Genomic DNA, 41535 nt, shown 5'->3' with positions numbered 1-41535 from the left:
CCGACTGCCTGTGGGCGGGCACCGGCCATGCGCAGGGCACGACCGTCGTGGCCGGTGGCCGCGCTTTCACCTGTGCGACAGATCAACTCGGCGCACCGCGCTGGGTTCGCGGGGCGGCCCGTGGTACACCGAGCACCGTGGCCAACCCCGGCGCTCGCACCGATCCGGCAGGGACGTTCAGCGCCGGAGCGCAGCAACCGGGCACCGAATACAACGACTACTGCGTGGGCACCCAACTCGTCGGTGGTAGCGAGTCGGTGTACGAGGTGGTTTCCGACGGGGGTGCGCTGCATTGGAAAGCGGCGGGTCCGATCGCCCAGTGGGCCTTCCCCGCCGGCACCGGACCGGTGCCGACCACTCGCTCGGCGAGCCTGTGCCTGCCGGAGCCGGTGACCTGGCCGCGTAACTGAGCGGGCCGCCTGCTCGGTGAATCAGTAAGCGATGAACAAGATCTCGTCGCGCGAGTACTCGTGCCCGGGATGATTCTCGGCCAGATGAGCCTGCGTCTTGGCCACCAGGTCGTCCTCGTCGGTCCCGACGATGGCTTCTCCGCAGGGGCAGTTCAGGTTTCGCTTCATCGACTGTCCTTTCCTCTCGATCGACAAGTCTAGGGTCTGTCGCAAAGTCCAGCCCCCGGAGGCGCCGGATGGGACTTTGCAACAGGCCCTAGGCTGGCGAGTACGTAGACCCGACGCGGCATCGGGTCGCGCTCGCGACGGCGCCGGTGGTCCTCGGCGCTAGAAATAGACCGTTCGGGGTATACCCCTACACATCTCGGGGTACGCCGACTCGGCCGTCGGGCTGACGCGCGCGCAACGGAACCTTTGCCATCATGACGTCGAGCCGACCGTCGAGGAGGACCCACAAAGTGTTCACATTGCGCGGTTGCGCGCTGGCACTGGCAGCGGCGCTCGCCGCAACCATCGCGCTGGCCGCCTGCGAGCAGTCCGCACCCGAGTCGACCGGTACGGCGGCGAAGATCACCCTGCCGCCGCTCAGCGGCCGCTACCCGGTCGGCACGGTCGACCTGTATCTGGTGGACTCGCGCCAGGACCCCTGGCACCCGGCCGATAAGCGGGAGCTGATGGTCACCGTGACCTACCCGGCGCAACGCACCGGCGACCGCGCCCCGTGGATGTCGCCTGCGGTGGCGGAGGCGGTCGACCGGCTCGCGTCCGACGCGCCCATGCTCGGCTTGTCGCCGGGCGCGGTCGATTGGGGTGGTACCAAGCGCCAGGCGAGCACCGGGGTCGAGGTGGAGCACACCGGCGGCGCCTGGCCGGTTGTGCTGTTCTCGCACGGATTCGGCGTGGTGCGCGAACTCAATTCGGTCCGCACCGATGATCTGGCCAGCCACGGCTACGTCGTCGTGTCCATCTCCCACACCTACGACGCGAAAGTGGTCGAGTTCCCCGGCGGACGCCTGCTCAGCAGCGATGCCAAGCCGGATCCGCAGTACCTCGCCACCTCGATCGATGCGCGGGTGGCCGACACCAGATTCGTACTCGACCAGCTGACCCGCCTGACCCAAGGCGCGAATCCGGACGCCGAAAACCGTGCGCTGCCAGCAGGGTTGGCGGCGGCCCTCGACCTGTCGAAGGTCGGCATGTTCGGTCATTCGCTGGGCGGCTACACGGCGGGTGAAACGATGTTCCGCGATCCACGCATCGGCGCGGGGATCAACCTCGACGGCAGCATGGGCGTCGGCAAGCTCGGTGAGGTCGTGCGCCACGGCGTGGATCGGCCGTTCATGCTGGTCGGCGCCGACGGGGTGCACCCGGAGACCAAGCGGGAGTTCGAGCATTCGCACGTGGACGACATGGATCCGAGCTGGCGCGAGTTCTGGACCAATCAGCAAGGCTGGAAACGGGATCTGCACTTCGACGGCGCCGCGCACAACAGTTTCACCGATCTGCAGGTCGCGGTGCCGCAGTGTGCCAGCCTGCTGTCGCCGGAGACCCGGCAGCGCGAAGTCGGCACCATCCATCCGGCCCGCTCGGTGAGCGCACAGCAGGACTACATCGCGGCCTTCTTCGACCTGCACCTGAAAGGCATCGCCAGCGACCTGTTCGACGGGAACGATCCGCGCCACCCGGACACCCGGTTCATCCCCTGACCAGCGCCGCCGACCGGGCGGGCAGCGGGGTTCACCTAAGCTCCTGGACTTATGGCCCTTCCCGCAACACTGCACAACTTCGCCGTCCAACTGGCCGACGTCGACCGCGACGTGTACCAGGACCTGGAGTTGCGGATCGCGCGCCACCCGTCCGAGACCGCCGAGTTCATGGTGACCCGCCTGCTCGCCTACTGCCTCGAATACCAGGACGGCATCGCCTTCAGCGAGGGTGGCGTCTCGTCCACCGACGAGCCCGCGGTGCTGGTGCGCGACCTCACCGGCCGACTCACCGCCTGGATCGAGGTCGGCGCGCCCGACGCGGAACGCCTGCACCGCGGGAGCAAACTCGCCGGCCGCGCCGCCGTCTACACCCACCGGGACCCGGCCAAGGTGCTGGCTCAACTCGCAGGCAAACGCATCCATCGCGCCGAAGCCATCCCCCTCTACAGCTTCGACCGCGCCTTCATCGACGCCGCCGTCGCCGCCGTGGACCGGCGCAACACCGCGACCCTCTCGATCACCGAACGCTCCCTGTACCTGGACCTCAACGGCACCAACCTCACGTCCTCGGTCACCGAACACGCACTCGGCTGACCCCTACCGCGACATGATTTGTGCCCAGAGTGCGCGACGATCGATGAACTGATCTTCGCCTAACCGTTTGCCGCGGTGCGGAGTCCGGCGAAAGTCGCCGAAAAGCCCCGGCGCAGTGCGGGATTTCCGGTACTTGCGAGTGGCTTGCCGGGCAGTCGGCGCCGAACAACTGCCGCCGGTTTGCTGACCCGGTGAGCAGCGGTTATCGGGGCTGTGCGGTCGAAATCACTTGCCGCGCAATGTTTTGGTCGCGTGTGTCGGGTACCCACGGAACGGTGCGATTTGCGCCGACCCGACGTCGATATCGAAGGACGCGATTCCACATGAGCACACGCGACATCACTACCTTGCTGGCGCAGTTGCGCGCCGTCCGCGATCTGACCAACACCGAAATCCAGGTCGCGGAGACCCGTATCGCGCAGGCGCGAACGGAGGCGGTGCGCCGCGAGTTGTCCGAGAACGCCGACAACGCCCGCGCCCGCGCCGAGGCCACCGAGTCCGCCATCCGCGAACTCGGCGGTGTCCCCGCGCTGATCGGCCCGTTCATCGGGCGGGCCGCCGCCGCGGTCAAGGCCGTGGGTGAGCAGGCCCAGCCGTTCGACGAGGCCTTGCTCGGCGACCTCACCCTCGAGCATCAGATCCTCGACCGCGCCCGCTACATCAAGGCCCTCGCGACCACCGCCCAGCGCCCCGAGGTGGTGGCGCTGGCCGAGCGGTTGATCACCGCGCACTCGGCGACCGTGGACTGGCTGAGCACCGTGCTGGCCGAGGAGGCCCTCGGCGGTCCGGCGGCATTGCGCCGCACCCCGCTCCAGGCGGCCAGCGGCACCATCGTCAAGCTGGCCACCATTCCGGTCACTTGGTCCGCGCGCGGACTGGACCGGGCGCTGGACACTTTCCGCTCCACCCCGCCCGCGCTCAGCGAGCTGCTCGCCCGGGGTGCGCGCGTCGGTGATGTGGCGGTGAAAACACTCACCGCCTCACGCGACGCCGCCTTGGAAACGGCCGAGCAGGTCACCCGGCGCGAAGGTGCGGACGGCACCGCCGACGCCTTGCACTCGTTCCGCACCGCCACCGGCGTACTCGAACCCCGTGAGCTGCCGATCGGCGACTACGACGATCTGAACGTCAGCCAGGCTGTCGCGGCGATCAAGGAACTGACCGACCCCGCCGACGTGCGCGCGGTCATCGCGTACGAGGAGACGAACAAGAACCGGCACGGTGTCGTCTCGGCCGCCCAGACGCGGCTCGCGGCGATCGCTCAGGACGTCACCGGTCTGAACTGAGTCCTGCCCGCTGGACGGCCCCGCACTCGTTGTCATGAGTACGGGGCCGCTGGGCTGCGCGGCCAGGTCCGGCTTGCGGTGACGATCGAGCGCGGGCTTCGACGTGCCAAATGTTGTCGGCTCCGGCCAGCAGACCCATGATCTCGGCGGCGAATCGTTCAGGCAGTGAAGGAATGGGGACCGAAGCGGCCCCATGCGATGAAGACTGCGAGAGCGATATAGAGCAGATTCACCACCGCGAACTTGACACCACCGTGGCGCAGATGAACGATCATCGCGCCGATCATCAGTACTACCCAGCAGACAGCGGTCACCGGTACCAGGACCGGTGCGATATCGAGCACGGCAGGCAGGATCAGGCCTACGGCGGCCAGGATTTCGAGGACGCCGAGCGCCTTGATGAACCCGGCGCCGAAGTCCTCGGTCCATTCCCCACCGGAGGTCGCGGCGACTTTCTCCAGCGGTACGACCAGCTTGATGATGCCGCCGGCGAGGGCAACCGCGGCGAGCAGTCCGGCGGCGATCCACAGTGCGAGGTTCATGGGGTTCTCCTAAGTTTTCACTGGTTCGGCCACAAGACACCGGGCGCTCGATCCTTGTGACACCGGGTGAGTCAGATCACTCGTCCGGATAGTCTGTGCTGCCGCTTATTTCGCCCGGGAATTCGCGAAACCTCCCCACTTCCACTGGGGAGATCCGGGGCGCGTGTTTCGTGTCACTATTCACAAAGTTGTTCAGAAATGACGGCGTACCCCACGGCCGTCAGCTGGGAAACACTCTCGCACAGCAGTTCTCGGTTTTCGCTCGGCCATACCCTGCGACGCCTCGCTCACTGCGAGCACATAGCAAATTCCCCAGCGTCCACCGGTCACGGGTTCGTCTGACTGTTCAGCACATTGCCCCCTGCACATCCCCTCCGAAGCGAGGCACCCCGTGAACCGCAAACGTCTTTTACCCATCGTCACCGCCTGCTTGATCCTGTCGCTCGGGACCGGCTCGGTGGCGGAGGCAGTACCAGTACCGAGCAGCGACAACGCCGACCCGGTGGCCGCCGCGCCGTTCTGTTACGAAGAGCCCAACACACCGCAGGCCGATATCAGCGACCTCAAAGCCCGCTTCTCCCGGTCGAATTGGATGCCGACCCTGCAGGCCATGTACAAGCGCCGCTGGCCGAGCGGGGAGAAGTTGGCGATCGCCCAGGCCAAGGACCCGTACTGGAATCAGTTCGTGGAAACGAGCAGTTTCGAGGCGTTCGCCGAGTCGATGATGGTGGCGATCCACGAGGAGACCCACATGTGGGACCTGGACGGGTCACGCACCGAATGGGACAAGTACACCGCGGCCTGGATCAATGCCTCGCAGCAGATGACCGCCATCCCGCTGCACGGTGGCTTCCCGCGCAAAGAAATCCTGCCGTTGATCACGGACAAGCTCAGCGACGACATGGACGGCATCTATCTGCGCGATCGCGAGCAGGGCAACTATCGCATGCAAGGGGTGACCGCAGAGTTGAACGCCGGCCTGATGGGCCTGCCCGCCGCCACCGTGGTGCAGGAATACATCAAGGGAATCGGTGCCAGCAACTCCAGGGATATCGCCGCGACCAATCTCCGTTATCTGCTGCTGTACTTGCGCGTAGCCAAGAGCAAGCACGCCGACTACTGGGCAAAGATCAAGAACGAGCCCAAGATGCGCGATCTGGTACTCACCCAATTCCTGCGCACCGCCTATTGGCTGGAGAAATCCGCCCCCTACGGCAGCAAGCTCGGCAGCCCCGACGCCGATAAGATCACCGCGAAGAACTACGCCCCCGAGAACATCGCCATTCTCGAGGAGTTCACCGGCCGCAAGGTCCGCACCGACGCCCAAAAGAATTGCACTGCCTGACCTTCCGACCCTAACGGGATTGCCGCCTGCTCGACCGCAGGCGGCAATCCCTCGACCTCAGAGCTCTCTGACAACCCCGCCATGCTCGTCGAGAATCGCGATGGACGGCGTACCGTCCATCGCGACCCGCAACTTGATCCGCGCCCGCCCTTGTGGGTCACACAGTGTCAGAGCCGTCCCCTCCTCGGTGTCGGCGGACAGTTGCACTGCCAGCGGATGTTTCGCCGCATCGATCGGCGTCGTCGGATCACCGATGTGCGTGATGACCAGCGCGGCGCCGCCCACTTTGTCCTCCCAGCTGGTCTGCAGGTGAATAGCGTCCCCGTTGGGATAGTCGAGCGCGATCAGTGCCCCGTCACTGGCGGCGACGATGCCGCCCTTCTCATCACCGTTCTCGTCGTTGAACACGAGCGCCGAGCATTCGTCCGGACCGCCCCGTGTCTGCGCGGGATAGGTCTTGCCGCCCAGAATGATCGGCGGTTTCTGCGTCGCCAGCAAGAAACGCTGCGTGCCGCGCCGATCGACGACCGTGAACGAGCTCTCCACGGTGGACGGATCCTCGTCCGCCTCGGCGAGCCGTCCGACACCCACCCCCACCCCGACGCCTGCAACGGCCGCTGCGGAGCCGACGATGACCGCGCGTCGGTTGGTCATTCCACTTCTTGATTCATCTCCCACCACTCGGTGATTCTATTGGCGAGCTAGTCATTTCGCCTTAGTAATGAAACCCAGGGTGCCGAAGGGCGGGTCGGCCCGGGGTGTAGCCGGGCTGGATATGATCTTCGGCATGGGCCGACCGGGCCCGCTGAGACCGAGATTGCCGCGATGCCTGCACACCCCGACCTGGCCGATGTGATCGAGGCCCTGCACTCGGACCTTGCCGAGTGGATGGGCTCGAATGCGCCACCGAAGGTGTTCGATCGGTTCGCCAATGCGTTGGACGAGAAGTTTTCGTCGGTGACCACGGTGGGGCAGGTGATCGATCGGGACACGCTGCTGGCGGGAGTGTGGTCGGCGCGGAACGCGCAGCCGGGGTTCGATATCGCGATCACCGGCGTCGAGGAGATCGCGCAGAGCGGCAGCATTGTCACCGTCCGGTTCGTCGCCGAGAACCGGTTGGGCGACAGCCGGACTCGTCGGCTGGTCACCGCGATACTGCTCAGGACCGACCACGGGTACATGTGGCGGTCGGTCCACGAGACCGCTGCGGCCGCATGAGTTCGCCGTTGTGCCGCCGAGCTACGGCACCTTCTCGATCAGGCGCATGACGCCGGTCAACGTCGCCGCGTAGCTGGGTTCGGTGGCGTACCCGGCCGCGGCTACTTCGCGAGCGAAGGCGTAGGGATCGGCGGTGTGCGCGAAGGCCTTGGCGTAGCGCGGCGCGAGCAGTACGCGAGCGTGGCCGTCGAACGACGCTGCCGGCGAAGCGAAGGCGCGGAACCAGGCCTTCACGACGTAGGTGTAGCGGCCGTCGGAGCGCGGCGTCACGGAGACGACCTCGGGGTAGCTCCGCACGTTCGGGGTGGCGTGCACCTCGGTGGTCGTGCAGAGTCTGCGCTGGGACTCCGGCAGGCTCGGTGCCGCCTTGATGCCGAAGAAGTTGTTTCCGCAGGCTTTTGCGCCCCAGCCGGTTTCGAGCGCGGCCTGGCCGAGGGTGACCAGCCAGGGGATGCGGCTGCGGGTTTCGTTCGCTTGCGCGTGCGGGCGGTACTTCCGTACGAACTCGACGACGTGTGCTGGGATGCGTCCCGCCGGCTTCGGAACGGGTTTCGGTGTCGGTACGGGAGTCGGTGCGGTATTCCCGCCGAGACCTGGAACCGGCCCGGCGAACAACGGACTCGGCGTCCGTGCGCCTTCCCAGCTGAGATCGACATGGATGTGGTCGGTGTGCGGATTGCTTCCCCCGTAGGGCCGCCATCCTTTGGCGCGGAACTGCCAACCCCACTGCCTGCGATTCCAGATGATGTACGCCACTTGCAGTTCCACCGCATTGGCCTGCAGCCACGCGAGGTAAGCGTCGACCTGCGCACGTTGCGCCGGGTCTGCCGCGTTCACGTACAGATCGATCGCCCGGCCCTCGCCGTGCAGCGACGGGGTACCGAATGTGGTGGAACGGCAGTTGAATGTGCCCGCCTTCCGCCCGGTCAACCGCTTCCACTGATCGGCCATCGCCCGTGCACCGGGCTGCTCGCCCGTCGTGCATTTGGTGAAGGTGCCGCGACGGACGACGCCCGCGGCGCGATCGGGCGTCCGAGTCGGTGTGGGGGTGGGCGTTGGGACCGGCTTAGGCGTTGGTGCGCTGCGGTTTCGGCGATACTGCCGCACATGGGCGAGCGCGGCCGCATTGGCTTTGCCCGACATATAGGTCCAGGTGTCCGGCCGCCCCCGCACATCGATGTGCGCGAAGTTCCCGCCGATACCGAGGGCAATGTCATTGCCGCAGGCGTCGATCGCGAGTTCGGCGATCTGTAACCCGGTGAGCCCGGCAATGCTGATGTCGGCGGCTTGCCCGCTGCAATGCCTGCTGAGCGTCGGTTTCTTCCCGCGAGCGCGGTACACGGCGACGTTGCTCGCCCAGGAGCGGTACCCCGAGCTGATCTTCACCGGTCGCCCGGCGCGCTCGCGGATGGCCTGCAGACAGCGCACGAGGGCGGGCGAGATACGGGCCCGGTCGGCGGGTCGTCCACCGCTGCTGACGAGTTCACCGACGGTGAAGTTCGGCGCCAGCTTCTTCTTGCGTACCTCCGGGCCGGTGTCATAGAGCGGGAGGCCGGTGTTGTTGGGATCCCAATGCTCTTGACCGGCGGCCGACGGGCCGGGTCTGGCGGTGAGCACCAGTCCGGACGGGAAAGCCTCGGCGTCGAAGAAGGCTTCGTCGAACTCGTGCTGTTCGACCGCACCGGACTCCTCGGCCTCGTCGATCACCTCGTCACCGAAATCCTCGGCGTCGAGGTCCTCGGAGTCCACCTCGTGGTCGTATTCGGCAGTGCCCGGATAGTTTTCGCGGACAGGCCACTCGGCATAGGTTGTCATGACTCCGCCTCCGATCGCGTCAGTAAGTGTTCTGGTAGACCACAGTGCGGCGTTCTCTCGGCCGCGCGGGTGCCGGTGCGGGAGCGCGCGCCCCGAGGTCTGCCAGGGTGACCACGGCGCTTCCGCTGGTCCAGAAGTTCTTCGCCTGCCCGCGCGCCACGAGTTCCACGCACGCCGCGTGCGCGCATTGGCTGACACCCGGCCTGGCGGGATGGAATTCGTAGTAGTCGAGCATCGAGATCTCGATCCGGGTGCCTTGCTTCTTGCGCCAATCCTTCGCGACGGGTGGTAGCACCCGCCACTGCACGCAGTCGATGGCTCCGTAGGCGAATTGCAGTTCGCTGTCGCGGTATTCACTCTGCTCGATCCGGGTCACGCCGGTCGAGCCGCCGCGCGCCATCGACTTGCGGATCTTCTCGCGCACGCCGGCCGACCGCTTGATCATGTCGGCGACATCGATGGTGACCTCGGTGCCGCTGGCGCCGAGGAAATGGGCGAACAGCCGCGCCGCGAGCGGGCCCGCAGCCACCACGCGCGCCATCGAGAAGATCGCCACATCGCGGGGATCACCGAACGCGCACGCGCAGTCGATCGCCGATTTGGGGTCAAGGCGATGCGTGGTCAAGCTGCAACGCTTACGGAACCGCTTCTGCATCTCGCTCCACGGCGCCTCCGGCTTGCAGTCGTCCTGCGCGGGCCTGCATTTTCCGAGGCTGCGGCGCGAGGGTTTCGCCGGGCACGGCGCTTCGGACGACTCGCTTTCTTTACCCCGGCAACCACACTCGTGCGATGGCGACTCACCGAGGTAATCCTCTGCTTCCCAGGCGGTTTCGCCCCAGTACTCGCCGTCGCCTTCTTGCGGAGTCCACAGCTCATCGCTGCTCTCGCCGGCCAGTACTCCCCCGCGCAAGTCGGCGGAGGCGTCGGCCAGCAGCTGCCACCCGAAGCGACGGGGAATGTCGTTGTGCGGCACTCGTGTTCGCTCTACTCGGAAGTTCGGCGAAGCCGCGCCTCGGACCGCCGCCGCGACCCGCTCACTCGCCCGCGCGGTGCCCTCACCGGGGCGGTACAGCACACGCAACGCACCCGTGCCGGCCGCCATGCGCTTGCGCGCCCAGGCGATCAGCGCCTTCGGGTCGTTGTACAGCGCGTCGAAGCTGTGCACCTCGTCGGGATCGGTGTGGCCGAGAATGGCCATCAGTGCGGCGCCGCCACCGGAGTGCGCGGTCAGGATCAAACGGTTGCGCCGCACGGTGGTCCCGGTCGCGGCACCGAATCGAGCCAGGGCGTCGTCGACCAAGCGTTGCAGCGCATCGGGTTTGGTGAGCGCGGGGAATGTGTATCGCGCCGGATTGCCCTTCGGCTGGTGATGGCCGCGCGGCAGGATCAGCAGCGTCGGGGTGGTGCGCCCGGCGACCGACGGCTTGGCGGGGTCGGTGAAATCCAGTCCGCTGATGGGCTTCTTGTGCTTGACGATGTTCATGGCCGCACCCTGCCCGGCGTAGCCGTGCAGGTGGACGACGACGTCGACCACCGAGGGGTCGACCATGCCGTTCCATTCGAGGAGCAGGTCCGGTGGGGTGCCCGCGTGGGTGCGAAGCAGCGGGTGCCGTTTGACGATCAACCGGCCGGGCGTCACCGGGGTCGGTGGGGAGTCCTCGTAATCGGCAGCCTCGTAATCGACTTCCGCGTAATCGGCATTCTCGTAATCGGCTTCCCCGTAGTCGGCGTTCTCGTAGTCCGCCTCCTCGTAGTGGGCCGTCTCATAGCCGCCGACTCCGTAGCCGGCAGACTCGTAGCCCGCGGCTTCGGAGTCAGCATTCTCGTAGCCTGAGGCTTCGAGATCAGCGTCCTCATGGTCAGCCGCCTCGTATCCGGCGTACCCGTAGCTCGCGGCTTCGGGCTCAGCATCCTCGTAGTTCGAGGCTTCGTACCCGGCGTACTCGTAGCCGGCGGCTTCAGGATCAGCGGTCTCGTAACCGCTGGCTTCGTACCCGCCGTACTCGGAGTCCGCAGCTTCTGCCTCAGCATCCTCGTAGTCAGCCGCTTCGTACCCGGCATACTCGTAGCCCGAGGCTTCGAAGTCCGCCTCCTCCGCCGCCGCTCGGTCAGCAGCATCCTCGAAATAGACAACCTCATTCTCGGCTTCGAGATCCCCATCCTCCTGGCCGTAAGCGGCTCCGTAGGTGTAGGTCTCGCTGGACTCCGCACCGGCGTAACCGGTTTCGCCCACCTCAGTAGCGGAATCCGCGTTCCGCCAACCGGTTTCGCCATCGTATTCCGTGTCACCCACCTCCTCGGCGAACACATCTTCGCGAGTGGGCCACCCACCGGGATCAGGCGTCGATTCGGGCGAGGCGAAGATCGACGATTCGGCAACGGTACTCATATCAGGCTCCCTCGTTATCGCGCGGTGGCGAACGACTCGGCGTCCCAACGGCTCAGAGCCGAGGGGCGACTCGTCGATGTCCGTTCGTCACCGGTGCCGCCGGTGCGGTGGCGCCGGAAAGCACGCCTGCGGGCAGCAGTTTCGCCGGTTGCGCGGACCGGACCTGGTTCGTGCTGCGGCGCATGGTGACAGCGAGGTCCTTGACCCGCTCGCCCGTCGCCGACTGCCACAGATCGATGATTCGGTTCATCGTCTGCGCGGGTCCGGGCCCCGGCACCCCGGTGGAGCGGTAGAGCAGCTCGGCTTGCGGCTGCTCGTCGAACACCCCGAGCTCGATCGCCCACAGCAGCGGCGACACCAGGGAGGCGAGTTCGAAAAGCTCACGCGCCTGACGAGAGGGCGCGACGCCCACCCTGGCACCGACGGTAGCGAGCCGGTCGGCGGGATTGCCGCCCGCGATGCCCGCGTTCGCGCTCAGGTCGCGCACCACCGCGCTTTCGTAGTCGACGGTGAGGTGGAACCAGTTCAGCAGGCAGGAGTAGCTGAACTCTTCGCGCGAGAGCATCCCGCCGAGGCGGCGCAGCCGCAGCATCTCCGCGAGGGTCTGGCACAGGTATCCGATGTAGCTGGCGTCGGTCGGATTCGAGCCGGAGGTGTTGCGCTCGTTCTCGATACCGAGCCAGATCTGGCGCAGCAGTTCGTTCCAGATCTCGATGAACCGAACGTTGCTCGCGGCGCCGGTGTCTCGCTTCCAAGCCTGACTGTCGGCGCCGGGTGCGGGATGCGGCAGGTCGAGTCCGAACATGCGCCAGTACGCATTTCGCCGGTTCACCCGGGCGTCCGGCCGCAGCTGACTGGTCAGCCCGCCCACTCGGAACAGCGGCGGATCGCGGAAGAACAGTTCTTCGGTGGCACGCACCCAGGTCATGGTTTCCACCGAGGGCGCGGGCAGTGTTTCGCCGACGACGTAGCGCCGCACCACTTCCGCGAAGATCTCGACGACGCCGGTGCTCTCCACCAGGTAGGCATAGAACATGTGATCCCAGAGCGGCACCACCTGCGGGTCGGTGGTCGGGTTGTAGCCCAGTGGCGGAGTGAACGGCGGTGTCCCCGTGGTCGGCCCGTGCACACCGGACTTGAACGACTCCCTGATCAGGTTGTCCGGGAGCTGCGTCATCCGGACGGCGGCCGGGTCGCCGAGCGGTACCTGGGTCTGGTTGAAGACCTTGGGCCAGCTGCTGATTCCGCCTTGCGCCCAGACCTCGTCCAGCCATCGGCTCAACTGCTCGGGATGGAATGTGAAGACCGCGTCGGCCGGCGTGAGCGAGCCGGTGAGCGGGGGGAGCTTGGTAGCCAACTGTCGGAACATGGCGCTGCCTTCCTTAAATTGCTTGCGGCGAAACGGTGTTCGCGGCGACTCGGGAACCGCCACCGGTGTCGATCGGCGCGAACGTCACGAAGCTGACCAGCCGGATCCGCTCATGGCAGTCCTGGATCTGCACGGCGATCGCCTCATGGGGATGCGCGAGGTCGAAAGTCGTCGGCGTATCGCAATCGCCGCCGTTGCCGCCGTCTCTGCTCTCCTGGTCGTAGACGTAGTGCACCTCGGGGGCGATGTTGCCGTGGTGGATGACCACGACTCGCTCCGCATAGCGCGGCAGCCTCCGCTTGAAGAACAGCATCTTGTGTTGCACATCCACCTGCGCGGGCAGCGCCTGCGCCACCGGCCCTTTGGACGAGAGGTTGCGTGATTGCAACGCGTACTGCAGCTCCGAGAAGATCGACAGCGTCAAGTCGTTGCCGTCGTGGAGCGTGCTCGTTTCTGGGCTGTCGGGTTGCCGGTACTGCTGGAGTACGCCGGTGAACAACTGGATCAGCTGATCCACGTCCACCGTCGCCTTGCCTGGCTCGTTATCCATCTCGGTCTCCTATCTGTGCGTTCAGGCGGCGACGCGGTCGCCGCCACCCATCCGTCGCAGCCATGTCTCCATCTCCGATGGCGCGGTGGACGATTCGAGACCGCGCAGCACGGTCAGCGCCAGGATGCGCATCGGCTCGACCCGCTGCAGGTGGGTCGAGGTGTACAGCGAAGCCCCCGCGCGATCGGCCAGTCGAGTGAGCTCACCCGGCGACACGCGCCGCGGGTCGGCGAGCGTCGACAGCGGCACTCCGTGGAAGGCGCGCATCGGCATCCGTGTGCACACCTCGACGATCGCGGGCAGCAGCGGCATGCTCGCCGCCATGATCGCGGCGACATCCGAAGGAGCCTGCGTAAGTGGGTGTCTGGCCTGCCAGCGCGCGGCGAGCGCGTCCCACGGTCCCTGGCCGAACCAGGCCCGGCACAGCGCGGCGTTGAACTGCACGCGCAGCGCCGAGACCGGATGCGGGTCGCCGAACGGCATCCGGAACACCTGGCTCGACGGACCGTCCACCACGGTCGCCAAGGCCGGCACCGGCGCGTAGCCGAGCAAGCAGAAGGCATATACGTCGGCCGCTACCTCGGACGCCCAGCTCTGCCACGCCGCTGCGGCCATCGGGCTGTGCGGTGCGAGCGCGGCGTGCAGTGCGGCCGCCAATTCCTTTGTCCAGCCGGTCAAATGGGCAACCTGATGGCCGGTCTCGTGCACCAGCGAGGTCGGCTGCCACAAGTTGTGCCGCGTGATCTTGATGGCGGCGGCCGGCGACAGCGAAGCATCCCAGAGCCGTGCACCGGCCCGCAGAATCGACGCACCCATCCCCTTGTCGAGGTAGGTCAGCACCGAGGGCGTATCGATGCCCAACGGCCGCAACACCTGATCCATGCTGTGCACGGCCAAGGCGTCCAGCCCACGCAATACCGCGGCGAGGCGCGGATTCGTCCGGGTGTTCACCGCGTCGCAGTAGAAGTCGACCATCGCCTCGGCCCGGCTGTACCTGCGTCGTAACGTAAGTAGTTCCGCGCGTGCGGTTTCAAGGTCGGCCTGGGTCGTCGCGCCTTTGATCGTGAAGATCGTCCGGTCTGCCTGCGCGGTGAGCCTGCGCGCCTGACCGCCGAGGCTCGCCCGAACGCTGAGCCCGAGGTAGGACTCCAGCTCGCGCCAGGCCGCCGGCGACGCACTCACCTCGAGGTCACCCAGCGCCGCGCAGGCGCGCCGCCAGTGCCTAGCTTCGGTGGCGAGCGCGGCTGTCTCGGTGGCGAATCGGGCGTCCATCACTTCAGTCCGGGCGTCGCGACGACTTCAGGGGCCGGGAGTTGCGCCGAGTCCGCCTGGACGCCGGTGAACGTCACCGCCAGGGTGACCCCGTCGGCCGGATCGGCTACGGCAGCGGCGAATTGGGCACCGCGTTGCGCGAGATAGGTGGCCAGGCCGGTGCTGGTCGCGGCGGTCAGTTCGCCGGCCAGCTTGGCGGCCGCGGCCGGATCGGTGACCATTTGCGCTTTCAGCAGCCGCCGGGCGATCCGATACTGCAGGCGAGGCAGGAAAATCTCACGCAGTGCCGACAACACGGCGGGCAGATCACGCTGACCGGCCGGTGCGGCCCTTTGCAGGCGGGCCTGCAAACCGCGGGCTCGCCGCTCGGACAACTTGACCACGATACCGAGGCGCTTCGACGCGGGATCCCAGCGGACCGTCGTCAGCCTGCGCGGCCGACGGGCCTTGCGGGCGGGCAGCTTCGCGACGCGGACCCGGAAGTACCGCTGTCCGGGCACGGGCCGGTAGGCGCCCGGCGCGGTGCCGACCTTGCGGCGGCGACCCAGCGCGGGTTCGCGGAGCAGCAGTCCCGCGGCCTCCGCGGTGAGCGGCTGGAACTCGTCGGCACCGGGATGCTCTGCGGCAGGCAGGGTTTCGTCTCGGGTCAGGTGGCCCAGCATGGTGCCGGGCAGCGTCTCGTAGAGATCTATCTCCGCGTGCACGGGCCAGCGGTCGACGCCGCGGTCGAGCAGGTACGTCTCCAGCGTGCCGCCGTCGTTCCAGCGCACCGCCCGCGCGACCTGCCGTGGGATCGGCATCGCGAAAACCCGGGTGTACTTGCGGAATCGGTAGCGCGGCTTGGTCGAGCGCGGCATCATCACCCAGAAGCCGCCCTCCTCGGAGGTCTCGCGTTCCGGCAGGTCGGCGCGCAGCAGCCGGTCCGGCAGGTAGGCGGCGGCCGACTCGGCGAACGCGCGCTGCACCGCGGCACTGACCTGCAACGGGTCGGTGAAAGCCTCGTCCGGCAGTTCGTCGAGCACCCGCGTCACGGTGGCCTCCACGGCCGAGGCCAGTGCCTCGCCGGGGATCGTATCTTCTTCTTGCCCTGCGGTTTCCAGGCCGAGCGCGGTGAATCCGACGCCGACCACCGCGCGGGCGATCATCACCGACGGGTCCTGGCCGGCGATCTTCCCGATGGTGCGCGCGGCGTCCGGACCCACCATGCCCTTGATCAGCTTGGCCAGCGGCTGCGCGATCAGATTGACCAATTTGGCCCGGGCGCCGGTGACTTTCAGCCCCAGCTTGAGCAGCGGCCGGATCGCCAGCACCGCGGGAATGAACTGCTCGATCTCGGCGATCGGCTCCTCGGCCCGGGTGTAGGCGCTCAGTTGTGCCGCGAGCCGGGCGCGGGCGTCGTCCAGCTCTGCGACCGTATTGTGTTCCGGCTCTTCGGCATCGACCTCCTCGTCGTACTCGTCCGCGGCTGCCTCGTCGGCTTCGCCGGATTCTTCGGCGCTGAACATCGCGAAGAGCTGCTGATCGAAGGCCTCCGACATTTCAGCCGCGGTGCCGAATTCGTCGGCGCCCTCGTCGGCCTCGTCCGCCGCTTCATCTGCCGCCTCACCGATGCCGAGGCGCTTGGCCAGGATCGGCACCAGCGGGCGGATCTCGGCGGGCAGGATTCGGGTCAGCGGGTTCAGCAGCTTGGCGACCACCCCTTTGAGCAGGGACAGCCCGATCTTCTTCAGCCGTGCGAGCAGGGGGCCGATCAAGTGCTTGCCGATTGTCTGCAGGCCGCTCTTGATGGTCTTCAGCCCGCTCTTGGCGATGCCGATGACGCCCTTCACCGGATTCTTCACGAACCCGATCGCCTGCCGGACCTTCTGCTTGATGACCGACTTCACCTTGCGGACGATCTTGCCGAGGAAATTCTCGAATACCTCGGACCCGAGCGCGCCGGGCGTCTCCAGGGAATCGAGCAGTTCATCGAGTTCCTGCTCGGCGAGTCCGTGCAGATCGGCGTTCTCCAGCCCGCCGGCGAAATTGTCGATGGTGCGTTCCCACTCGGTGATCAGCGGCGCGATCCACTCCTGCAGCGACTCCCGGCATTCGGCCTCCGACGGCGTCATCGACCACTGCTGCGCGTCGGCGAGCGCACGAGCCGCGCCCTCGTCGAGCAGCTGCTCCAGCGCTTCGGTGAACTCCTCGTCGTGCAAGGCCTCCAGGAACTCGGTGGCCAGCTGCGACTGCTCGTCGGCCGCCGAATAGGCACTCTCACCGAAGGGAGACTCGGTGAACGAGTAGCTCTCGAACGGCGACTCGTCGAACTCCGCGGTCGACTGTTCGACCGCTTCGTCCACCGCCTCACCGAAGGGTGAGAGCCCGGAGAAGGGCGAAACATAGTCCTCGGTAGCACCGCGAGACTCGGTGTAAGAGTCACTGCGCATTGTGGTCACCTCCGCAAACGACGGGCGTTTCGGATTACTGTGCGCGGCCACGGTGTGCGCGAGCGTCAACGCTTTGTCTCGTCGTTCGCGGGATTGTCGTGCAGCTCGGCGAGCAGCTCGCCGACGCGGGTCAGCGACGCGTCGATATCGGCGAACACCCATTCCTGTCCGGCGCCTATCTCGCCAACACCCGTCAGTACCCGGATGATCAGTCGCCCGCGATCACGCCAGGCCCGCACCACGATGGTCTTGCTCTCGGGTCCACTCACCGGAACACCCTCGCGCGCGGCCATACCAACTCCCGTCAACGCCGCGTGGGCGGCGTTGACGCGGCGTTGACGCGCGCGCAGCATCGCGTCGGCACGCTTGCTCGATCGGCCACAACCGGCCGGTGACCGAGGGAGGCTTTCGATGCAGCTCGCCATCTGTTTGCTCGGCGGATTCGCACTGCGGGTCGACGCGAACCACGTTGCCGTGCCGCAACATTCGCGCCGCGTGCTGGCCTACTTGGCATTGGACCAGATCGCCCAACCCGATTGCGACCGCGGGGTACTCGCCGAGCGGCTGTGGCCCGACGCGACCGCGGATCGTTCGCGGGCCAGCCTGCGCACCGCGCTGTGGCGGATCCGGCAGGCCAGCCCCGCGCTGGTGCACGGAGCGGGCGGCCGGGTGCGCCTCGGTGCCGACGTGCGGGTCGACGTGCACGAGTTCCGCGGGAACGCCGAGCGGATGCTGGCCGCGCAGCAGGACTGTCCGCGTGACCGTGCCGCCTTGCTGGCGCGCACCAACGATCTACTGCCCGGCTGGGACGAGACCTGGCTGTTGCTGGCACGGGAACAGCTGCGGCAGATGCGATTACACGCACTGGAGGTGGATGCGCGCAAGCTCGCCGAGCGCGGACGCTACCCGGAGGCGATCGATGTAATGCTCGCGGTGGTCGCCGAGGAGCCGCTGCGTGAGTCGGCGCAGGCGGCGTTGATCGAAGCGCACCTGTGCGAGGGCAATGTGGTGGAGGCGCGCAGGCAGTTGCGCATGTTCACCGACCTGCTCTGGACCGAGCTGAGCATCCGGCCTTCGCCGGAGCTGTTCGGCAGGGTCGGTATGGTCGCGCCGCCGCCACCCACGCCGCGTTCAGTCAACGGTCATGTCGCGCTGCGCAATCGACGCCTGCTCCCGCACCCGAGTGCCTGACGCCGGATGGGAGCGGCGGGCGTGTACCGACGCCAGTATCGATATCCGGGTGCCGCGTGCGGGCACCAGTGCGGCGGGTAAACGGGCCGACACCGTGCGCCAGCGGCCCGGGGCGAGATCGAAACCTACTGTTGCCGTCTGTGCCGGAAAGAAGTCGGTGGGATAGGTGGGTGGTGTCGTCGTCGTGGTCCGGACAGTGAAGGTGACGACGAAGTGGCGGCACGGTCCAGCCTTCGCGCCGTTGCGCACACGGGCATGAATCCAGCTGTCCTGTCCGGCTTTCGGGTTGATGTGTGTGGTTACGCCGTCGGCGGCGCGGCGCACCCATAATGCTGGGGCGGTGACGAATTCGATGCGCGCGTCCGGGGTGGGCTCGGTGAAGCCGTAGACGAAGCGGTGGAACGCGTCCACGAGATCTGTTGCGCCGGAACGAACGATCAAATGCGCCTCTAGTTCGCCTGTGCTGAGCGGTGTTCCACGTTGAGAGCGGTACAACTCCCCCAGCACCGTGCGCAGCCGGTCGGCACCGAGCCGCTGCGCCACACCACGGAAGAAGCGACTGCCCTCGTCGTATGCGGACGCCGGCGTGGTGCGCTGAAATGGTTTGCGCGAGCACAGCTCCACCGGTGGCAGCGTGAAATCGAAAGGCTCGGTCAGGGTGTCGCCGTCATCGCGGAAGCTGGTGTACGCCTCGTCCCACCAGCCGTCGGACTGCGCCGCCGGGGTGATGCCGCGAGCGAACCAGGAGTGGAACACTTCATGGCCGAGCGCACCCGCGGATGTGGTTGCCGCACCGGCGTATTCCATTCCGCCACCGGCGCCGTGGAAGAAGCACACGAACCGGTCGGCCAGGAATGGGCCGTAGGTGGTTTCGTTCTCCGCGAGCAGCGTGCCGATGCGACTGTTCAGCGCGGGTAAATTCTCCTGCCCGCCAACAGGTTTCCACGTTTCCATCACCACCGACCGCCGCGAAACCGGCAGTACCACGGTCGACGACCGGAACAGCAGCGCGTCGGAGGGGCGGAGTTCGAGCAGCGACGACATGGTGGTGAACCAGTCCGGGAAGCGCACCGACCAGGCGTGCACGCCGACCACGGTGGCCGAACCATTGGTGACGAGTGAATGCGCGGTCGTGGTGCCGGTGATCCGTAGTTCCAGCGTCCACGGAAACTGGTCGAACGGCAGGTTCGAGGGGAACCACGCTTCGAGATAGCGGCCGGCGAACAGGTCGGACATGCCGAACGACCAGCGGATCCGCCCGTTCGAGCCGTGCAGCACCGGCGGGTAGGCGCCGCCGAGGTCGGCGTCCGGAGTCGCCAGCTGGTAGGTCAGGTTGAGCTTGTGCGCCGATCCCGCCGCCTGCTCGACACCGATGATCCGGATCGAACTGTGAGGTCCCGCGCCGACATCACGCGGGGCGATCTTCGCGACATCGAGCTTTACCGCGTCGAGCAGGCAGGTCTGCACGGCTTGCCGCAGGTCGAAAATCGGAGATCCGGTGTGCGGGCCGACTATGTAGTCGAGCGTCGCCTCGACGGTGCCGGTACCGGTCGCGGCGTCGAGGGTGACCACAGCACGCAGGTCCCGGATGTGCATCGGCACCGCGCGCAGCCCGCCGACCTTGGTCGGAGGAGGCGCGTTGGTGAAGTCGGCCGACATCGTTTCAGCATGCGCCGGAGGTGTGGTCGTTGGCGTCAAGACCGCGTAGTCACGGCGCACACGGGTAGGCCGACGCGGTGCCCGAGTTCTGCGGACGGGCGCAGCTCGAGTTCACGCCACAGCGTGGTGGCGAACAGATCGAACTGCCTGCGAGCCTCGGCCGCATTGCCTTCGCCCAGGTGGGCGTCGATGAGAATCGCCTGGGCCGATTCGCGCAGCGGTTCCTCGGCGACCACACGCAGGATCAGGTCGATGGCCTGCGGATACCGGCTCTGCTCGCAATACCGGCGCGCGACGGCCTCCAACGTATGCAGCCGCAGCATCCGCACCTGTTCGCGGCACAGCAGCAGCCAATCCTCGTCCCAGCCGGGCAACAACTCGGCCGCGGTGCACAGCATGTGCACGTGCGCCGGCGTGCGCTCGGCACCCGACAACATCGCCTCGGCACGACGCCGAAACTGATCCACGTCGACCTCGACGTGATCCGCCAGCGTCACCCGGTCCGCATCCCCCGCCAGCAACTCGGGCCCGGCGCGGCGGATCCGCCACAGCGCCGTCCGCAAGCTGGCCGACGACCGCTCCGGCGACGAGTTCTCCCACAACCGCTCCGCCAGCACCTGCCGCCCGCACTCTTCCCCCGCCATCTTGCGCAGCGCCAGATAGGCGAGCACCCGCTGCGCATGCACCGGCAGCACCACTTTCCCACCCGCCAACCGCAGCTCGAACCCGCCGAACAACGCCAGTTGCGCGGTAGCCCGCACCCCCGCGCCCGAACCCGATTTCCCGCTCGCGCACACCACTGTCCGTGGACCAGCCGAGCCAGGCTGCACCCACCCCATAGTCGCTGATTTCGCTACCCACATATCCCACGTCTTTCAACGAATACAATTCATTCGCCCCATCAGACCCCACCCCATGTTCCCCCACACGAGTAGACCGCTACCCGAATCCGCCCGAATCGAGCAAATTCGGTCCACTGAATGAACTCGGTTATTCCAGTCGATCTCCTGGCTGCCGAGCAACGACGACGGGCCGTCGCTTTCGTCGATGACAACCAGCACGGGCGAGTAGAAAAATCCGCTGGTAGTCGCTACCCGCCGACGACGTCCACCGAGCCGGGCTCCGACCGCTCGTTCAGCCGTGCCCGGTCGTGTGCGGCGGTCTTCAGATTGTGCCATTCGTGCGCGAGCATCGCGTATGTCGCGGTGTCGCTCCATTCGTTCTTGAACCACATGTCCTCGCGGTGGAGGGCTTCGCGGCGCATGCCGAGGCGCTCCAGGACGCGGGCGGAGGCGGTGTTGCGGGCATCCAGTTGGGCGGTGATGCGGTGTAGTACGAGTCCTTCGAAGCCCAATCGTAAGAGTTCGGTGGCGGCTTCGGTGGCGTAGCCGTGTCCTGCGGCGTCGGGCGAGAAGACGTAACCGATTTCGCCGGTGCGATTTTCGGCGTTACGCCAGAAGAGAACGACATCGCCGAGCAACCGGCCGGACGCCTTCTCTTCGACGCACAGATTGAGCGACTGCCCCACTTCGGTCAATTCGGTTCTCGCCCATAAACCCGAAATACGTTCGGCCACTTGTTCGCGCGACATGGGTTCGTACGGCAAATAGCGGCAAACATCCGGCCGGGATTTGTAGGCATACATTTCGTCGAGATCGGCGAGAGTCGCGGGGCGGAGCAGTAGTCGCTCGGTAACTATCGGATAGTCCGGGTGCAGCACGACTTCCGACTATAGCGTCCGGCGTGGTTCGGCAGCTGAGACTGCTTGCCGCCCTTCGGCTCGGGGGCCCGCCACGGCTCGTTACGCCGAAAGGGGCGATCCGCCCGGGCCGTCACCGAGAGGCGGTGCAACAGACTCACCGATACCGCTGGGCGGGGCCGGAAAACCGGATGACAGCGATGGGATCGGAAGGTTAGCTTCGCTCGGTGAATCGCCAGTGGATCCTCGTCAAGCGCCCGGTCGGCATGGTCGATGACAGTAGTTTCGAGCTCAGGAGTGGCCCCGTGCCGTCTCCTGGGCCGGGCGAAGCACTCGTGAGGGTGGTCTGGCTGGCTTTCGACCCGACCCAGCGGGGCTGGCTCAATGACGGCCCGAACTACATGGATCCGGTGCCGCTGGGTGCAGTGATGCGCGGTGGTGGTGTCGGGCGGGTAGTGGCGTCCAACAGTGCCGATTACGCAGTCGGAGACTGGGTTTGCGGGATGGTCGGGTGGCAGGACTATGCGATCGCCACGGGCCAGGGGTTGCTCGGGCTGAATGTTGTTCCGCCAGGCGTGGATCCGAAGGCGATGCTCAGCATTTTCGGCGCCACCGGGTTGACCGCGTACTTCGGCATGATCGATATCGGCAAACCTGCCGCCGGCGAAACCGTGCTGGTGTCGGGTGCTGCCGGTGCGACGGGATCCATCGCCGGGCAGATCGCTAAAGCGTTGGGGTGCAGGGTGATCGGCATCGCGGGCGGCACCACCAAGTGCACCTGGGTCACCGAGGTGGCTCGGTTCGACGCGTGCATCGACTACAAGACCGACGACGTCGAGGCGCGGATCCGCGAGCTCGCGCCCGACGGTATCAATGTGTTCTTCGACAACGTCGGTGGTGCCGTACTGGACGCCGCCCTGGCGAATATCGCCGAGCGAGCCCGAATCGTGGTCTGCGGCGGCATCTCTTCCGGCTACGAGGTGGGCGAACCACCTCCCGGACCGCGAAACTATCTGCAGCTCGGACTCAAACGGGCACGAATGGAAGGGTTCATCTTCCTGGACTACCTCGACCGCTTCCCCGAGGCCTTCGGCCGACTCCACGCATGGATGACGCAGGGCGACATCGTGTACGCCGAGGACATCCAGGAGGGTCTCGAACTCGCGCCCGCGATGCTGCGCGGACTCTTCGAAGGCCGCAACCTCGGCAAACAACTCCTGCGCGTCGCCCCCGACCCGCTACCGAGTTCCTGACCGACGCACCGACGGCCTCACAGTTCGGCACCACGACCGCCCGCCCATCCTTCAGTACGTCCGCACCGAATACCCGGCGTTGGTTCGCGCGGCCTTCATCGGAGCCGTTCGCCGTGCAGTGCTCACTCGTGCTCCTCGACCGATTGGAGTGTTTGTGCGGAAAGTTGGATTCGTCATAGCCGGAGTTGTGGCAGCGAGCATCGGGGGCACCGTGCTCGCCGGACCCGCAGCCGCCGCTGTCGACAAGGCGGTGGTTCAGTGCGCCGAGGATTCGGAAGACTACAAAGCGTTCAAGAAGTGCATCAAAGACAAAGCGGCCGAGTCGGAGGCCGCAAACGGAGGTAACGAAGCGCAGGGTGACAGCGGCAACGCCGGGAACCAGGGTCAAAACCAAACCGGAAACGCGGGCAACCAAGCCGGGGGCGCTGGTAACCAAGCCGGCACTCAAAGTGGGAACGGGAGTAACCAGGCTGGAAGCCAAAGCGGCAACGCCGGTAACCAGGGGAACGGCGCAACCAACCAAGGTCAAGGCCAGCGCGGCGACAACGGAGACTGAGCATCCTGCCGTTAGCCACCCGCGCATTCAACATGCGGCCTGACGGTGCCATCCGAAATACATTACTGGACAAGCGATCACGTGGAACTGGTGCTGGTCAGCTCTCGACCGATGCCAGCACCAGTTCCACCTGATCAGCCGACCAACCAGGCCACGGACGCATCCCGAGCACCCGCCCGGGGAGTTGTCGGCCCCCGCGTCGACCGGCGGACCCGTCGGATGCACTTTTCCGCGGTCAGTGGTGGATCACCGCACCGAGTCGCGGCAGAACGAGACGCTTCCAACTTCGCTCCGTAGCGTTGCGAATCATCTTCTGTCGACGGTCTTCGATATCGAAACCGGTCTGTGTCAACAGAAGTCGGGTGCCGCGCCCCTGCGGCCGTATCGTCCAATCGACAATCCACCGTGCCGGCTGCTCGGCCTGCGGATGCAGCCAGCTGTACGTCAGCTGCTCCCCCGGCCGGGCCGCCAGCACCTCGCAGACGATCTCATCGTTCGATGCGCCCGAGGCGGTGAATCGGAAGCGTGTGCCGACCGAGGCAACGAATCCGGTCGGTCTGAGCAGCCACCGCTCCAGCAGATCCGGCTCCGTCAACGCCCGCCACACGGCGTCCGGCGGCTGCGGAAAAAAGCTACCGAGCTCGACCGCAGCAGGATTCAACTGTGGATCAGCAATCACCGAAGTACCTCCTCTACGAGGGCAACGGCCTCAATTCTCCTGGCCTTCCTTGAACCTCGCCTCCATTTCCGCGGCGAGTCGCGGCTCCGCCGTCGCCATCTTCTGCACATAGGCAACCGCATCGCCGACTGTTCGAAGACCTGCCATGTCCTCGTCGGGGATCTTGGCGTCGTACCGGTCCTCCAGCTGCACGGCGATCTCCACCAGTGACAGCGAGTCGATGTCCAGGTCCTCGACGAAGGACTTTTCGATCGTCACCTCGGCAGCATCGATGCCGGTCACCTCCTCGACGATCTCGGCAATGCCTGCGACGATTTCTTCCTGCGTGGTAGCCACGAATCACCCTTCCTCGATGCGATCACCTAACTGCGCTACGCCGCTCGCTCGACGGCAGCGGTTCCCATGCGGGAGTCGAGCGCAGTGCCAGTACGCTAAGAGCTCCACCGGGGTGGAGGTTCAACTGGTTGTGACAGACGACACACAAGCCGATGGGCTGGTGAGCATCGGAGAATTGGCGCGCCGCGCCGGGGTTACTGTGCGCACGATCCGGTTCTATTGCGACGAAGGCATTCTCGAATCGCACCGCAGCCCAGGCGGGCATCGGATGTTCTACGTGGACCGCACCATTGAACGACTGCTGCTGGCTCGGCGGCTGCGCGCGCTCGGTTTCGGGCTGAGCTCGATCGCCGATGTGCTGCACGGAGAGCAGTCGATAGCCGAGGCCGTCGCGGCCGAAAGTTCGCGACTGGATGTCGAATTCAGGTCGATGGCATGGCGGCGGGCGTCACTGCGTGCGGTCGAGGCCGCTACCCCACCGCAGCGAGCCGGACGGCTCGCGTTGCTGGCCACCGTGCAGGACAGCGGTGCGGCGCACGAGGGCCTCCAGCGGTTCTGGCGGCGCGTCCTCGCACCGGTACGTCGATGCGATGTAGACATCTTCGTCGGCTGGAATGTCCCTGAACCGCCCACTGATCCGTCTGTCGAGGAGGTCGTCGCGTATGCCGAGCTGGCCGCGCTCGTCGCCGAACCCGACTTGAACAGTGCTGTCCGAGAGCAACTCTGGCGGAAACAGCCGGAGCTGATTCGCGATCGCCAAGGACTGTACGCCGAAGCGGGCGAGGCCATGGCGGAGGTGGCGGCACTGGTATCGGAAGACGTACGGCCACACGGCGGCGACGAACTCGATCGATTCGTCAACGCCCATGCCGGTGCGCGAGGCGAACGTGACTCCCCGCGTTTCCGCGAGCAGTTACTGAACGACGTCACCGGCACCGACCGTCGGATTCACCGTTACTGGGCACTGACCGAGCAGCTCCTGAAAACTCGGATCACCGTGGGACAAGCGCATAACTGGATGTACGACGCGCTCGCCCGCTCCACCCGACTCGCCAATGCCCCAGCAGCCCACGCGACTTCAGGGTGAACATCCTGGTGCGCGTGAGCTGCTGACGATGCCGGACCGAACTCAGCGGGTCTGGTCTTGTCCGGCGAACACTGCGACCAAGCTCGCGGCTGTGCCGTCGAAGAGCTCTTCGAAGAATTCGGCTGCCTCGGTGGCTATCTCGGTGCTGCGGGCGAACATGGTCTGCTCGTATTCGGTCAGGGCAGCTTCGATGTCGCCTGGGTGTGCGGCGAGGGCCTTGCCGAGCTCGGCGCCGTCGAGCATGGCCAGGTTGGCGCCTTCGCCGTTGGGGGCGGCGAGGTGGGCGGCGTCGCCGAGCAGGGTTGCGCCTGGCACCCGGTCCCACCGGTGGCCGCGCGGCAGCGCGTAGTTCGGGCGCCACACCGGCGCTGTGTCGGTGTCGGTGATCAGCGCGGTGAGCTCCGGGGCCCAACCGTCGAACTCCGCGGCGATTCGCGCGGTGGCCACCGCCGTATCGGTGAAATCGATGCCGGCGAACCAGTCCAGCGTCTCGGCGAGCACCACATAGGCGTGCATCGTCGCGCCTCTTTCCCGGTGGGCGTGGATCTGTCTGCCGGGTGCGGGCGCCATCAGCGATCCGCCGCCGACCGTTGCGGCCACCGCGGGGTGGCGGGTGTCGGCGTCGAAGAGGTAGGTCTCGACGAACGACTCGCCGACGTATTCGGGTGTGGCGGTGGACAGCAGTGGGCGAACGCGTGACCACGCACCGTCGGCGCCGACCAGCAGGGTGGTGACGACGGTGCCGCCGTCGGCGAAGCTCACCTCGTGCCTGCCCTGGCCGAGAGTACGAACACCACTGACCTTGTGACCCCATTGGACGGTGCCTGCGGGTAGTGAGTCGAGCAGCAGCTGGCGCAGCTCGCCGCGCTGCACCTCGGGACGGCCACCGGTGCCGTCGTCGGGCTTGTCGAGCAGGACGGTGCCGTCCCGGTCGAGGATCCGCATCGCTTGGCGGCCCGGGAGGATGAGACCACTGAACTCGTCCATCAGGTCGGCTGCGGCGATGGCGAGTTGCCCGTTGTAGTCGTGGATGTCGAGCAACCCGCCCTGCGCACGCGCCGTCGGAGAAGGTTCGGCCTCGTAGACCGTCGCCGGAATGCCGTGCACGTGCAGCACGCGAGCCAGCGTCAGTCCGCCGAGTCCGGCGCCGATGATCGTGACGGGTGTGTGGATGGAGGTTCCTCGTTCCGGGGCGTTCGAGTGCGCATCGAGTGTTTCGGTCATGGCTTCACTCTCCGTGCGTCCGATTGCACGCCCCTTGCATCACCCTTGCACCGCCCTGCCGTCAGCGCGGACGACGCGAGCCGGAGCCACAATCCAGCTGTGACCTGGTCTGACGCCATGTCAGTAGACGTGTCAGGCCGCTGTCAGGCCGGTATCAGCCGGGCTCGCGACAGTAGTCCCATGAACAGCACAGCAACCGAGGGACGACGCAAGCCCACCTCGGCAATGTGCACCAGCTGACCGATTCGAAATCCGTTCCACACCAGAGGAGTACAACCATGTCTACTTTTCAGACCCCCGCCCCCATCGCCATCACCGTCGACGTGCTCAGCGGCGACGTCACGGTCATCGCCTCCGACCGCACCGACACCGTCGTCGAGGTCCGACCGGCCGACCCGGCCAAGAAGGGCGACGTGCGCGCCGCCGAGCAGACCCAGGTCGATTTCACCGCAGGCACCCTGACCGTGAAAACGCCCAAGCAGTGGCGGACCTACACCCCGTTCGGCGGCAACCCGTCGATCACAGTCACCATCGAGGTCCCCACCGGCTCCCAGCTGACGGCCACCGCCGGGGTGGGCCGGCTGCTGGGCGCAGGCGAACTCGGCGAGTGCGACCTGGCGATCGCGGCGGGCGACATCACCGTCGAGTGCCCCGGCGATTCGGTGACCGCCAAAGTCGCCAAGGGCGACATCCGCATCGGTGAAGCCTCGCGCGGCGTCCTGCGGCTGGAGACGGCCGTCGGCGAGCTGGAAGTAGGGATCCACCCGGGCAGCGCGGTGCGGCTGGAAACCAACGCCCTGCACGGGAGTGTCCGCAACGCAATGAACCCGGTCCACCAGCCGGAGAAGGCGGAAACCGTGCAGGTGTTCGCGCGTAACTCCTTCGGCAACATCACCATTCGCCACGCCGCGTAAACACCGCCCCCGAACCACCCGAGCACGACAGCAGAGAGAAGCAGAATCATGAACACCCCATCCACCGCGCCGGATCGTCCGGAACTCCAAAAGCTCATTCAGCAGATGGTCGATTCCGGTTTCACCGGTATCGAATTGCGCGTGCACGACGAGCAGGGCGAGTGGCTCGGCAGCGCCGGCGTGCGCGAACTGGGCGGAACCGCCAAGCCACCGACCAACGGACACATCCGAATCGGCAGCAATACAAAGACTTTCATCGCGACCCTGGTCCTGCAATTGGTGGCCGAAGGCAAGATCGACCTCGATACCGCGGCGGTCGACTACTTGCCGGAGTTCGAGCTGGACCCGCGGATCACGGTGCGAATGCTGTTGCAGCACACCAGCGGAGTCTTCAACTTCACCGGCGAGCTACTCGAGGACGGGACGTTCGTGCCCGGGATCGCCTGGTCCGGCAAGGAGTGGGTGGACAACCGGTTCAAGACCTATCGGCCCGAAGAACTTGTGCGGCTGGCCTTGTCCAAGCCGCCACGGTTCGAACCCGGGGCGGACTGGAGCTACGCCAACACCAATTACGTGCTGGCCAGGTTGCTGATCGAAAAGGTCAGCGGCCGCTCGTACGCCGAGGAGATGCAGCGGCTGATTCTCGGGCCGCTGGGCCTGCACGACACCGTGGCACCGACCACCGAGTCGGCCATCCCCGAGCCGCATGCCCACGCCTACTACCGCTACGAGGACGGCGGCGAGCTGCAGACGGTCGACGTGACCAGCCAGAACCCGTCCTGGATCTCCAGCGGTGGTGACATGATCTCGACGACCCTGGACTTGCAGACCTTCATCGCCGCATTGGTGGGCGGCAAGCTCCTGCCCGCACCACTGCTGGCGGAAATGTGCACGCCGCATCCCAAAGTCGGCTACGGCCTGGGCGTGTTCGTGCAGGACACCGGCTGCGGCGGCACCGTCATCACACACAACGGCGGCATCTCGGGCCACGCCGCGCTCATGTACAGCACGCCCGACGGCAGCACGACCCTGACCGCCGCGCTGAACTACGTGGACGACCCCGACCTGTCCATGGCCGCGGCCTTCCAGGAAGCGACGAAGCTCCTCGTCGCGGAGGTGTTCTGCGGCGGGCAGACCGACCTCAGCGAGCAAGCGTAGTTGCCACCAGCTCGCGCCAATCTGCTTGTGCCCCATCCTCCGTCGCCTCGGTGAAGCGTGCTTCGCCGAGGCGACGTCGTGCGGTCTGCTCGATCCGGACCGCATCCGGTTGGGAAAGATCAGGCAGGCCGCGCACCGCGGCACTCGCCGCGAGCAGCCGCACGGCCTGCTCGTCCTGTTCATGGCGAAGCGCCAAATCCGCTATCCCGACGAGTATTTGGGCGATTAGCGGGGCGAATCCCGCAGCCGATGCCGCATCGAAGGCCGCCGCGTGCTGTTCGCGGGCGTCGTCCAGACCCTCCGCGAGATAGCCGCGCATGCCGTGGATCAGCGCGCTGATGTACCCGCGCTTCGCATCGTTGCCCAATAGTGTTGTCGCAAGGTCGATTTGCCGATATGACTCCTCGGGGTCGCCACGCCAACGGGCCAACTCCGCTCGCGCCAAGGCGAGTTCGGCCAGTGCGTTCGGCCAGGCGGACTGATCCGCGTACCGCTGCGCCTCGGTCATCGCGGCCGCGCTCGCCTCCGCATCCCCTAGGAGCCAGTAGAACTGGGCCTGCCGCGCCCGCATCAGCAGCACGTCCTCGATCGCCCCGACCTCGGTGACCACCGCGATCGCTTGATCGAGATGCGCACACGCACCGGCGAATTCGCCGCGCATGGCGATCCGATTCGCGAGCTCGGTCAGCGCGAACGACATGCCCCAGCGCTCGCCGATGGCTCGGAACTCGGCCAGGGCGGTCTCGAGGTAGACGTCCGCCTCTCGCCCCTGGTGACCGAGCACGATCCGCATCTTGCCCAGTTGCAGCCGGGCCAGCGCCCGCACCCAGGGATCGTCATCGGTGATCAGCGGCTCGAACGCGGGCAGCAGCGAATCCGGCCCGTGCAGCATGTGTTCCAGCGCGTCCACGAACCGCAGCAACGGGTTGTGGGCCTGACTGTTCCGACTGAATCGATACGCCTTGTGGATCCATTCCTCCACCTGGCTATCGTCACTCGGCCCCGAGCTCATGAAGTGCACGACCAGCGCGTACACCATCGCCCTGGTCGCATCGTCCACCTCGCCCGGTAGGTCGGCGGCGGCGGCGATCAGCTCCATGCCCTCGGCCTTGTGCCCGCTGAGCCACCAGTACCAGCCTGCCGCCGCCGCGAGCCGCATCGCCCCGGCCGCGTCGCCTGCCGCGAGCGCACCCCGCATCGCGACAGCGAGGTTGTCGTGCTCGACCTCGAGCGTGGCCAGCCACGTCAACTGCTCGGCGCGGCGCAGATGTGACTCGGCGGTGTCGGCGAGCCCGGTGAAGTACGCGAGATGCGCGTGGCGCGCCGCGTCCGCCTCCCCCGACTCCACCAGCCGGTCCGTGGCGTACTGCTTGATCGTGTCGAGCATCCGATAGCGCGGGCCGCTGTCCCCGGCGACGACCAGCAGCGATTTCTCGGTCAGCGCGGTGAGCAGATCGAGCACCTCCCACCGCTCGACCGCCTCCTCGCCCGCGCAAACCTGTTCGGCCGCTTCCAGACTCGCGCCGCCGGCGAAAACCGCAAGCCTGCGCAGCACCAACCGTTCGGCGTCGGTGAGCAGCTCCCAGCTCCAGTCGACCACCGCACGCAACGTCCGATGGTGCGGCAGCGCGGTGCGACTGCCGCCGGTCAGCAGGCGGAACCGATCGTCGAGGCGGTTGGCGAGCTGATCGAGGGACATGGTGCGCAATCGCGCCGCGGCCAGCTCGATCGCCAGCGGAATTCCGTCCAGCGCGCGGCAGACGCGCGCCATGGTCGCCAATGCGTTCGCGTCGGCCGCGAAATCTGTCCGCACTGCACCGGCCCGGTCGCGCAGCAGCTGAACCGCCGAGGAGGACTCGATCGCACCGGGATCCGCGTCCTCGGCGGGCAGCGCCAGCGGCACGACCTGCCATAGCGCCTCGCCGGTGATGCCGAGCGGTTCCCTGCTCGTCGCCAGGATGCGCAGCCGGCGACACTCGCCGAGCATCCGGTGGGCGAACGCCGCCGCGGACTCGATCAGGTGCTCACAGTTGTCCAGGATCAACAGCGTTTCGCGCTCGCGGATCGCGGCGATCAGCCGGTCTATCGGTTCCGCGTCCGGTGCGCCGCCGAGCAGCGCGTCCCGGAGTCCGAGTGCGGCGAGCGCCGATTGCGCCACATCACCATTCGCGCCGACGGACGCCAGTTCCACCAGCCAGGCGCCTTCCGGCAGATCGTCGAGCAGCGTCCGCGCGGTTTCCAAAGCCAGCCGGGTTTTTCCGGAGCCGCCCGGACCGGTCAACGTGGTGAGCCGGTGTTGCGCGACGAGTTCGCGCACCGCGGCGACGTCGCCGTATTTGCCGACGAAGGTGGTCAATTCGGCCCGCAGGTTCGTCTTGCGGTCGTGGTCCTGTGCGCCGAACTCGCCGCGCAACAGCGCGACGTGCAGTGCGGCGAGCTCCGCTGACGGGTCGACGCCCAGTTCGTCGGCGAGGGTTTCCCGTGCCCGCTGGTATACGCCGAGAGCCTCGTTGCTGCGGCCTGCGGCACCGAGGGCACGCATCAACGCGGCGACCAGCCTTTCTCGCACCGGATACCGGGCGAACAGTTCGGTGAGCTCGCTGATCAGTTCGCTACCCCGACCGAGTCGGATCTCCGCTTCGTAGCAGTCCTCCAGCGCGGCGAGACGCAGCCCTTCCAGGCGCGTCACCACCGCGTCGGCCGCGCCGCTATCCTGCACGCCGACGTCCTGTATCGGCGCACCACGCCACAGCCCGAGCGCCTCCCGCAACAGCTTGGCCTGGTGCGCGTCCTCAGCGCCGCGAGCTTGGTCGAGCAGCTGTTCGAACCGGATCGCGTCGACAGCGCGCGGCTCCACCGCCAATCGGTAACCGCCCGCCTGGCCGTCGAGCGCCCCCTCCGGCAGCACCCGCCGCAGCCGGGACACCAACGCCTGCAAGGAATTCGCCGCGTCGGCGGGCAGTTGCTCACCCCAAATCCAGTCGACCAGGGTCGACTTCGGAACCACGCGCCCGGGTTCGAGCGCGAGGGCAACCACCAGCGTCCGCAATCGAGCACCTGGTATCTCGATCAATCCGCCATCTTCTTCTCGGATCTCGAGCGGTCCAAGCATCCCGATCTGCACCGCACCATTCTGCCGTGGGCGGTGCCGGGCCGTTGTCCTCGACCCTGCCCGACCCGGATCGAGCGCGCCGGGTGGCGTCGTTCGCGCGGTTGTCGGTAGGTATCGGTAGCGTCAGGGACTGTGGAAATCGGTGAACGTATCCAAGAGCTCGCGGATCGCATTGTGGCGCTGCGCGATGCCTATTACCAGGGGTCGCCGCTGGTCGCGGACGCCGAGTACGACGCGATCGAGGACGAGCTACGCGGCCTGATCGAGGCGAACCCCGAGCTCACGCCGGACCCGAATCCGCTGGAGCAGGTCGGCGCGCCCGCGGTGCTGCACGCCCCGATCCGGCATTCGCGGCCCATGCTGTCACTGGAGAAGGCGACCAAGCCCGAGCAGGTGGCGGCGTTCTTCGACCGATTCCCCGGTCAGTCGGTGGTGGTGATGCCGAAGCTCGACGGCTTGTCGCTGGCCCTGGTCTTCGAGGACGGGCGGCTGGCGCGGGCAGTGACCCGCGGTGACGGCACCACCGGTGACGACGTGACCATGCTGGTCCGCGCGTTGGTCGACGGTATTCCGGAGCGGATCGACGTGCCGGGCCGGGTCGAGGTGCGCGGCGAGGCGGTGATGCTGCGTTCGACCTTCGTCGCATACAACACCGCGCATCCGGACAAGCCGCTGATCAACCCACGCAACGCCGCGGCGGGCACGCTGCGCGCGAAGGACCCAACCACGGTCGCCGAACGCCGCCTGCGGTTCTTCGGCTTCGACCTGGACACCTCCGACGGCGGCGCTGCAGTCGACCTCGAGGAGGGGTTACGCGCGCTGGGCATCGCCGGCGCGCAGATGCGGCACTGCGCCGACGCCGAGCAGGCGCAGGCGGCGATCACCGCGGTCGAGCAGGGCCGCAACGATCTGGACTACGACCTCGACGGCGCGGTACTGCGACTGGCCGACCGAGAGGCCTACGCGGCGGCCGGAACTCGGTCGAACTCCCCGCGTGGCGCGCTCGCGTTCAAGTTCGCCGCCGAGGAGAAGACCACGTTGCTGCGCGAGGTGATCTGGGACGTCGGCAAGACCGGCAAGATCGTCCCGGTCGCGTGGCTGGAGCCGGTGTTCGTCGGCGGCACGACGGTCACGAAGGCCACGTTGGCCAACCAAGAGGTGATCCGCGCCCGCGACATCAAGGTCGGTGACACGGTATTGGTGCGCCGCGCGGGCGACGTGATCCCGTTCGTGGCGGGCGTGCTCGACGCTTCCAAACGCACCGGCGAGGAGCAGGAGATCGTGCCGCCCACGGTCTGCCCCTCCTGCGAGCAGCCGGTGACCGAGCAGGGCAACAGCCGGGAGCTGTTCTGCACCAACGTCTCCTGTCCCGCGCAGACGGTGCGCAGGTTGATCCACTGGGCCTCGCGGGCAGCGGCCGACATCGACGCCATCGGGCAGAAGTGGATCGAACGCCTCGCCGAGGCGGGGATCCTGGAGAGTCCCGCGGACTTCTACACGCTGACCAAGGAGCGCCTGCTCGAGTTCGATCGCATCGGCGAGGTCTCGGCCGCGCGCATGATCGAATCCATCGATGCCAGCCGACAGGTCGGCCTGCGCCGCGCGCTGATCGGCCTGGCGATCCCGATGGCCTCCGACGGCACCGCCGCGCGCCTGGCCCGCGCGGGCTTCGGCTCCCTCGAGGAGGTCGCCGACGCGGGCGAGGAACGGCTCGTCGCGGTGGAGGACATCGGACCGAAGGTCGCCGCCTCCCTGGTCGTGCATCTCACTCGCCTGCGCCCGGAACTGGAGCGGCTCCGACAGGCGGGCGTCTCGCTGGACGTGCGCGAGGAGGACCTGCCGCCGGTCATCGCGGCCGGCGCACCGCTGGCCGGCAAGACGGTGGTGATCACCGGTGCCATCAGCGACCCGCGGTCCGGCGAAAAGGTCGCTCGCCCAACGTTCCAGCGCCTGTGTGAGAAGGCGGGAGCGACGGCGGCGTCCTCGGTGTCGGCGAGCACCGACATGCTGATCACCGGCGCGGGAGTCGGCGAGAGCAAGCTGACCAAGGCGGAGAAGCTCGGTGTCGAGGTCGTCGACCAGGGTGAGATCTGGAACCTGCTGATCGACGCCAAGGTCGTCTAGATCCCGGTCAACCGTTCGGGGGCGGCAGTACCGTTCCCTGGTTGAGCCAGATGGTGGCGGACACCACTATGACGTGCGTAGGGACCGCTGTCTGTCGTACCGTGGATGAGATCCTGTCCCGAAGACCCTTCGGCGGCAGCTAAGACTTTCTGTTCCTTCTGTAGCGGATTCGAGGTGGTGACTTATATCCCAGGCCATGTAGTCGTCCGCATTTCCCCCACGTTCTGATTCTTCGAACGTGCCAAGGGGCGGACGTCGCACTGGCCTGAGTTGCGTCACCCATCCCCCAGAAGACCCGGGTGCAGCTCTGCCGACTGCCCCGGGTTTCGTCTTTTCCGACCCCTGTGCGGCTGACGGCGAGCTCCCCGATTCCTGAACAGGAGTCTCACCGTGAATTCCTCCGCGCTCGACAACGAGCCGCACCGCACCGCCGCGTCCTCGGCTGGTCCCGCATCCGGCCGGTCGTCGAAGATGACCCGGGCCGCCACGATCGCCCTCGTGGTCGTCCTGGTCGCCGAACTCATGGACATCCTCGACCAGTCGGTCGTGCTCACCGCCCTGCCCGCCATCCAGGCGTCGACCGGCGCCGGGCCGGCCGCGGTGCAGTGGCTGACCGCCGGCTACTCGCTGACCGTCGCCCTCGGCCTGATCACCGGCGGCAGGCTCGGCGACATCTACGGCCGGCGCAAGGTCCTGCTCATCGGCACCGTTGTGTTCACGCTCGCCTCACTGCTGTGCGGCCTCGCCACGGGCGTCGGCGTGCTGATCGCCGCTCGCGTGTGCCAGGGCATCGGTGTCGCGGTGATGATCCCGCAGGTCCTGGCCACCCTGCACGTCACCTTCGACGGCGAGAATCGCAGCAGGGCGTTCGGTCTGTACGGAGCAGTCCTGTCGATGGGCAGCGTCCTGGGTCCCGTCCTGGGCGGCTTGCTCACCGAGGCCGACCTGTTCGGCCTGTCCTGGCGGCCGATCTTCCTGATCAACGTCCCCGTCGGTCTCGCCGTGATCGTTCTCGGACGGAAGTTCATCATCGAGTCGACCGCGGCGAAGGCCGACCGGCTCGACCTCACCGGCATGCTGCTGTCCGCGGTGGCCATGGTGCTGATCGTCTTCCCGCTCACCGAGGGCCGCACCCACCATTGGCCGCTGTGGTGCTTCGCCATGCTCGCCTGCGGTCTGCTCGTGCTCGGCGTCTTCCTGCGTCAGCAGCAGCGGCGCAAAGACGATGCCCCGCTGGTGGTGCTGTCTTTGTTCGAGGAGAAGGCGTTCGCCGGTGGTCTGTCCGCTCAGCTCATGCTGGGCCTGCTGTGTGGGCTGTTCTTCATGACCTGGACGCTGTATCTGCAGGATGGCCTCGGTATGAGCCCGGTGCTTGCCGCCTTGGCCTTCATGTTGCTCGCCGTCGGCGAGTTCGCCGGTGCGATGATTGCGACGAAGACCGCTGGGCGCTTCGGGCGCCGTCTGCCCCAAGCCGGAGTCGTGATCGCCCTCGCATCGATGACGGCCTACGGGCTCCAGATCAGCAGCGGGCAGGCCGACCTGACCTTGCTCGCAATGACCATCCCCGTCATGCTGATCGGCTTCGGCCTCGGCATGGTCGGTGGACCGATCGCCGACCTGACGCTCGCGAAAGTTCCGCACGAGAGCGCCGGTTCGGCCTCGGGCCTGTTCAACACCGCAATGCACCTGGGCATCGCCCTCGGTGCCGCGCTGACTGCTCTCGTGTTCTTCGCCGCCACCGGCGGCTCAGCCGCGAGCGTGCTCAACCGCGACGCGTTCACCGGCGTGCTGTGGTGGGTCGGTGGGGCCTTGACGGTGATGTGGGCCGTGATGTTCTTCCTGCCGAAGCAGGCGAACAGGCAGGCCGACTGAGCCAGTTTCCGAGGTGGCGGCACCCGAACCGGTGCCGCCATCTTTCCCCTGAGACGATGAGCGAAGTCCCGGCCTGGCCGCGGTCAAGCGAAGATCGCGTGTACCTGATCGATGGCCTCGGTACCGTAGGCAACCGCACCCACCGGCACCGCACCCTGCACAGCCTCGATCACCCGTGCGGTCCATACCGGCCCGAACCCGCCACACAATTCGATCAACTGAACACCACCGGCGACGAGGCGGCGCGCCACGGCCACAGCCTGCTCCGGATGATCTACGCCGACGAAAACCGAACGGCAGCTGGGTGTTTCGACGACCGTCTCCCGGTCCGGGTCACTGCCGCTCGCGGTGTAGATGAATCCCCATGCGGTGAGCGCCATTCGCCAACCTCTCCTGTCAGCCGATTTCGGCCGCACCGATGACTCGATGTGGCCCTCTCCGCTTCCAGCAGAACCGATCACCGGTTGCCCTGTCCACGAGGCAGCACCGCACGCGTGTGCGGCGTTGCCGTAGCCACCAGGTCAGCGGCGATCGAACGGTATCGCGCGGCAGCGGAATCGGCGGCATTCCATACCAGGGCATACCGGATACGCGGTGCGTCGGCGGCGAACGGCAACCAAGCCAACCCGTCATTCGGCCCTACATCCCAGGCCGGTCGTAGCGCAACGATATTCCCGCCGTGTGCGAGTTCGGCACCGAAAAGGCCCCTGCGCGGCGCACTTTCACGCACAGCCACTGGATGCCAACCGGCCCGACTCCACGTCTCGCGAATCGCGTCGTAGTAGCCCGGTGCCCACGAACGCGCGAACCACGACAAGGAGCAGCCGTCGAGATCGTCCCACCGCACCACCTTTCGGTCGACCAGCCGATGGTCCCGCGCCACCACGACGCCCAGTTCGGTGTCCTCGATCGTGACCGCCTGCAAACCCGACAAGTCGGCAGGCAACAGCAACACACCGGCATCGAGCGCACCGTCGCGCAGCCGAGTCAACTGTTCAGCGGTCTGCATGTCCGCGATCTCGGGCGCCACTTCTCCGGCCGCACGCCACAATGCCGACGCACACCACGGTGGCGCGCCGGGTGTCACGGCCAGCCGCAATCCCGGACGCTGCTGGATCGACTCCCGCGCCCGCTGCGCCGACTCCACCACCGTCCGGGCATGCCCCACCAACCGCGCACCGGCCTGCGTCGGCGTCATCCCCGCTGGACTACGCACGAACAACGCCGCACCGAGCTCGCGCTCGAGCGCGATGATCTGCTGACTCAACGACGTCGGCCGGATCCCCACCACCTCCGCTGCGCGCGTGAGATTCCGCTCCTCGGCGACCGCGAGGAAGTACCGCAACTGTCGCAGTTCCATCCGCCAACGCTAGCGAATCGCACCTCGAAGCCCGTGCGGCCCCGATGAGCGGGACCCGAGGTCAGTTGTTCAATTGCCAGACACTGAAGTTCAACGCCGCCGCGAAGGCTGTCCACATCAGATAGGGCACCAGCAGGCCGGCGGCAAACCTGCTGTGCCGCCAGAAGATCGCGATGGTCGCGATGATTGCGCCGAGTAGCAGCAGGATCTCGGCCAGTGCGAGGCCACGCAGATCCGCCCCGAAGAACAGCGGCGTCCACAATGCGTTGAGCACCAGCTGGCCGACGAAGACAGCCAGCGCCCACCGCACTCGCGGCCACGGCTCGCCCCGCCAGACCCACCACGCCGACAGCGCTATCAACGCATACAGCAGGGTCCAGACCGGCCCGAACACCCACGAGGGTGGGGCCCATCCCGGCTGGTTCAACTGGTTGTACTGCTCGGCCGACGACTGGGCGGCGAGGTTCCCGGTGGCCGCCGCAGCGACCACGAGCAGCAGTATTATCGCTCCCCCGCCGACTTGCGCACCGATCCCGTACGGCGAAGACGTGAATCGGCTGCCGGTCGAATCTGTTTGATCCGTAGTGCTTTTCATCATCACTCCGTCCTGTCATCGTCATTCGCGTGGATGCGGCGACTATTTGCCGTTGTCCTCAGGTATGGACTGATTCCCGATCCGCTTGACGCTCCGCCGTTTCGGATACCCCGCGCTCATCGACTCCGGCCAACGGGCTCGGCCACCAGATCCGCGGGCCGACCAACCGGAACATCGCCGGAATGATCACCGTGCGCACCACCAGTGTGTCGAGCATGATGCCGAGGCCGACCACGATGCCGAGCTGGGTCAAGGTGATCAGCGGCAGCACCCCGAGCACGCAGAACACCGCGGCGAGCACCACTCCGGCGCTGGTGATCACGGCGCCGGTCGAGGACACCGCGCGGACGATGCCGCGGGTGACGCCGTGGCCCGGCGTTTCCTCCTTGGCGCGGGTCACCAGGAAGATCGTGTAATCGACGCCCAGCGCGACCAAGAACAGGAAGGCGAACAGCGGCACATTCGTGTCGATCGCGGGAAAGCCGAACACGTGCACGCTCATCCAACTGCCCAGGCCGAGCGCGGCCAGCGCACTCGCCACCGTCACGCCGACCAGGAGCAGCGCCGCGGGGACCGCACGCAGCAGCGCGAGCAGGATCACGCACACGACGACAAGAACAAGCGGAATGATCACCAGCCGATCCCGGCTCGCGGCGTTTCGGGTATCCAACGCCTCGGCGTCACTGCCGCCGACCAGCGCGTCCGCGCCTGCCACCTGACCCAGCTCGGACCGGATCGCCTCGATCACGGCGAACGCACGGTCGGATCCGGGCTCGGCATCGAGGACTACCGCCCACCGCGTCATGCCGGCAGGCGAGGTACCGGTGCTGGTCGCCCGCACCACCCCGGGCCGGGCGGTGAGTGCTGCTTCGACGCGCGGGGCGAGCGTCGTCGCGGCCACCACCACGGTCGGGTCGGCCGCGCCGGACGGGAAATGTGCTGCGAGCGTGTCGAATCCGGCTACCGACTCCGCGCGTACCCGAAACTGTTCGGTCTGCGACAAACCGATGTCGACCGTCCACAGCCCGGCGGCGCAGACCGCGAGTAGAGCGGACGCGGCGACGGTCACGCGCACCGGCCTGCCGACCACCCAGGTGGCGATGGTGTGCCAGATCCCCTGCTCGGCAGCGTCGCGCCCATCCGGGCGAGGCACGAAGGGCCAGAACACATTCCGCCCACACAGCGCCAAAGCCGCAGGCAGCCCGACGAGCACGAACAACAATGCCACCAGTAGCCCGGCCGCGGCCAGGGCACCAAGGCTTCTGGTGCTCGGGACCGACCCCAGCAACAGCACCAGCAGTGCCATGACCACAGTCAGGTTGCTCGCCAGAATCGCCGGTCCGGCGCGACCTACCGCGCGGCGCAATGCCAGCCGATGGTCCTGCTCGTGATGCAGTTCGTCGCGGTATCGGGAAACGAGCAGCAGTGCGTAGTTGGTGCCCGCGCCGAAGACCAGCACGCTGGTGATGCCTGCGGTGGAACCGTCGAAAGTCAGTCCGGTCAGCCGGGCCAGCCCGGTACCGGCACCGGTGGCCGCCCGATCTGCCGCGCCGATGATCAGCAGCGGGACCAGCCACAGCACCGGCGATCGATAAGTCAGGATCAGCAGCAGCGCGACGACTACGGCAGTCACCGCCAGCAGGGTCGTGTTCGCACCGGAGAACGAATCGGAGATGTCCGCCGCGAAGGCGGGACCGCCGGTGACTTGCAGCACCAGGTCCTCGGGAAGTCCATCGGCGGCAGCCTGCCGCAACCGGTCGATCTCCGCGGTGAGCGCGGTTCCGCTCAGGTCGGTGGATACCGGGACCTGGGCAAGCACCGCCGCCCCGTCGGGTGCACTCGCCAGACTCGGTTCGGATCCCGCCGCACGTGTGACCGCCGCGGCCGCCGCCATACGGTCGGATGCACCGAGGGCCGCGCCGTCGGCCCGGCTGACCACCACGATCACCGGAGCCACCCCCGAGTCGGGGAACTGCGACAACACCTTTTCGATGCGGGCCGATTCCGCCGTGTCCGGCAGCGACCTCGGCGATTCTCCCGACGCGTCGTTCCCGCCGACGCCTGCGATCAACAACCCGGCGACGGCCATGAGAACCGCCAGCAGAACCCACGACCATCGAGCGGTGACCACAGCTGCATACCGATCCCAGATGCTCACTCGAAAAACTATCTCAGATTCTTAACTATTAAACAAGTGAGAGAGTTCTGGAGGTTAAGCTGACCTGCGTGATCGAAGGCGACAGCACAGCAAAACGCGCCGCACCAGCGGACGAGCGCGCGCGGCTGGAGACCGAGATCGGTGCCGACCTGCGCGCACTGACCGCCATCTCCGAGCAGCTCGGTCATGTCTTCGCCCGGTCGAACAACCTGCGGCCGAACGATTTCCGTGCGCTACTGCATGTCGCGACCGCCGAATTCGCGGGCCGCCCGCTCAGCCCGGGCCAGCTGGGCAAGTTGATGGGGATGTCCTCGGCCGCGGTTACCTACCTGGTCGAGCGGATGATCGAATCCGGCCACCTCCGTCGCGGCACCGACGCCGGCGACCGGCGCCGGGTGATCCTGTATCACGACGAACCGGGCCGGGCGGCCGCCGAAAACTTCTTCATCCCGCTCGGTCAACGCACCCGCGCTGCCATGGCGGAGTTTCCCGACGCCGACCTGCTCGCCGCGCATCGCGTGCTGACCGCGGTGGTCGACGCACTGCGCGAACACTTCGACGCCGTCAGGCAACCGGACTAGCTCGATTCGCCCGGCATCGACCGGTTTACGTCAGCCGGCCGCCTGCTCGTACTCGGCGAGGACCAACTCCCGCGTCGCCCTGGCATATGCGACATGCGAACCGGGCCACACGGCGAATACCTTGCCAGAGTCGGTGTGGTACCAACCCGGGCACCCGGAGGTGAATACCGTTGCGTGCGCACGTTTTTGGAGCTTCTCGTTGAACTGCTCCTGGACCTCGGGCCGCACGTCCAACCATCCGCCGGTGCGCTCGAGATGTTGCAGCGCCATCCGGATGTAGCGGGCCTGCTTCTCCAGCAGGAAGGTGATGGTGTTGGTGAGCGAGCCGGTGTTGGGCCCGTACATCATGAACAGGTTCGGGTAGCCGGCCGCGCAGATGCCGAGGTATGCCTGCGGTCCGTCCTTCCATTCGGTGTGCAGCGACCGGCCGTCCCGCCCGGTGATCTCGATCGGCGCCAGATACTCGTTCGGCGTGAAGCCGGTGCACCAGACGATGACGTCGACATCGATCTCGGTGCCGTCGGCCAAGACGAGTCCACGCGGACCTACCTGCTGGACACCCTCCGCGTACACGCCGACATGCGAACGTTCCAACGCCGGATACCAATCATTGGACAGCAGAACGCGATTGCAGCCGACCTTGTAGTGCGGCGTAACCATCTTGCGCAGCAGCGGATCTCGGATCTCCCGGCGGATCTTGGCCCGCAACAGCGCATGGTAGATGTGGCGCAGCGGGTCGGCGCGGTTGAAGATCATCGGGACACGCAGTTCGTACCAAAGCCATTCGGCATTGTGCTGGAGGCGGGGCAGGCCGGGAATCCGGTGCACCAGCCGATGCATCAGTCCGTCACCGCGGTGGTTGTACTTGTTGCCGACCCAGTACGGCGACCGCTGCACCACATGGAGTTCGGCCACCTCGTCGACGATCGCCGGGACCAGTTGCACCGCACTGGCGCCGCTGCCGACCACGGCGACCCGCTTGCCGCTCAGCTGTACCGAATGATCCCACTCCGCCGAATGGAACTGGTTGCCCGCGAAGATGTCCAGCCCCG

36 protein-coding genes and 1 pseudogene (1 of these 37 only partly in view) are annotated in these 41535 nt (G+C 66.9%); 15 read left to right on the top strand and 22 right to left on the bottom strand.

Going from position 1 to position 41535, the window contains the following annotated elements:
• Positions 1 to 410, top strand: a 410-nt coding sequence (locus NN4_RS44960; RefSeq protein WP_186818417.1) for a hypothetical protein, incomplete at its 5' end; no start/stop codon positions are given.
• 21 nt (positions 411 to 431) lie between these two features.
• On the opposite strand, the gene NN4_RS14440 is transcribed toward NN4_RS44960, so the two are convergent.
• Positions 432 to 578, bottom strand: coding sequence for a DUF1059 domain-containing protein (locus NN4_RS14440; RefSeq protein ID WP_107655595.1), 147 nt, complete (start codon positions 576 to 578; stop codon positions 432 to 434).
• 290 nt (positions 579 to 868) lie between these two features.
• On the opposite strand from NN4_RS14440, the gene NN4_RS14435 reads away from it, so the two are divergent.
• The 3 genes from NN4_RS14435 to NN4_RS14425 all read left to right on the top strand — a co-directional run bounded on the left by NN4_RS14435 (position 869) and on the right by NN4_RS14425 (position 3996).
• Entirely contained in the window at positions 869 to 2116 is a 1248-nt protein-coding gene (locus NN4_RS14435; RefSeq protein WP_222595060.1) for an alpha/beta hydrolase family protein, read from the top strand.
• Between the two features lie 51 nt (positions 2117 to 2167).
• Positions 2168 to 2710 carry a YaeQ family protein gene (locus NN4_RS14430; RefSeq protein WP_147130670.1) on the top strand — a complete coding sequence of 181 codons (543 nt, stop codon included), beginning with the start codon at positions 2168 to 2170 and terminating at the stop codon, positions 2708 to 2710.
• A gap of 323 nt (positions 2711 to 3033) precedes the next feature.
• A complete protein-coding gene (locus NN4_RS14425; RefSeq protein ID WP_147130668.1) occupies positions 3034 to 3996 on the top strand; it encodes a ferritin-like domain-containing protein in 963 nt (320 codons plus the stop codon).
• Positions 3997 to 4154: 158 nt separating this feature from the next.
• Here the strand turns inward: NN4_RS14425 and NN4_RS14420 are convergent, their stop codons facing one another.
• Positions 4155 to 4538, bottom strand: a complete 384-nt coding sequence (locus tag NN4_RS14420; protein WP_147130666.1) for a DoxX family protein — start codon at positions 4536 to 4538, stop codon at positions 4155 to 4157.
• A 391-nt stretch (positions 4539 to 4929) separates the two neighbouring features.
• On the opposite strand from NN4_RS14420, the gene NN4_RS14415 reads away from it, so the two are divergent.
• Entirely contained in the window at positions 4930 to 5883 is a 954-nt protein-coding gene (locus tag NN4_RS14415) for a hypothetical protein (RefSeq protein ID WP_222595059.1), read from the top strand.
• A 57-nt stretch (positions 5884 to 5940) separates the two neighbouring features.
• Here the strand turns inward: NN4_RS14415 and NN4_RS14410 are convergent, their stop codons facing one another.
• Positions 5941 to 6537: a hypothetical protein gene (locus tag NN4_RS14410; protein ID WP_147130663.1), complete on the bottom strand. Its 597-nt coding sequence runs from the start codon at positions 6535 to 6537 to the stop codon at positions 5941 to 5943.
• A gap of 171 nt (positions 6538 to 6708) precedes the next feature.
• Here NN4_RS14410 and NN4_RS14405 point away from each other — a divergent pair, with 171 nt between their 5' ends.
• Entirely contained in the window at positions 6709 to 7101 is a 393-nt protein-coding gene (locus NN4_RS14405) for a hypothetical protein (RefSeq protein WP_147130661.1), read from the top strand.
• A 21-nt stretch (positions 7102 to 7122) separates the two neighbouring features.
• Here NN4_RS14405 and NN4_RS14400 read toward each other — a convergent pair whose 3' ends face one another.
• From NN4_RS14400 to NN4_RS14370, 7 genes and pseudogenes are all read right to left on the bottom strand, one after another.
• Entirely contained in the window at positions 7123 to 8916 is a 1794-nt protein-coding gene (locus NN4_RS14400; RefSeq protein ID WP_147130659.1) for a VldE C-terminal domain-containing protein, read from the bottom strand.
• A gap of 1055 nt (positions 8917 to 9971) precedes the next feature.
• Positions 9972 to 10610 (bottom strand): annotated as a pseudogene (locus NN4_RS46910) (hypothetical protein); the annotation flags it as partial.
• Between the two features lie 747 nt (positions 10611 to 11357).
• The gene (locus tag NN4_RS14390; protein ID WP_147130657.1) at positions 11358 to 12674 is read right to left on the bottom strand and encodes a hypothetical protein; all 1317 of its coding nucleotides are present in this window, start codon (positions 12672 to 12674) and stop codon (positions 11358 to 11360) included.
• 13 nt (positions 12675 to 12687) lie between these two features.
• Positions 12688 to 13224 (bottom strand): hypothetical protein, encoded by a 537-nt coding sequence (locus NN4_RS14385; RefSeq protein ID WP_147130655.1) that lies wholly within the window; start codon positions 13222 to 13224, stop codon positions 12688 to 12690.
• A gap of 21 nt (positions 13225 to 13245) precedes the next feature.
• Positions 13246 to 14496 (bottom strand): hypothetical protein, encoded by a 1251-nt coding sequence (locus tag NN4_RS14380; protein ID WP_147130653.1) that lies wholly within the window; start codon positions 14494 to 14496, stop codon positions 13246 to 13248.
• Positions 14496 to 16925: a hypothetical protein gene (locus NN4_RS14375; RefSeq protein ID WP_246180875.1), complete on the bottom strand. Its 2430-nt coding sequence runs from the start codon at positions 16923 to 16925 to the stop codon at positions 14496 to 14498. Before NN4_RS14375 ends, NN4_RS14380 begins: the two co-directional genes overlap by 1 nt.
• A 65-nt stretch (positions 16926 to 16990) precedes the next feature.
• Positions 16991 to 17194 carry a hypothetical protein gene (locus NN4_RS14370; RefSeq protein WP_147130647.1) on the bottom strand — a complete coding sequence of 68 codons (204 nt, stop codon included), beginning with the start codon at positions 17192 to 17194 and terminating at the stop codon, positions 16991 to 16993.
• Positions 17195 to 17336: 142 nt separating this feature from the next.
• On the opposite strand from NN4_RS14370, the gene NN4_RS14365 reads away from it, so the two are divergent.
• Positions 17337 to 18116, top strand: coding sequence for an AfsR/SARP family transcriptional regulator (locus NN4_RS14365; protein ID WP_186818416.1), 780 nt, complete (start codon positions 17337 to 17339; stop codon positions 18114 to 18116).
• On the opposite strand, the gene NN4_RS14360 is transcribed toward NN4_RS14365, so the two are convergent.
• From NN4_RS14360 to NN4_RS14350, 3 genes are all read right to left on the bottom strand, one after another.
• Positions 18057 to 19775, bottom strand: coding sequence for a M1 aminopeptidase family protein (locus NN4_RS14360; RefSeq protein WP_147130645.1), 1719 nt, complete (start codon positions 19773 to 19775; stop codon positions 18057 to 18059). The genes NN4_RS14365 and NN4_RS14360 overlap by 60 nt on opposite strands.
• A gap of 35 nt (positions 19776 to 19810) precedes the next feature.
• Positions 19811 to 20536 (bottom strand): AfsR/SARP family transcriptional regulator, encoded by a 726-nt coding sequence (locus NN4_RS46595; protein ID WP_281289349.1) that lies wholly within the window; start codon positions 20534 to 20536, stop codon positions 19811 to 19813.
• A 329-nt stretch (positions 20537 to 20865) separates the two neighbouring features.
• The gene (locus NN4_RS14350) at positions 20866 to 21495 is read right to left on the bottom strand and encodes a GNAT family N-acetyltransferase (protein WP_147130641.1); all 630 of its coding nucleotides are present in this window, start codon (positions 21493 to 21495) and stop codon (positions 20866 to 20868) included.
• A 206-nt stretch (positions 21496 to 21701) separates the two neighbouring features.
• Here NN4_RS14350 and NN4_RS14345 point away from each other — a divergent pair, with 206 nt between their 5' ends.
• Positions 21702 to 22727, top strand: coding sequence for an NADP-dependent oxidoreductase (locus tag NN4_RS14345; RefSeq protein WP_281289348.1), 1026 nt, complete (start codon positions 21702 to 21704; stop codon positions 22725 to 22727).
• Positions 22728 to 22914: 187 nt separating this feature from the next.
• On the top strand, positions 22915 to 23283 hold the full coding sequence (locus NN4_RS14340) for a hypothetical protein (RefSeq protein ID WP_147130639.1): 369 nt from the start codon (positions 22915 to 22917) through the stop codon (positions 23281 to 23283).
• Positions 23284 to 23518: 235 nt separating this feature from the next.
• On the opposite strand, the gene NN4_RS14335 is transcribed toward NN4_RS14340, so the two are convergent.
• Complete coding sequence (locus NN4_RS14335; protein ID WP_147130635.1) at positions 23519 to 23962, bottom strand: SRPBCC family protein; 444 nt, start codon at positions 23960 to 23962, stop codon at positions 23519 to 23521.
• Between the two features lie 30 nt (positions 23963 to 23992).
• Entirely contained in the window at positions 23993 to 24298 is a 306-nt protein-coding gene (gene acpM, locus NN4_RS14330; RefSeq protein ID WP_147130633.1) for a meromycolate extension acyl carrier protein AcpM, read from the bottom strand.
• Between the two features lie 130 nt (positions 24299 to 24428).
• On the opposite strand from acpM, the gene NN4_RS14325 reads away from it, so the two are divergent.
• Positions 24429 to 25385, top strand: a complete 957-nt coding sequence (locus NN4_RS14325) for a MerR family transcriptional regulator (protein ID WP_222595058.1) — start codon at positions 24429 to 24431, stop codon at positions 25383 to 25385.
• A gap of 42 nt (positions 25386 to 25427) precedes the next feature.
• Here NN4_RS14325 and NN4_RS14320 read toward each other — a convergent pair whose 3' ends face one another.
• Positions 25428 to 26558, bottom strand: coding sequence for an FAD-dependent oxidoreductase (locus tag NN4_RS14320; protein WP_147130714.1), 1131 nt, complete (start codon positions 26556 to 26558; stop codon positions 25428 to 25430).
• Between the two features lie 329 nt (positions 26559 to 26887).
• On the opposite strand from NN4_RS14320, the gene NN4_RS14315 reads away from it, so the two are divergent.
• Both NN4_RS14315 and NN4_RS14310 read left to right on the top strand, forming a co-directional pair.
• Positions 26888 to 27523 (top strand): DUF4097 family beta strand repeat-containing protein, encoded by a 636-nt coding sequence (locus NN4_RS14315; RefSeq protein ID WP_147130629.1) that lies wholly within the window; start codon positions 26888 to 26890, stop codon positions 27521 to 27523.
• 48 nt (positions 27524 to 27571) lie between these two features.
• Positions 27572 to 28681: a serine hydrolase domain-containing protein gene (locus tag NN4_RS14310; RefSeq protein WP_147130627.1), complete on the top strand. Its 1110-nt coding sequence runs from the start codon at positions 27572 to 27574 to the stop codon at positions 28679 to 28681.
• Here NN4_RS14310 and NN4_RS14305 read toward each other — a convergent pair.
• Positions 28665 to 31754, bottom strand: a complete 3090-nt coding sequence (locus NN4_RS14305; protein WP_246180874.1) for an AfsR/SARP family transcriptional regulator — start codon at positions 31752 to 31754, stop codon at positions 28665 to 28667. The genes NN4_RS14310 and NN4_RS14305 overlap by 17 nt on opposite strands.
• Before the next feature lie 171 nt (positions 31755 to 31925).
• Between NN4_RS14305 and ligA the strand changes: the two genes are divergently transcribed.
• Positions 31926 to 33917 (top strand): NAD-dependent DNA ligase LigA, encoded by a 1992-nt coding sequence (ligA, locus tag NN4_RS14300; RefSeq protein ID WP_147130623.1) that lies wholly within the window; start codon positions 31926 to 31928, stop codon positions 33915 to 33917.
• Between the two features lie 390 nt (positions 33918 to 34307).
• Positions 34308 to 35789: an MFS transporter gene (locus NN4_RS14295; protein ID WP_147130621.1), complete on the top strand. Its 1482-nt coding sequence runs from the start codon at positions 34308 to 34310 to the stop codon at positions 35787 to 35789.
• A gap of 83 nt (positions 35790 to 35872) precedes the next feature.
• On the opposite strand, the gene NN4_RS14290 is transcribed toward NN4_RS14295, so the two are convergent.
• From NN4_RS14290 to NN4_RS14275, 4 genes are all read right to left on the bottom strand, one after another.
• Complete coding sequence (locus NN4_RS14290) at positions 35873 to 36169, bottom strand: DUF6506 family protein (RefSeq protein ID WP_107655569.1); 297 nt, start codon at positions 36167 to 36169, stop codon at positions 35873 to 35875.
• A gap of 77 nt (positions 36170 to 36246) precedes the next feature.
• Entirely contained in the window at positions 36247 to 37149 is a 903-nt protein-coding gene (locus NN4_RS14285) for a LysR family transcriptional regulator (protein WP_147130619.1), read from the bottom strand.
• Positions 37150 to 37210: 61 nt separating this feature from the next.
• Positions 37211 to 37744, bottom strand: coding sequence for a TspO/MBR family protein (locus NN4_RS14280; RefSeq protein WP_147130617.1), 534 nt, complete (start codon positions 37742 to 37744; stop codon positions 37211 to 37213).
• A 58-nt stretch (positions 37745 to 37802) separates the two neighbouring features.
• Complete coding sequence (locus NN4_RS14275; protein WP_147130712.1) at positions 37803 to 39833, bottom strand: MMPL family transporter; 2031 nt, start codon at positions 39831 to 39833, stop codon at positions 37803 to 37805.
• A 140-nt stretch (positions 39834 to 39973) separates the two neighbouring features.
• Here NN4_RS14275 and NN4_RS14270 point away from each other — a divergent pair, with 140 nt between their 5' ends.
• Positions 39974 to 40483: a MarR family winged helix-turn-helix transcriptional regulator gene (locus tag NN4_RS14270; RefSeq protein ID WP_147130710.1), complete on the top strand. Its 510-nt coding sequence runs from the start codon at positions 39974 to 39976 to the stop codon at positions 40481 to 40483.
• A 30-nt stretch (positions 40484 to 40513) separates the two neighbouring features.
• Here NN4_RS14270 and NN4_RS14265 read toward each other — a convergent pair whose 3' ends face one another.
• Positions 40514 to 41535: the 3' portion of a flavin-containing monooxygenase gene (locus NN4_RS14265; RefSeq protein WP_186818415.1), read on the bottom strand. It continues 436 nt past the right edge of the window; the window shows 1022 of its 1458 coding nt (coding positions 437-1458); the start codon falls outside the window, past its right edge; it ends in the stop codon at positions 40514 to 40516.

It is taken from the genome of Nocardia ninae NBRC 108245, assembly GCF_007990755.1.
GTDB lineage: Bacteria > Actinomycetota > Actinomycetes > Mycobacteriales > Mycobacteriaceae > Nocardia > Nocardia ninae.
This window is presented reverse-complemented; position numbering and strand designations above follow the sequence as displayed.

Excerpts from the sequence above, each read along its gene's own strand:
- NN4_RS14365 (WP_186818416.1), top strand. The coding sequence starts at position 17,337 with ATGCAGCTCGCCATCTGTTTGCTCGGCGGATTCGCACTGCGGGTCGAC.
- NN4_RS14360 (WP_147130645.1), bottom strand. The coding sequence starts at position 19,775 with ATGTCGGCCGACTTCACCAACGCGCCTCCTCCGACCAAGGTCGGCGGG.
- NN4_RS14390 (WP_147130657.1), bottom strand. The coding sequence starts at position 12,674 with ATGTTCCGACAGTTGGCTACCAAGCTCCCCCCGCTCACCGGCTCGCTC.
- NN4_RS14430 (WP_147130670.1), top strand. The coding sequence starts at position 2,168 with ATGGCCCTTCCCGCAACACTGCACAACTTCGCCGTCCAACTGGCCGAC.
- NN4_RS14400 (WP_147130659.1), bottom strand. The coding sequence starts at position 8,916 with ATGACAACCTATGCCGAGTGGCCTGTCCGCGAAAACTATCCGGGCACT.
- NN4_RS14280 (WP_147130617.1), bottom strand. The coding sequence starts at position 37,744 with ATGAAAAGCACTACGGATCAAACAGATTCGACCGGCAGCCGATTCACG.
- NN4_RS14310 (WP_147130627.1), top strand. The coding sequence starts at position 27,572 with ATGAACACCCCATCCACCGCGCCGGATCGTCCGGAACTCCAAAAGCTC.
- NN4_RS14440 (WP_107655595.1), bottom strand. The coding sequence starts at position 578 with ATGAAGCGAAACCTGAACTGCCCCTGCGGAGAAGCCATCGTCGGGACC.
- NN4_RS14410 (WP_147130663.1), bottom strand. The coding sequence starts at position 6,537 with ATGACCAACCGACGCGCGGTCATCGTCGGCTCCGCAGCGGCCGTTGCA.
- NN4_RS14375 (WP_246180875.1), bottom strand. The coding sequence starts at position 16,925 with ATGCGCAGTGACTCTTACACCGAGTCTCGCGGTGCTACCGAGGACTAT.
- NN4_RS14385 (WP_147130655.1), bottom strand. The coding sequence starts at position 13,224 with ATGGATAACGAGCCAGGCAAGGCGACGGTGGACGTGGATCAGCTGATC.
- NN4_RS14425 (WP_147130668.1), top strand. The coding sequence starts at position 3,034 with ATGAGCACACGCGACATCACTACCTTGCTGGCGCAGTTGCGCGCCGTC.
- NN4_RS14315 (WP_147130629.1), top strand. The coding sequence starts at position 26,888 with ATGTCTACTTTTCAGACCCCCGCCCCCATCGCCATCACCGTCGACGTG.
- NN4_RS14405 (WP_147130661.1), top strand. The coding sequence starts at position 6,709 with ATGCCTGCACACCCCGACCTGGCCGATGTGATCGAGGCCCTGCACTCG.
- NN4_RS14275 (WP_147130712.1), bottom strand. The coding sequence starts at position 39,833 with ATGGCCGTCGCCGGGTTGTTGATCGCAGGCGTCGGCGGGAACGACGCG.
- NN4_RS14285 (WP_147130619.1), bottom strand. The coding sequence starts at position 37,149 with ATGGAACTGCGACAGTTGCGGTACTTCCTCGCGGTCGCCGAGGAGCGG.
- NN4_RS14420 (WP_147130666.1), bottom strand. The coding sequence starts at position 4,538 with ATGAACCTCGCACTGTGGATCGCCGCCGGACTGCTCGCCGCGGTTGCC.
- NN4_RS14380 (WP_147130653.1), bottom strand. The coding sequence starts at position 14,496 with ATGGACGCCCGATTCGCCACCGAGACAGCCGCGCTCGCCACCGAAGCT.
- NN4_RS14290 (WP_107655569.1), bottom strand. The coding sequence starts at position 36,169 with ATGGCGCTCACCGCATGGGGATTCATCTACACCGCGAGCGGCAGTGAC.